The 55,038-nt window shown below is 73.1% G+C and carries 52 protein-coding genes (2 of these 52 cut by a window edge); 15 read left to right on the top strand and 37 right to left on the bottom strand.

What is annotated here, in order from left to right; translation table 11 throughout:
* Positions 1-799: the final stretch of a bifunctional metallophosphatase/5'-nucleotidase gene (locus ACLJT4_RS03920; RefSeq protein WP_411120977.1), read on the top strand. Its footprint begins 1,028 nt before the window's first position; 799 of the gene's 1,827 nt are visible here — the last part of the coding sequence; its start codon lies off the left edge, out of view; the stop codon is at positions 797-799.
* Positions 800-896: 97 nt separating this feature from the next.
* Here ACLJT4_RS03920 and ACLJT4_RS03915 read toward each other — a convergent pair whose 3' ends face one another.
* The 4 genes from ACLJT4_RS03915 to ACLJT4_RS03900 all read right to left on the bottom strand — a co-directional run bounded on the left by ACLJT4_RS03915 (position 897) and on the right by ACLJT4_RS03900 (position 7,586).
* Positions 897-2,333, bottom strand: coding sequence for a lysine N(6)-hydroxylase/L-ornithine N(5)-oxygenase family protein (locus ACLJT4_RS03915; RefSeq protein WP_411120976.1), 1,437 nt, complete (start codon positions 2,331-2,333; stop codon positions 897-899).
* Positions 2,330-3,742: a pyridoxal phosphate-dependent decarboxylase family protein gene (locus ACLJT4_RS03910; protein WP_233658172.1), complete on the bottom strand. Its 1,413-nt coding sequence runs from the start codon at positions 3,740-3,742 to the stop codon at positions 2,330-2,332. Before ACLJT4_RS03910 ends, ACLJT4_RS03915 begins: the two co-directional genes overlap by 4 nt.
* Positions 3,743-4,054: 312 nt before the next feature.
* Positions 4,055-6,631, bottom strand: a complete 2,577-nt coding sequence (gene pepN / locus ACLJT4_RS03905; RefSeq protein ID WP_411120975.1) for an aminopeptidase N — start codon at positions 6,629-6,631, stop codon at positions 4,055-4,057.
* Between the two features lie 79 nt (positions 6,632-6,710).
* Entirely contained in the window at positions 6,711-7,586 is an 876-nt protein-coding gene (locus tag ACLJT4_RS03900; protein WP_411121077.1) for a helix-turn-helix domain-containing protein, read from the bottom strand.
* A 173-nt stretch (positions 7,587-7,759) separates the two neighbouring features.
* Here ACLJT4_RS03900 and ACLJT4_RS03895 point away from each other — a divergent pair, with 173 nt between their 5' ends.
* Positions 7,760-9,568: a beta-galactosidase gene (locus ACLJT4_RS03895; protein ID WP_411120974.1), complete on the top strand. Its 1,809-nt coding sequence runs from the start codon at positions 7,760-7,762 to the stop codon at positions 9,566-9,568.
* Between the two features lie 43 nt (positions 9,569-9,611).
* Here ACLJT4_RS03895 and ACLJT4_RS03890 read toward each other — a convergent pair whose 3' ends face one another.
* From ACLJT4_RS03890 to ACLJT4_RS03870, 5 genes are all read right to left on the bottom strand, one after another.
* Positions 9,612-12,680: an endo-alpha-N-acetylgalactosaminidase family protein gene (locus ACLJT4_RS03890; protein ID WP_411120973.1), complete on the bottom strand. Its 3,069-nt coding sequence runs from the start codon at positions 12,678-12,680 to the stop codon at positions 9,612-9,614.
* 119 nt (positions 12,681-12,799) lie between these two features.
* Positions 12,800-13,948: a sensor histidine kinase gene (locus ACLJT4_RS03885; RefSeq protein WP_411121076.1), complete on the bottom strand. Its 1,149-nt coding sequence runs from the start codon at positions 13,946-13,948 to the stop codon at positions 12,800-12,802.
* A gap of 5 nt (positions 13,949-13,953) precedes the next feature.
* Entirely contained in the window at positions 13,954-14,628 is a 675-nt protein-coding gene (locus ACLJT4_RS03880; protein ID WP_411120972.1) for a response regulator, read from the bottom strand.
* Between the two features lie 147 nt (positions 14,629-14,775).
* Positions 14,776-15,252, bottom strand: a complete 477-nt coding sequence (locus ACLJT4_RS03875; RefSeq protein ID WP_411120971.1) for a hypothetical protein — start codon at positions 15,250-15,252, stop codon at positions 14,776-14,778.
* A 9-nt stretch (positions 15,253-15,261) separates the two neighbouring features.
* Positions 15,262-16,449, bottom strand: a complete 1,188-nt coding sequence (locus ACLJT4_RS03870; RefSeq protein ID WP_411120970.1) for a helix-turn-helix domain-containing protein — start codon at positions 16,447-16,449, stop codon at positions 15,262-15,264.
* A gap of 296 nt (positions 16,450-16,745) precedes the next feature.
* Here ACLJT4_RS03870 and ACLJT4_RS03865 point away from each other — a divergent pair, with 296 nt between their 5' ends.
* Positions 16,746-17,123 carry a hypothetical protein gene (locus tag ACLJT4_RS03865; RefSeq protein WP_411120969.1) on the top strand — a complete coding sequence of 126 codons (378 nt, stop codon included), beginning with the start codon at positions 16,746-16,748 and terminating at the stop codon, positions 17,121-17,123.
* Between the two features lie 113 nt (positions 17,124-17,236).
* Here the strand turns inward: ACLJT4_RS03865 and ACLJT4_RS03860 are convergent, their stop codons facing one another.
* Positions 17,237-18,043 (bottom strand): S1 family peptidase, encoded by an 807-nt coding sequence (locus ACLJT4_RS03860; RefSeq protein WP_411120968.1) that lies wholly within the window; start codon positions 18,041-18,043, stop codon positions 17,237-17,239.
* A gap of 266 nt (positions 18,044-18,309) precedes the next feature.
* Between ACLJT4_RS03860 and ACLJT4_RS03855 the strand changes: the two genes are divergently transcribed.
* On the top strand, positions 18,310-19,221 hold the full coding sequence (locus tag ACLJT4_RS03855; protein WP_411120967.1) for a hypothetical protein: 912 nt from the start codon (positions 18,310-18,312) through the stop codon (positions 19,219-19,221).
* 54 nt (positions 19,222-19,275) lie between these two features.
* On the opposite strand, the gene ACLJT4_RS03850 is transcribed toward ACLJT4_RS03855, so the two are convergent.
* Positions 19,276-19,971 (bottom strand): alpha/beta fold hydrolase, encoded by a 696-nt coding sequence (locus ACLJT4_RS03850; protein WP_275465109.1) that lies wholly within the window; start codon positions 19,969-19,971, stop codon positions 19,276-19,278.
* 179 nt (positions 19,972-20,150) lie between these two features.
* Between ACLJT4_RS03850 and ACLJT4_RS03845 the strand changes: the two genes are divergently transcribed.
* Complete coding sequence (locus tag ACLJT4_RS03845; protein WP_411120966.1) at positions 20,151-21,194, top strand: LacI family DNA-binding transcriptional regulator; 1,044 nt, start codon at positions 20,151-20,153, stop codon at positions 21,192-21,194.
* A gap of 42 nt (positions 21,195-21,236) precedes the next feature.
* On the opposite strand, the gene ACLJT4_RS03840 is transcribed toward ACLJT4_RS03845, so the two are convergent.
* Entirely contained in the window at positions 21,237-21,968 is a 732-nt protein-coding gene (locus tag ACLJT4_RS03840) for an MBL fold metallo-hydrolase (protein ID WP_411120965.1), read from the bottom strand.
* A 167-nt stretch (positions 21,969-22,135) separates the two neighbouring features.
* Here ACLJT4_RS03840 and ACLJT4_RS03835 point away from each other — a divergent pair, with 167 nt between their 5' ends.
* Positions 22,136-22,633, top strand: a complete 498-nt coding sequence (locus ACLJT4_RS03835; protein WP_411120964.1) for a hypothetical protein — start codon at positions 22,136-22,138, stop codon at positions 22,631-22,633.
* Positions 22,634-22,718: 85 nt separating this feature from the next.
* Positions 22,719-23,195 carry a PPOX class F420-dependent oxidoreductase gene (locus ACLJT4_RS03830; RefSeq protein ID WP_344573726.1) on the top strand — a complete coding sequence of 159 codons (477 nt, stop codon included), beginning with the start codon at positions 22,719-22,721 and terminating at the stop codon, positions 23,193-23,195.
* 16 nt (positions 23,196-23,211) lie between these two features.
* On the opposite strand, the gene ACLJT4_RS03825 is transcribed toward ACLJT4_RS03830, so the two are convergent.
* Complete coding sequence (locus tag ACLJT4_RS03825) at positions 23,212-23,934, bottom strand: SDR family NAD(P)-dependent oxidoreductase (RefSeq protein WP_038518800.1); 723 nt, start codon at positions 23,932-23,934, stop codon at positions 23,212-23,214.
* Positions 23,935-24,038: 104 nt separating this feature from the next.
* On the opposite strand from ACLJT4_RS03825, the gene ACLJT4_RS03820 reads away from it, so the two are divergent.
* A complete protein-coding gene (locus ACLJT4_RS03820; RefSeq protein WP_016573728.1) occupies positions 24,039-24,620 on the top strand; it encodes a MarR family winged helix-turn-helix transcriptional regulator in 582 nt (193 codons plus the stop codon).
* On the opposite strand, the gene ACLJT4_RS03815 is transcribed toward ACLJT4_RS03820, so the two are convergent.
* Complete coding sequence (locus ACLJT4_RS03815) at positions 24,598-25,389, bottom strand: winged helix-turn-helix domain-containing protein (protein ID WP_411120963.1); 792 nt, start codon at positions 25,387-25,389, stop codon at positions 24,598-24,600. The two genes, ACLJT4_RS03820 and ACLJT4_RS03815, sit on opposite strands and share 23 nt — an antisense overlap.
* A 67-nt stretch (positions 25,390-25,456) precedes the next feature.
* Between ACLJT4_RS03815 and ACLJT4_RS03810 the strand changes: the two genes are divergently transcribed.
* Entirely contained in the window at positions 25,457-26,023 is a 567-nt protein-coding gene (locus tag ACLJT4_RS03810; protein WP_275465103.1) for a hypothetical protein, read from the top strand.
* A 159-nt stretch (positions 26,024-26,182) separates the two neighbouring features.
* Here the strand turns inward: ACLJT4_RS03810 and ACLJT4_RS03805 are convergent, their stop codons facing one another.
* From ACLJT4_RS03805 to ACLJT4_RS03795, 3 genes are all read right to left on the bottom strand, one after another.
* Positions 26,183-27,643: a glutamate synthase subunit beta gene (locus tag ACLJT4_RS03805; RefSeq protein ID WP_411120962.1), complete on the bottom strand. Its 1,461-nt coding sequence runs from the start codon at positions 27,641-27,643 to the stop codon at positions 26,183-26,185.
* The gene (gene gltB, locus ACLJT4_RS03800; protein ID WP_411120961.1) at positions 27,636-32,246 is read right to left on the bottom strand and encodes a glutamate synthase large subunit; all 4,611 of its coding nucleotides are present in this window, start codon (positions 32,244-32,246) and stop codon (positions 27,636-27,638) included. Before gltB ends, ACLJT4_RS03805 begins: the two co-directional genes overlap by 8 nt.
* 299 nt (positions 32,247-32,545) lie before the next feature.
* The gene (locus ACLJT4_RS03795; RefSeq protein ID WP_016573733.1) at positions 32,546-33,277 is read right to left on the bottom strand and encodes a VIT1/CCC1 transporter family protein; all 732 of its coding nucleotides are present in this window, start codon (positions 33,275-33,277) and stop codon (positions 32,546-32,548) included.
* Between the two features lie 373 nt (positions 33,278-33,650).
* On the opposite strand from ACLJT4_RS03795, the gene ACLJT4_RS03790 reads away from it, so the two are divergent.
* Positions 33,651-34,937 (top strand): ADP-ribosylglycohydrolase family protein, encoded by a 1,287-nt coding sequence (locus ACLJT4_RS03790; RefSeq protein ID WP_411120960.1) that lies wholly within the window; start codon positions 33,651-33,653, stop codon positions 34,935-34,937.
* A 120-nt stretch (positions 34,938-35,057) separates the two neighbouring features.
* Here the strand turns inward: ACLJT4_RS03790 and lgt are convergent, their stop codons facing one another.
* The 11 genes from lgt to hisI form a co-directional block, all read right to left on the bottom strand.
* Complete coding sequence (gene lgt / locus ACLJT4_RS03785; RefSeq protein WP_411120959.1) at positions 35,058-36,074, bottom strand: prolipoprotein diacylglyceryl transferase; 1,017 nt, start codon at positions 36,072-36,074, stop codon at positions 35,058-35,060.
* Positions 36,075-36,179: 105 nt separating this feature from the next.
* Positions 36,180-36,992 carry a DsbA family protein gene (locus tag ACLJT4_RS03780; protein WP_411120958.1) on the bottom strand — a complete coding sequence of 271 codons (813 nt, stop codon included), beginning with the start codon at positions 36,990-36,992 and terminating at the stop codon, positions 36,180-36,182.
* A 78-nt stretch (positions 36,993-37,070) separates the two neighbouring features.
* Positions 37,071-37,931, bottom strand: coding sequence for a tryptophan synthase subunit alpha (trpA, locus tag ACLJT4_RS03775; RefSeq protein ID WP_411120957.1), 861 nt, complete (start codon positions 37,929-37,931; stop codon positions 37,071-37,073).
* The gene (gene trpB, locus ACLJT4_RS03770) at positions 37,931-39,202 is read right to left on the bottom strand and encodes a tryptophan synthase subunit beta (protein ID WP_016573043.1); all 1,272 of its coding nucleotides are present in this window, start codon (positions 39,200-39,202) and stop codon (positions 37,931-37,933) included. The genes trpA and trpB overlap by 1 nt, the downstream gene beginning before the upstream one ends.
* 106 nt (positions 39,203-39,308) lie before the next feature.
* Entirely contained in the window at positions 39,309-39,479 is a 171-nt protein-coding gene (gene trpM / locus ACLJT4_RS03765; protein WP_016573044.1) for a tryptophan biosynthesis modulator TrpM, read from the bottom strand.
* 29 nt (positions 39,480-39,508) lie between these two features.
* Positions 39,509-40,318: an indole-3-glycerol phosphate synthase TrpC gene (trpC, locus tag ACLJT4_RS03760; protein ID WP_331248881.1), complete on the bottom strand. Its 810-nt coding sequence runs from the start codon at positions 40,316-40,318 to the stop codon at positions 39,509-39,511.
* Between the two features lie 178 nt (positions 40,319-40,496).
* Positions 40,497-40,943, bottom strand: coding sequence for a DUF2752 domain-containing protein (locus ACLJT4_RS03755; RefSeq protein ID WP_411120956.1), 447 nt, complete (start codon positions 40,941-40,943; stop codon positions 40,497-40,499).
* A gap of 112 nt (positions 40,944-41,055) precedes the next feature.
* The gene (locus ACLJT4_RS03750; RefSeq protein WP_037632767.1) at positions 41,056-41,298 is read right to left on the bottom strand and encodes an HGxxPAAW family protein; all 243 of its coding nucleotides are present in this window, start codon (positions 41,296-41,298) and stop codon (positions 41,056-41,058) included.
* 86 nt (positions 41,299-41,384) lie between these two features.
* Positions 41,385-42,038: a TIGR02234 family membrane protein gene (locus ACLJT4_RS03745; RefSeq protein ID WP_411120955.1), complete on the bottom strand. Its 654-nt coding sequence runs from the start codon at positions 42,036-42,038 to the stop codon at positions 41,385-41,387.
* A gap of 55 nt (positions 42,039-42,093) precedes the next feature.
* On the bottom strand, positions 42,094-43,629 hold the full coding sequence (locus ACLJT4_RS03740; protein WP_411120954.1) for an anthranilate synthase component I: 1,536 nt from the start codon (positions 43,627-43,629) through the stop codon (positions 42,094-42,096).
* Between the two features lie 11 nt (positions 43,630-43,640).
* Positions 43,641-44,021 (bottom strand): phosphoribosyl-AMP cyclohydrolase, encoded by a 381-nt coding sequence (gene hisI, locus ACLJT4_RS03735; protein ID WP_233658147.1) that lies wholly within the window; start codon positions 44,019-44,021, stop codon positions 43,641-43,643.
* A 32-nt stretch (positions 44,022-44,053) separates the two neighbouring features.
* On the opposite strand from hisI, the gene ACLJT4_RS03730 reads away from it, so the two are divergent.
* Together ACLJT4_RS03730 and ACLJT4_RS03725 are read left to right on the top strand one after the other, a co-directional pair.
* Positions 44,054-44,224 (top strand): hypothetical protein, encoded by a 171-nt coding sequence (locus tag ACLJT4_RS03730; RefSeq protein WP_275465091.1) that lies wholly within the window; start codon positions 44,054-44,056, stop codon positions 44,222-44,224.
* A 65-nt stretch (positions 44,225-44,289) separates the two neighbouring features.
* Complete coding sequence (locus ACLJT4_RS03725) at positions 44,290-44,922, top strand: TIGR03085 family metal-binding protein (RefSeq protein ID WP_411120953.1); 633 nt, start codon at positions 44,290-44,292, stop codon at positions 44,920-44,922.
* Positions 44,923-44,961: 39 nt separating this feature from the next.
* Here ACLJT4_RS03725 and ACLJT4_RS03720 read toward each other — a convergent pair whose 3' ends face one another.
* A complete protein-coding gene (locus ACLJT4_RS03720) occupies positions 44,962-45,861 on the bottom strand; it encodes a LysR family transcriptional regulator (RefSeq protein ID WP_233658144.1) in 900 nt (299 codons plus the stop codon).
* Positions 45,862-45,955: 94 nt separating this feature from the next.
* On the opposite strand from ACLJT4_RS03720, the gene ACLJT4_RS03715 reads away from it, so the two are divergent.
* The 3 genes from ACLJT4_RS03715 to ACLJT4_RS03705 are packed head-to-tail and all read left to right on the top strand — an operon-like array spanning position 45,956 to position 49,427.
* Positions 45,956-46,705, top strand: a complete 750-nt coding sequence (locus ACLJT4_RS03715) for a succinate dehydrogenase (RefSeq protein WP_411120952.1) — start codon at positions 45,956-45,958, stop codon at positions 46,703-46,705.
* Positions 46,706-46,707: 2 nt separating this feature from the next.
* Positions 46,708-48,654 (top strand): fumarate reductase/succinate dehydrogenase flavoprotein subunit, encoded by a 1,947-nt coding sequence (locus ACLJT4_RS03710; protein ID WP_411120951.1) that lies wholly within the window; start codon positions 46,708-46,710, stop codon positions 48,652-48,654.
* A 29-nt stretch (positions 48,655-48,683) separates the two neighbouring features.
* Positions 48,684-49,427 (top strand): succinate dehydrogenase/fumarate reductase iron-sulfur subunit, encoded by a 744-nt coding sequence (locus ACLJT4_RS03705; protein WP_411121075.1) that lies wholly within the window; start codon positions 48,684-48,686, stop codon positions 49,425-49,427.
* A 92-nt stretch (positions 49,428-49,519) separates the two neighbouring features.
* On the opposite strand, the gene hisF is transcribed toward ACLJT4_RS03705, so the two are convergent.
* The 8 genes in view from hisF to hisD are tightly spaced (at most 37 nt apart) and all read right to left on the bottom strand, a layout consistent with a single transcriptional unit that may run on beyond the window.
* Positions 49,520-50,275: an imidazole glycerol phosphate synthase subunit HisF gene (hisF, locus tag ACLJT4_RS03700; RefSeq protein WP_351467271.1), complete on the bottom strand. Its 756-nt coding sequence runs from the start codon at positions 50,273-50,275 to the stop codon at positions 49,520-49,522.
* A 5-nt stretch (positions 50,276-50,280) separates the two neighbouring features.
* Complete coding sequence (locus tag ACLJT4_RS03695; protein ID WP_016573058.1) at positions 50,281-50,691, bottom strand: Rid family hydrolase; 411 nt, start codon at positions 50,689-50,691, stop codon at positions 50,281-50,283.
* 37 nt (positions 50,692-50,728) lie between these two features.
* Positions 50,729-51,451: a bifunctional 1-(5-phosphoribosyl)-5-((5-phosphoribosylamino)methylideneamino)imidazole-4-carboxamide isomerase/phosphoribosylanthranilate isomerase PriA gene (gene priA, locus ACLJT4_RS03690; protein ID WP_411121074.1), complete on the bottom strand. Its 723-nt coding sequence runs from the start codon at positions 51,449-51,451 to the stop codon at positions 50,729-50,731.
* A gap of 23 nt (positions 51,452-51,474) precedes the next feature.
* Positions 51,475-52,134, bottom strand: a complete 660-nt coding sequence (gene hisH, locus ACLJT4_RS03685; RefSeq protein WP_411120950.1) for an imidazole glycerol phosphate synthase subunit HisH — start codon at positions 52,132-52,134, stop codon at positions 51,475-51,477.
* Entirely contained in the window at positions 52,125-52,289 is a 165-nt protein-coding gene (locus ACLJT4_RS03680) for a hypothetical protein (protein WP_016573061.1), read from the bottom strand. Before ACLJT4_RS03680 ends, hisH begins: the two co-directional genes overlap by 10 nt.
* Positions 52,289-52,894, bottom strand: a complete 606-nt coding sequence (hisB, locus tag ACLJT4_RS03675) for an imidazoleglycerol-phosphate dehydratase HisB (protein ID WP_016573062.1) — start codon at positions 52,892-52,894, stop codon at positions 52,289-52,291. Before hisB ends, ACLJT4_RS03680 begins: the two co-directional genes overlap by 1 nt.
* Positions 52,891-54,042: a histidinol-phosphate transaminase gene (locus ACLJT4_RS03670; RefSeq protein WP_411120949.1), complete on the bottom strand. Its 1,152-nt coding sequence runs from the start codon at positions 54,040-54,042 to the stop codon at positions 52,891-52,893. Before ACLJT4_RS03670 ends, hisB begins: the two co-directional genes overlap by 4 nt.
* Before the next feature lie 8 nt (positions 54,043-54,050).
* A protein-coding gene (hisD, locus tag ACLJT4_RS03665; protein WP_411120948.1) for a histidinol dehydrogenase crosses the window boundary here: on the bottom strand, positions 54,051-55,038 show its 3' portion. Its footprint extends 338 nt past the window's final position; 988 of the gene's 1,326 nt are visible here — the last part of the coding sequence; its start codon lies off the right edge, out of view — the gene reads right to left on this strand; it ends in the stop codon at positions 54,051-54,053.

Below are 55,038 nucleotides of genomic sequence, written 5' to 3'. Positions count from 1 at the left end.
GGCGGTGGCGTCGGTGGCGTCGAAGGTGCTCAATACCAACGCGGTGGCGGAGGATCCGCGGATCACGCAGATGCTGCGGTCGGCGCACGCCAAGGTCGTGACGTACGTGAACCGGGTGATCGGGAAGTCGACGGTCGCGATGTCGGCGGCCGAGGCGCCGGTGAAGGACGCGCCGGTGCTGGACTTCATCGCGTTCGTGCAGGCGGAGGCGGTGCGCAAGGCGCTCGCCGGGTCGGCGCACGTGGGGCTGCCGGTGGTGTCGCAGGCGTCGTGCTTCTCGCGGACGGCGAACGTGCCGGCGGGGGAGGTGTCGATCCGGTCGATGGCGGCGCTGTATCCGTTCGACAACACCCTGGAGGCACGGGTGTTGACGGGGAAGCAGTTGCGCGAGTACCTGGAGTTCTCGGCGCGGTACTACGTGCAGACGGCGCCGGGCGGTCCGGTGGATGCGGCGCGGATCACCAATGCGGACGGGACGCCGGACTACAACTACGACGCGGTGCGCGGGGTCGGGTACGAGATCGACATCGCGAAGCCGGCGGGTCAGCGGATCGGGAAGCTGACGTTCGACGGGAAGCCGGTGGCGGATGCGGCGCGGTTCGTGTTGGCGGTGAACAACTACCGGGCGAGTGGTGGTGGCGGCTTCCCGCACGTGGCGTCGGCCGAGCAGGTGTGGTCGACGTCGGAGGAGATCCGGAATCTGATCATCGCGTGGGTGGAGGCGAGCGGGGTGATCGATCCGGCGGCGTTCGCTTCGGTGGAGTGGAGGCTGACGCGGGACGGGGTGCCGGTGTTCTAGGCGCGGGGCGGGTGTGCGCGCGGTCCGCGGGCCGTGCGCCGCGGTGCCGGTGGGCCGCCCCTCTCCCCCGGTCCCGGGGTGGGAGGGGCGGTGGCGTTCAGTGGCGGGGGACGAGCGTGGAGCCCTGGCGGGGGACGGTGCCGGTGCGGCGGGTCGGGGGGTGGCTGAGGCCGAAGGTGGTGAAGGAGGTGCGGGTGGGGAGGGAGTAAGTGGGTGTGTTCGTGAGGGAGTTGAGGATGGTGGCGCTGCGCCAGGCGGCGAGGCCGAGGTCGGGGGTGCCGACGCCGTGGGTGTGGCGTTCGGCGTTTTGGACGTAGAGGGAGCCGGTGATGGCGGGGTCGAGGACGAGGCGGTGGTGCTCGTCGATGCGGGGGCGCTCGGAGGCGTCGCGGCGGAGGTAGGGGTCGAGGGCGGCGAGGAGGGTGTCGAGGCGGCGTTCGCGGTAGCCGGTGGCGAGGACGACGGCGTCGGTGGTGAGGCGGGAACGGCTGCCCTGTTGGGCGTGTTCGAGGTGGAGCTCGACCTTGGTGGTGCCGACCCGGCCGGCGGTGCGGACCTGGACGCCGGGGGTGAGGACGGCGTTGGGCCAGCCGCCGTCGAGGGTGCGGCGGTAGAGCTCGTCGTGGAGGGCGGCGAGGGTGTCGTGGTCGATGCCCTTGTAGAGCTGCCATTGGGCGGGGAGGAGCTCGTCGCGGACGCGTTCGGGCAGGGCGTGGAAGTAGCGGGTGTAGTCGGGGGTGAAGTGCTCCAGGCCGAGCTTGCTGTACTCCATGGGCGCGAAGGCCGGGGTGCGGGCGAGCCAGTGGAGGTTCTCGCGGCCGGCGGGGCGGGCGCGCAGTTGGTCGAGGAAGATCTCCGCGCCTGACTGGCCGGCGCCGATGACGGTGAGGTGGTCGGCGGCGAGGAGCCGGTCGCGGTGGTCGAGGTAGTCGGCGGCGTGGATGACGGGGACGGTGGGGGCCTCGGCGAGCGGGCGCAGCGGGACGGGGATGTGGGGGGCGGTGCCGATGCCGAGGACGAGGTTGCGGGCGTAGGTGCGGCCGAGGGCTTCGGCTTCGCCGTCGGCGTCGAGTTGGGTGAAGTCGACTTCGAAGAGGCTGCGTTCGTGGTTCCAGCGGACGGCGTCGATCTGGTGGCCGAAGTGGAGGGAGGGGAGGTTCTCGCTGACCCAGCGGCAGTAGGCGTCGTATTCGGCGCGGTGGATGTGGAAGCGCTCGGCGAAGTAGAAGGGGAAGAGGCGTTCGCGGGTCTTGAGGTAGTTGAGGAAGGTCCAGGGGCTGGCGGGGTCGGCGAGGGTGACGAGGTCGGCGAGGAAGGGGACTTGGAGGGTGGCGCCGTCGATGAGGAGGCCGGGGTGCCAGTGGAAGGCGGGGTGCTGGTCGTAGAAGGCGGTGCGGAGCTCGGTCAGCGGGTGGGCGAGGGCGGCGAGGGAGAGGTTGAACGGGCCGATGCCGATGCCGACGAGGTCGAGGGGCTCGTCGGGGCCGGGGGTGTCGGTGGCGGTGCCGGGCTCGGTGTGCGGTGGGGTGTTCATCGCGGGGTGTGGCCTTCCACGAGCTTGAGGAGGTGGGTGAGGTCTCCGGGTTGGGTGTGGGGGTTGAGGAGGGTGGCTTTGAGCCAGAGGCCGGTGGGGGTGGTCGCGCGGCCGAGGACGGCGTGGCCTTCGATGAGCAGGGAGCGGCGGATGGCGGCGAGGGCGGTGTCGTCGGCTCCGATGGGGCGGAAGAGGACGGTGGTGAGGGTGGGCTGGGAGTGGAGTTCGTAGCGGGGGTGGGCGTCGACGAGGTCGGCGAAGGTGCGGGCGGCGGCCAGGGTGCGGTCGACGAGGTCGCCGAGGCCCTGGCGGCCCAGGGCCTTGAGGGTGACGGCGATCTTGAGGATGTCGGGGCGGCGGGTGGTGCGCAGCGAGCGGCCGAGGAGGTCGGGGAGGCCGGCTTCGGTGTCGTCGTCGGCGTTGAGGTAGTCGGCCTGGTGGGCGAGGGGGGTGAGGGTGGCCGGGGCGGGGACCGCGAGGAGGCCCGCTGCGACCGGTTGCCAGCCGAGTTTGTGCAGGTCGAGGGTGACGGTGTGGGCACGGGTGAGGCCGGTGAGGGCGCTGCGGTGGGTGTCGCTGAAGAGGAGCGGGCCGCCGTAGGAGGCGTCGACGTGGAAGCGGGCGCCGTGCTGGTCGGCGAGGTCGGCGAGGGCCGGGAGGGGGTCGATGGTGCCGGCGTCGGTGGTGCCGGCGGTGGCGGTGAGGAGGATCGGCCCGGTGCGTCCGGTGAGTTCGGCGAGGCAGGTGTGGACGGTGGCGGGGTCGAGGGTGCCGTCGGGGGTGGGGAGGGTGACGGGTTCGGGGAGCCCGAGGAGCCAGGCGGCGCGGTGGATGCTGTGGTGGGCGTTGGCGCCGCAGACGATCCGTAGGGGGTCGGTGGGGTGCGGGGGGCGGGGTGCCTCGCGGGCCAGGAGGACGGCGAGTTGGTTGGATTCGGTGCCGCCGGTGGTGACCAGGGCGTCGGGTGCGGTGGCCGCGGGGTAGACGAGGCCGGCGAGCGCGCGGGCGGTGAGGACTTCGAGTTCGGAGGCGGCGGGGGCCTGGTCCCAGGAGTCCATCGAGGGGTTGAGGGCGCCGGCGGCGAGGTCGGCGGCGGTGGCCAGGGCCAGCGGGGGGCAGTGCAGGTGGGCGGCGCAGTGCGGGTCCGCGGGGTCGGCGGCACCGGCGGCGAGGGTGTGGACGAGGGTGCGCAGGGCGGCGTGCGGGCCGGCGCCCTGCTCGGGGAGGAGGGGGAGGCAGGCGTCGCGGACGGTGCGCGCGACGGCGTCGGGGCCGCCGGGCGGGAGGGGGCCGGAACGGTCCTGGGCGCCGGTGGTGAGGGCGTCGAGGACGATGTCAAGGAGGGGGCGGAGTGCGCGGGGGCCGTCGGTGCCGCCTGCAAGGGCGGTGCCGGCAGGGGCGACTGGCATCAAGGGGCTCTTCTTCAACGGGAGTTGGGTGCACGGGCACCGGGTCTTAGGCCGCCCTAAGTTACTGGTCCGGTACGGCGGGTATCCACCCGTTGCGCCGGGACCACCCGTTCGTGGGATGGATGTCCCGCAGGTGTTCGGTTGCCTGTGGTCTTGCGTCCCGTCGATGGCGGGGTGCGGCCGGTGGCGCGCATGCGGCGCGGGTGCCGCCGGCGGTCTGCGTTCCGCCGGGCGACACCCGCGTCGTCGGTGTCCGCTGCGCCGTGGCTGCCGGCGGCGGCGTCTCCCGGGTGGGGTGGGGCTGCGGGCCGGCTACCGCACGGCGGCCGCCCGCACTCGCAACGCCCTGCGCAGGTCTGCCAGTTGGTCGTCGAGGGTGCGCCGCAGGGCCGGGGTCGGGTCGCCCTCGGCCAGGCACTGCTCGCCGCGGCGGAGGGTCTCCTCCTCGACGAGGACGGCGGGGAACGCCCACCGGCCGGCGGCCTTGGCGAGGGCGGGTCCGCGGCGGACGGCGAGGGTGGGCACCTCGGTGAAGTAGCGGGCGACGTAGGGGCGGAGCAGGTCCTGCTGCTCGGCCGCCCAGAAGCCGGTGGCGGTGGCGGTGAAGAGGTAGTTGGAGAGTTCGGAGCCGGGGTCGGTGCCGAACAGGGCCTGCCACGCGGCTCGTTTGGCTTCCGGGTCGGGGAGGGCGGCGCGGCAGCGGGCGGCGCCCTCCTGGCCGGTGGCGCTCTGGTCGCGGGCGAGTTCGGCGTCGATGAGGTCGTGGAGTTCGGGCAGGGGGGCGGCGCCGAGCGTGGCGAGTCGGGTGAGGATCCGCCAGCGCAGTTCGTGATCCAGGGTGGGGCCGCCGGGGACGACGCCGTCGGCGAGCCATTCCTGGATGCCCTCGGGGGTGGTGGCGCTGTCGATGAAGGCGCGGACGGCGGTCAGCCGCAGGCCGGCTTCGGGGCCGTGGCCGGGCCCTTCGGTGCGGCGCAGGATGTCGCGGCTGAGGGCGGTGAGGGTGGTCAGCGCGGTGTGGCGGGTGGTGGCGGCCGGCTGCCCCGGGGACGACGGGGCGGAGGGGGAGGAGGGGAGGTAGCGGTCGGCGAGTTGGGTGCGGGCGAAGGCCAGGACGCCCTGGACGACGGCGAGTTCGCTCTCGTGCGGGAGGTGGGCGCGGGCCGCTTCGAGGTAGGCGGTGGGCGCCAGTTCGCCGTCGCGGACCAGGTCGCGGGCGGCGTTCCAGACGACCGCGCGGGTCAGCGGGTCGGGCAGCCCGGACAGCGCGCGGGCGGCGGTCTCCCAGGAGGCGGCGTCGAAGCGGACCTTGGCGTAGGTGAGGTCGCCGTCGTTGAGGACGACGAGGGCGGGGGCGGCCTTGGGGAAGGTGTGCCGGGCGGGGGCGCCGTCCGCCGGGACGTCCACGTCGAAGCGGTCGCGCAGCGCGAGCCGGTCGGGGTGGCCCGGGTCGGGGTCGTAGGCGCCGACGGCGATGCGGTGCGGGCGGCTGCCGGTGTGGGCGACGTCCAGGTGCCAGGTACCGGCGTCCTCGGTGACGGTCGGGGTGAGGGTGTCGACGCCGGTGGTGCGCAGCCAGCGGGCGGCCCAGGCGTGGACGTCGCGGTCGGTGGCGCGGGCCAGGGAGTCGAGGAAGTCGGCGAGGGTGGCGTTGCCGAAGCGGTGGCGGGCGAAGTGGTCGTTGATGCCGGCGAGGAAGTCCTTCTCCCCCATCCAGGCGACGAGTTGGCGCAGTGCGGAGGCGCCCTTGGCGTAGGAGATGCCGTCGAAGTTGAGGAGGGCGGAGGCGGTGTCCGGGACGTCCTCGGGGGCGGGGGCGACGGGGTGGGTGGAGGGGCGCTGGTCGGCGTCGTAGCCCCAGCCCTTGCGGGCGATCGCGAAGTCGGTCCAGGTGTCGCGGAAGCGGGTGGCTTCGGAGAGGACCTGGTAGCCCATGTACTCGGCGAAGGACTCGTTCAGCCAGATGTCGTCCCACCACTGGAGGGTGACGAGGTCGCCGAACCACATGTGGGCCATCTCGTGGGCGATGACCATGCCGCGGGTCTGCCGCTCGGTGTCGGTGACGGCGGAGCGGAAGACGAATTCGTCGCGGAAGGTGACCAGTCCGGGGTTCTCCATCGCGCCGGCGTTGAACTCGGGGACGAACGCCTGGTCGTAGGAGTCGAAGGGGTACGGCTCCTCGAAGATCTCGTGGTAGCGGTCGTAGCAGCGGCGGGTGAGGTCGAAGAGTTCCTCGACGTCGGCGTCGAGGTGCGGGGCGAGCGAGCGGCGGCAGTGCAGACCGAAGGGCAGGCCGGCGTGCTCGGTGTGGACGGAGTGCCAGGGGCCGGCGGCGACGGCGACGAGGTAGGTGCTGATGCGGGGGGTGGCGGCGGCTCGCCAGGTGCCGTCGGGGAGCTGCTCGGTGCGGCCGTTGGCGAGGACGGTCCAGGTGGGCGGTGCGGTGACGGTCAGCTCGAAGGCGGCCTTGAGGTCGGGCTGGTCGAAGGCGCCGAAGACCCGTTGGATGTCGTCCATGAAGAGCTGGGTGTAGACGTAGTCCTCGCCGTCGGCGGGGTCGGTGAAGCAGTGCATGCCCTCGCCGGTGCGGGAGTAGCGCATGGTGGCGTCGAGGCGGAGTTCGTGGGGGCCGGCGGCCAGGCCGGTGAGCGGCAGGCGGTTGTCGTCCAGCGCGGCCGGGTCCAGGGGGTGGCCGTCGAGGGTGGCGGCGTGGAGCGTGGCGGGCCGGATCTCGACGAAGGTGTCGCCCGGTTCGCGGGCGGTGAAGTGGATGACGGTGCGGGAGGTGAACTCCTCGTCGCCGTGGGTGAGGTCGAGGGCGACCTCGTACCGGTGGACGTCGAGCAGGTGGGCACGGGCCTCGGCCTCGGGGCGCTGCAATACGGGCATGCCCGGCAGCTTGCCACGTCGGGGGCGCGCGGGTGCGGGGAGTTTCGCCGGCCCGTCGGCCGTGGGGCGGGCGGCGGCGTTACTCCACCCTCGGAGGGTCCGCGGGGTCCGGCACCTGCGTCGACCATCCCCCGGGCACCCGGTGGACCTGGCGGTCGCGGAAGCGGGCCGGGGCGAGGCCGACGCGGCGGGTGAAGAGGCGGCTGAAGTAGGCGGGGTCGTCGTAGCCGACGCGGCGGGCGACGGCCGCGATCGGGAGTTCGGTGGCGATCAGGAGTTCCTTGGCACGGCCCAGGCGGATGCCGAGGAGGTAGTCCTTGGGGCTGCAGCCCGCGCCGCGGCGGACCGCGGTGCGCAGCGCGGCGGGGGTCATGCCGTGCCGAGCGGCGTGCTCGACGACCGAGAGCGGGAGGAAGGCGTCGCGGGCGAGGGCGGCGAGCACCGGTTCGCCGTCGGCGTCGGTGTCGGCGCGGGCGCGGCGCAGGGCGACGAGGAGTTCGTGGACGGCGGCGGCGGTCTCGACCTCCAGCAGCGGGTTGCCGCGGCGGGCGGCGCGGGCGATGCGGCCGATCGCGGTGCGGGCCGGGCCGGCGTCGGCGAGCGGCACGACGGGCTGCTGCGGCTCGATGTAGCCGAGTTCGGTGTAGGCGTCGGCGGCGGGTCCGGTGAAGTCGACGAAGCTCTCGTCCCAGCCGGTGGCGGGGTCGGCGCCGTAGTGGTGGGGAACGCCGGGCAGGAGCCAGAGCAGGGCGGGGGCGGTGACGGTGCGGCGCCGGCCGTCGGGGGTGGTGCACCAGCCGCGGCCGGCGCTGATGACGACGGCGACGTGGTGGTCGAGGGTGCGGGGTCCGACGGGCGGCAGGGCGCCGTGTTGCAGGCCGACGCCCAGGCAGACCAGGCCGAGGCGGTGGTGGAGCGGGCTGGGGGTGAAGTAGCGCATCCAGGTGTGGTACATGCCGTCCGGCCTCCCGTCCTCGTGCGCCACCGCTCCGTCGGGCCCGCGCGCCGGAACTCCGGACGCCGAACCGTCGAACCATCCAAGCACCGTCGATCTTTGTCCATGGACCGGCGGGCCGCCAGAGGGCGAGGGTGTGGGCGGCCGGGGAACGACCAGTCGGGAGGCGTCAGGTGCGGTTTGCCGTGGGGGAACGGGACTTCGAGGCGGACGGGCGGCCGGTGCGGCTGCTGTCGGGGGCGTTGCACTACTTCCGGGTGCACGAGGCCCAGTGGGGGCACCGGTTGGCGATGCTGCGGGCGATGGGGCTGAACTGCGTGGAGACGTACGTGCCGTGGAACTGGCACGAGCCGCGCCCGGGTGAGCTGCGGGACGTCGCGGCGTTGGGGCGGTTCCTCGACGCGGTGCGGGCGGCGGGGCTGCTGGCGATCGTGCGGCCGGGGCCGTACATCTGCGCCGAATGGGAGAACGGCGGACTGCCGTCGTGGCTGACGGGGGCGTTGGGGCGGCGGGTGCGGACCAGGGACGCGGCGTTCCTGCGGGCCGTGGACGGGTGGTGGCGGGCGCTGCTGCCGCAGGTGGTGGCGCGGCAGTGCGACCGGGGCGGGCCGGTGGTGCTGGTGCAGGTGGAGAACGAGTACGGGTCGTACGGCTCGGACGCCGCGTACCTGGGTCATCTCACGCGGCGGTTGCGGGAGTGGGGGGTGACCGTCCCGCTGTGCACCTCGGACGGGGCGGAGGACCACATGCTGACCGGCGGGAGCGTGCCGGGGGTGTTGGCGACGGTGAACTTCGGGTCGGGGGCGCGGGACGCGTTCGCGGCGTTGCGCCGGCACCGGGGGCGGGGGCCGTTGATGTGCATGGAGTTCTGGTGCGGGTGGTTCGCGCATTGGGGGCGGGCGGCGGACGGGCGGGGTGCGGCGGACGCGGCCGCGGCGCTGCGGGAGGTGCTGGAGTGCGGCGCGTCGGTGAACGTGTACATGGCGCACGGGGGGACGAGCTTCGGCGGGTGGGCGGGGGCCAACCGGGCGGGTGAGCTCCAGGACGGGGCGTTGCTGCCGACGGTGACGTCGTACGACTACGGGGCGCCGGTGGACGAGCGGGGGCGGCCGACGGAGAAGTTCTGGCGCATGCGGGAGGTGCTGGCGCCGTACGCGCAGGGGCCGGTGCCGGAACTGCCGGAGCCGGAGCCGGTGTTGGCGGGACCGGTGGGGGTGGTGTTGTCGGGGTGGCTGCCGCTGGACGCGGTGGTGGAGGCGTTGGGGGAACCGGAGGTGTGCGCGGGGCAGCCGCCGACCTTCGAGGAGTTGGGGGTGGACCGGGGCCTGGTCCGCTACCGGCTGACGGTGCCGGGGCCGCGGCGCCCGTACACCCTGAAGGTCGTGGGGCTGCGGGACCGGGCGGTGACGGTGCTGGACGGGGTGCGGGGGCCGGTGCTGGAGGAGGGGGACGCCGGGGGCGCGGTGCTGGGCGCGGTGCCGGGGCCGGCGGCGGTGGAGCTGTGGGTGGAGTCGCTGGGGCGGGTCAACTACGGGCCGCGGTTGGGCGAGCCGAAGGGCATCACGGGTGGGGTGCTGCACGAGCGGCAGTATCTGCACGGGGTGCGGGCGCGGGGGCTGCGGCTGGACGCGGTGGACGGCGCGGCGGGCGCCGCGGCGGTGGCCGGGTTGGCGTTCGGCGCCCCGGTCGCGGGGGCGCGCGGGCTGCACCGGGGCACGGTGACGGTGCCGGCGGGCGGCGTGGGCGACGCGGTGCTGGAGTTGCCGGGGTGGACGCGGGGCTTCGCGTGGGTGGGCGGCTTTCCGGTGGGACGGTACTGGTCGGTGGGGCCGCAGCGCGGGCTGTTCGTACCGGGCCCGGTGCTGCGGGAGGGGGAGAACGAGGTGTTGGTGTTGGAACTGGAAGGCCCAGACGGCCCAGACGGCCCAGACGGCCCAGACAGCGCGGACGGCGCGGCGGGGTCGCCGCGGCTGGTGCCGTGAGGCGGGCGGGCCGGGGCGTGCGCCGCTCCGGCCCGCCGGCCCCTCACGCCTCGGTGATCTGGAAGGAGTCGAGGACGAATTCGGCGGTGCCGTCGCTACCGGTCTTGCGCAGCCCGACCCAGGCTTCGCCGCGTTCGGGCGCGGTGAACTCGTAGCTGAGCGTGGTGGGTTCGACGGCCACGGGCAGGGGTTGACGGGTGAGTTCGCGGGCCGTGGTCTCGTCGACAGCGGTGATCCAGGCGTACTGGCCGGCCTGCTCGTTCTCGTAGCGGAAGGTGACGCGGTAGCGGCGGCCGGGGACGAAGCGGGCGGTGTGCGGGACGGTGCGGTAGACGAGACCGGTGTTCTCGCCGCGCGACTTGAGGGACTGGCCGCCGTCGACGACGTCGTCGATCGCCTTGCCGTTCCAGCCGCGCTGGGTGTACGGGGCGTGGCGTTGGGCGAGGTGGGTGCGCGGGTCGGTGGAGCCGCCGGCGTCGCCCTTGACGAAGGGGCCCCAGCCCTGCGGGACGTGCTCGAAGTCCTCGAAGAGGAGGGTGCCCGGCCGGGCGGTGCGGGGCGCGGGCACGACGCGGACGTTGTCGAAGCGGACCCGGGCCGCGCCGGCGGCGGCGCTGAGGGTGAGGGTGGCCGGGCCGCCGCCGTCGGGGACGGTGAAGCGGGTGGTCATGCGCTGGAAGCGGGTGCCGGCCTTGCGGTCGGCGGCGACGTGGTTGCCGGCGGTGGAGGTCTCGGTCCAGTTGGTGGCGGTGACGCCGTCCGCGGTGCGGACCGTGAGGGCGGCGCGGCGCCGCTCCCCCGCCGTGGCGCCGACCTCGACCTGGACGGAGGCGGCGTAGTCGCCGGGGGCGAGCCGGGCCAGCCGCTGGGCGACGGTGGCGGCGGCGCCGGCGTCGATGACGAGTTCGTGGTCACCGCGGTCGTTGGGTCGGACGGCGGCCGGGCCGGTGGTCTCCCAGGCCGCGAGGTCGCCGGCGTGGAATCCGGGGTCGACCAGGGGCGTGCCCTCCCCCCAGTGGGGGTCGGGCTGGGCGGGGGCCTTGGTGCGGTAGACGACGTAGGCGGTGGCGGGGTGGGCGGTGAGGGTGATCCGGCCGGTGGTGACGGGGATCCGCGTCTCCTCGGCGCGGCCCTGGTCGGTGAGCCGGTAGGCGTAGACCGCGGACGCGCCGGACCAGCCGCGCGGCAGCTGCCAACTGCTCGGCCCGCCGCGGGGGTTGTAGTGGTAGAGCTTGTCGGGGTCGGTGGCGCGGCGGGGTTCCCAGGGCAGGAGGTAGCTGCCGCCGTCGTAGACCGGACGGCCGTCGGTGGTGATCCTGCGGACCCCGTCGGCGTCGGTGACCACGGTGCGGGTCGGGCCTTCGAAGGTGATCTCGTGGTCGGTCCAGGTGCGGATGGGGTACGCCTGGAGGTACTTGGCGGGCAGGGCGTCGTTCCAGACGATGGTGTGGAAGGCGTGCCAGTCGTTCTTGCCGGTCCAGCCCTCGAAGTTGCCCATCCGGGGGGCGCCGAGGAGGGTGGGCCACTTGTCGGCGAAGACGTCCTTCTGGTGGTTGCGCAGGAAGCGGATGAGCCGGGAGTTGATGCCGCGGGAGGTGTCGGGGCCGTAGTCGGTCTCGTTGGCCCAGTGGGACCACAGGGCGGAGCGTTCCAGGCCGTGGCCCCATTCGGTGGCGACCTGCCAGCCCTGGTCGCGCAGGTGGCGTTGGAGGCGGTCGGAGTTCCAGCCGGATTCGCGGAAGACGTCGAGGTAGACGGTGTTCAGGGCGGGGTCGGTCTCGCGGCGGAGTTGGGCGAAGCGGGCCGCGATGGTGCCCGCGGTCAGGTCGCGGCGGGCGTCGATGCGGTAGGACTGGTCGAGCCAGTCCCACTGCTTGTCGTCCTTGTTGACCAGGGTGTCGGAGAAGGCGTGCGCGACGGGGTAGGACTCGGTGGCGTTGACGTGGACGGCGAAGTCGCTGGACCACTTCTGCCCGGCCCGCAGCAGGGTGTTGAGGTCCGCCAGGCCGCCGGCGCGCTGGTTGTAGTTGCCGCCGTAGTCGGGGTGGGCGGAGTCGTGGCCTTCGGACTGGTAGCCCTTCAGCAGCGTGAACTGGCGCAGGCCGTCGGTGGCCAGCGCGATCCGCTTGACGTCGTCGAGCGTGGCGAGGAACGGGTTGGTGGCCTGACTGGCGAAGTTGAAGGGGATGTGCGGGACGACGCGCAGGTGCTGGGCGTCGGCGCCGAGCGGGTTGACCATCACGTCGCGCAGCGCGAGGGCGGCGTCCTGCCAGTCGGTGCGGCCGTCGCCGTTGCGGTCGCGGGTGAGGACGACGGTGGCGTACGGCAGGGGCTCGGTGGCGTCGACGGGTTGGCCGGCGGCGCGGTGCGTCCACTGGCCGGGGGCGAGTTGGGCCTCGACGAGGCCGTCGCGGTGCCGGGTCCGGCGCCAGAGGCGGCCGTTCTCCCACGTGGTGGCGCCGGTGGGGGTGTCGTAGACGGTGTTGGTCTCGATGGCCGCGGCGAGTTGGTCGGTGGCGACGACGGCGTAGGCGCAGCCGATGGGGGCGGGGTCGGCGGGGGTGTCCGCGGTGACCTCGATCAGGGTGTCGCCGCTGGTGGCCTTGTCGAGTTGGAGGCGGGCGGCGAGCAGGTGGGCGCCGGGTTGGTCGCTGCGGACGCTGAGCAGGGCGAGGTCGGGGATCTGGAGGGTGCCGACGCGCAGGGCGGGGGTGTCGTGGACGGCGGTGACGCGCCAGGTGACCTGCCAGCCGTCGACGGCGATCTCGACGGCCAGAGTGGTGCCGCCGTCGAGGGCGAGGGTGTAGGCGGCGCGGTCGGCGCGGGCCCGGTGGGTGACGCGGGGGGTGTGTGCGGTGCCGTCGACGAGGATCTGGGTGACGGGGGTTTCCTGGCCGTGCAGGACGGCGCCGGTGGCGCGGTCGGTGTAGCCGAGGACGCGGGGGAAGGCCGGGTCGACGCGGACGTCCAGCGCGGTGGAGCGCAGGACCGTTGCGTCGGTGCGGGGCGCGGCGGCCGCGGTGCGGGTGCCGAGCGGAAGGGCGGTGGCGACGCCGGCGAGTGCGGTGGCGGCGACGAGTTGTCTGCGGCTGGGCCCTGGCTGTGCGGTCACGCGCGTCCTCCTCGGTGGCGGTGCGGCCTGTCGGCGGACAGCGTGCGCGGCGGGCGGGGCGCAGGCCCATGGACTAAGGGGCGGGAGGTGTTGGACAGATGTGGCCGGCGGGCGCGGGGTCAGTCGCCGGCCGGGTCGCTCGCGGGCAGGACGGCGGTGACCTCCCAGCCGCCTTCGGGTGCCGGGCCGGCCGTGAGCGTGCCGCCCAGGGCCTCGGCCCGCTCGGTGAGGCCGGCCAGCCCGAACCCTCCGCCGCGGGCCGCTTCGGCCAGGCGGGCCGGCGTGCCGCCGTCGTTGGCGATGCGCAGTTCGGTGCCGCGGGGAACGGTGTGCACGGTGATGCGGACCGCGGTGGCGTCGGCGGCGTGCTTGCGGACGTTGGTGAGCGCCTCGCGGACGATGCGGTGGACGGCGGCGGCCACTTCGGGGGGCAGGGCGCGGTCCAGGCCGGGTTCGAGGTCCAGGGTGACCGGCGGGCCGGTGCGGGTGAACGCCTCGGCCAGCGCCCGGACCTCGGCGAGGCCGGCGACCGGGGTGGTGCGGGCCTCGCCCTCGCGCAGCACCCGCACCAGCCGGCGCATGGCGCCGAGCGCCTCACCGCCGGAGGTCTCGATCCGGGCGAAGGCATCGACGGCCCGCGCACCGTCGAGGGCGGTGAAGCGGGCGGCCCGGGCCTGCACGACGATGCCGGTGACATGGTGCGCGACGAGGTCGTGGAGTTCCCTGGCCAGTTCGAGGCGTTCGGCGTCCCGCACCGCGGCCAGGTCCCGCAGCCGGCCGGCGTCCTGCCAGCGCAGGATCAGCGAGTAGGCGGTGACGACGACGGTCAGCACGCCGTAGACCACGGTGAAGACGCCCATCCGGATGTCCCGCATGGGCGCCAGGACGCAGGACAGGCCGAGCAGCGGGCCGAGGACGGCGGCGGTACGGCCGGGGGCCCGCCGCACCACGGCGGTGAGCAGGACCAGCAGGGCGATGCCCTCGCCCAGGCCCCAGACCCGCAGGGCGTGCTGGCCGGCGATCAGCACGACGGAGGCGGTGAGCGAGACCGCGACGGCGATCCGGGCCCGGAGGGTCAGCGGGATCCGGCGGTACGGCACGGCGCACAGGCAGACCACGACGGCCGCGGCGACGACGATGGCGTGCGGCCGGGTGGGCTGTTGGGTGAGCACGACCGACTCGACGCCGACGAGGAAGAGCAGGACCGCGGCGAGGGCGGTCTTGGCGGCGGCGGCCTTGCGGGGGTGGGCGCGGGCCCACCCGGTCATCGGGCTCATCCGCCGCTGGCCAGCCCGGTCTCCCAGGCCCAGGCGGCGATCTCGACGCGGTTGCGGGCGGCCAGTTTGGCCTGCACGTTGGCCAGGTGCGTCTTGACCGTGGAGAGCGAGACGAAGAGTTCGTCGGCGATCTCGGCGTTGGTGCGGCCGGTGGCCAGGGCGCGGACGACCTGTTCCTCGCGCTCGGTGAGCGGTTCGCCGGGCGTGCGGGCGGTGGCGCGGCCGGCGGTGGGGGCCATGGCGCGCAGCAGCCGCAGGGTGATGGCGGGTGAGACCAGCGCGTCGCCGGCGGCCGCGGCGCGGACGCCCTCGACGAGCAGCGCGGGGCTGGCGTCCTTGAGGAGGAAGCCGCAGGCGCCGCCGTGCAGCGCGGCGTGCACGTACTCGTCCAGGTCGAAGGTGGTGACGATGACGATCCTGGGGCGGTCGTGGAACTCGGGGTGGGTGGCGGCACGCTCGGCGAGCCGGCGGGTGACCTCCAGGCCGTCCAGCTCCGGCATCCGGATGTCGAGCAGCAGCACGTCGGGCTGGAGCCGCTCGACGGCCTCCAATGCGGCGGCGCCGTCGGTGACGTCGTCCAGCACCTCGATGTCGGGCTGGCTCTCCAGGATCATCCGGAAGCCCGTCCGGACCATCTCCTGGTCGTCGGCGATGACCACGCTGATCGGCATGGCTCCATCGGACCCGCGGCGCCCGGCGCCCGCAAGCCACGACGCCGGATGGCGGTACGGGCCGGGGCCCGGCCTGGGCAATTCCTCCGCCCTGGCCCGCACGCTCCGGCCGACCGCCCCTGCAGGGGTGTCTACCGGGGGCGCGACCTAGTCACGCGTGGCCCCCTTCGGCCACAGCACCCGCACCGGAACTCCCGTCCGCCGCGCGTAGGCGACCACGTCGGCGGTGCCGCCGTAGCCGCGTGCGGGCCGCCCGTCCCACACGGCCAGCAGTTCGTCGACGAGGCCGACGAGGGTCTCTGAGCCGGCCATGTGCGCGGCGGAATCGGAAGCCGTCAGCCCGGTCTGATGCACCTCGGCGGCACGGCTCAGCAACTCGTCGTAGGTCGCGTGGTGCCACGCGGGGAGACCGGCACGGTACTCCGCGGCCGGGACGACGACGTCCAGTCGCCCCCCGGCCCCCAGGGCGGCTTCGGCGAACCACGCGTCCGGTCCGTCCGCGATACACGAGACCGCCACCAGTTTCGTCGGGTCGTACCCGCTGACCACGTCCGTCAGTTGTTCCCGCACCAGCAGCTCCACCTCGGCACTCAAGCCGCGGTGACCGGTGATCCCCACGCGCATTCCGTCCTCCTACAGATAGACGCCGTGCAGTCGCTCATCGAATGCGCGCACCGACTTGGGCGGTGAGCCGGTGGTCAGCTTCCGGCGCACGGCACGCGCTCGTTCCACGATCCGGCCGGAACGGTAGCGAAGTCCGGTCTCCACTGCCCGGGCAGCGAGCGAGAAGGCCCCGTCCACGCGTCCCGCCGCGAGATGACCGGCCGCGATGTCCAGCATCAGCAAGGCGCGTTGCTTTCCGTGTCCGGTCGCAAGGACTTCACCGTCCGCGGACAGAACCCAGTCCGCCCGCCCGAGCCGGGCGCCACATGCCACACGCGCGGCGGCGACCTTGGACGGGGTGAAGGTGAACACCCACGGCCACGGGGGCGTCTCCTCCGGCTGGTTCTCAGCGCCGGTGCGGGCCGCGGTCAGCGCTTTGTCGGCGGACCATCGGTCACCTGCGACGGCGTGGGCGAGCGCTTCGACGGTGGCCAGCCACGCGTTGGCGACGGCCGGGAAATCGCCCTCCACGGCACGGCGGGCGCGCTGCGCGAGGTTGAGGGCCTCCGTGCTGTTACCGGCATGGGCTTCGAATTGGGCCAGACTTCCGCACTGGTAGGCGGTCAGCAAGGGGTCACCGGCGGTGCGCGCGGCCTTGATCGCCGATCCGTACCAGGAGCGCGCCGACCCGTTGTCGCCCATGTCCCACGCGAGCCATCCGGCGAGGCTGGCCGCCTCGCTGCCGACTGCGGCCAGCCGACGCCGGTCACGGTCGCCCTTCGCGGTGTGCGCAATGGTCTGGATGAGGGCCAGGTGCGAGCGCACGGCTTCTGAGAGCGCCCTGCTGGGCGTGGTTCCGTCGAGTCTGCGGTAGGCCGAGGTGGACAGCCGCAGAGCGGCCGCCTGCTCTCCGATCGCGTCCCCCGTAGCGGGCAGGAAAGCCAGAGCGGGAGCGGCCGCGGTCACGGCCACCCCGCCGAGGACACGTCGTCGGTTCACTTCTTCACCGTCGTTCCCGTTCCCCGACAGGTGGCTGTCGGCAAGTCCCAGCAGCGCCGGCGGGACTTCCAGGTACGCCGCTGCCGTTGCGAGGGTGTGTGTGCGGTACGCGCTTGTGCCCTTCTTCTCCAAGCGGGAGACGGCGGACTGGCTCAGCCCCAGAGCATGGCCGAGCGCGGTTTGCGTGATCCGCTTGTGGACGCGGACGAGTTCGATCACTTGGCCGTAGTCCCCCGCTTGTGACGCCTCTCTTACGGGCCCGCTCCAGAAGTCCACGGTGTACCTCCACGCTACGACTCCACGCGACACCGAGACCGTACTCGTGCCCGCTACGCGCATGTCCGTATGCGGATGCCGCATGCGCGATGGTCGCACGTCGGCATGGGTCCGTTGACTGTACGCAAGTGCCCAAGTGCCGCTGAAGGGGCGGGTCTCGGCACTGCGGCGACCGACCCCTGGGTTCCCACCAGCGGGCTGCCGGCGCGCTTCCCCCATTGCTGACCAGACGAGGCTCCATGACCATCCAAGAGAAGAAGACCCCCGCCGTCCTCTACATCTGCGCGGAGCGCAGCCCCGCCGCACCGGGGCTGGCACGGCAGCGCGCCGAGGCCGAGGGGCGCGCACTCGCCCGTGGGCACAAGCTGGCGATCGTGGCAACGATCACTGATGCCTTCGGCGAGCCGGACCCGCGTCAGCGTTCCGGATGGATGCAGGTGCGGGAGCTGGCCGAGTTGGGCGCCGTAGGGGTGGCGATCATGCGCTGGCCGAACGCGCTCAGCCCACGTCATGAGCTGCGGTACCCCGAGATCGAGTACCTCGGTGGCTACGGCTGTCAGGTCCGGTTCTCCTGGGAGCCGCTGACCGTCATGGCCGGCCGTGGGGCGACTCGGTGAACGACGCCCATGCCCGACCGGCCCGAGAGCCGCCGGGGTGGCCACGACGCCGGATGGCGGTACGGGCCGGGGCCCGGGGGGTGGCCGGGCCCCGGCCGTCTGGGGTGGGCCGGTCAGCCGAGTTCGGCGGCGGCCTTCTTGATGTCCGCCGCGAAGGTGCTCACCTCGCTGTAGACGCCGGGCTTGCCGGGCCGGGCGCAGCCCTCGCCCCAGGAGACGATGCCGACCTGGATCCACTCGCCGGCGTCGTCCTTGCGGAACATCGGGCCGCCGGAGTCACCCTGGCAGGTGTCGACGCCGCCGGTGTCGAGCTTGCCGGCGCATATCTCGTCGCCGGGCGTGAGGGAGTCGCCGTACGCCTTCTGGCAGGTGGCGTCGTCGACGAACGGGACGGACGCCTTGAGGAGGTAGCGCTGTTGGTCGCCGCCCTCCTTGTCGGCGCCCCAGCCGGCGATGGTGAAGTCGCCCTTGTTGTAGGTGTCGTTCTCGGCGATCTTCAAGGTGGGCTGGTCGATGGGCTTGGCGAGCTTGATCAGGGCCCAGTCCTTGCCCTTGCCGTTGTAGCCGGGGGCCTGGAGGACCTGGGCGGAGTTGACCTTGACGGCCGCCGAGTCCTCCAGGTCGGCCACGCCGCCGGTGACGGTGATGGAGGTGTCGGGGCCGCTGCCGTCGACGCAGTGCGCGGCGGTGAGCACGATGTCCTTGGTGTAGAGGGCGCCGCCGCAGCCCATCGACAGCCGGACCATGAAGGGGAATTCGCCCTGGTCGGCACGGGTGCCGCCGACGACGTGGGAGTGCACGGAGCCGCCGGGGTCGGGGGCGGGGGCGGCCTGCGCCGCGGCGGGCTGGAGGCTGAACGCGGCGAGGGCGATCGCACCGGCGGCGGTGGTTCTCTTGAGGTGCTTCAGGGAGGTGCGCACGGGCTTTCCTTTCGTGGGGGGTCGAAAGCGTCATGACAGGCCCATGCCAAACCCGGCGCCGGGTACGGCCACCGCAAAATCCGCGCGGACGGCGGCAGCACACCGCAAAGCCTCCGGGCATCTGGGCAATGAACCCGTAAAGCGCCCTGTGATTATGTGGAGTCCGGGAACAGAGTGACAAGGGTCAACATCCGGCCAACTCCCTTACCCCCTACGCCCCGTACGCCCTGGTACCCCCCGGACCACCCCGGTCGTACAGTGTCCGGATGACCACCGGCGGCAGCGCGATCGCACACGGCTTCCCGCACCTCGACACGGTCCGCGCGGCCCTCACGGCGCTCTTCCGGCGCCTGTCCCACGACACCGTGAGCACCTTCCCCACCAGCGTGCTGCCGGTGGACGTCGCCTTCGACGACGACGAGGACCTCCACCTGGGCGCCCAGCGCGTCGCCCGCGCCATGGTCCGCCAACTACACCTGCCGGACGCCCGGATCGTGATCACCTTCCGCGAGATGGAGCACGCCGCGACCGTGGAACTGACCGCCGGGCCGGAGTACTTCGTCGAACTCAACGACCGCTTCCGACGGCACCGCAAGGACATCGGCGCCGCCCTCGCCCACGAGGTCACCCACGTCTGGCTGCACCGACTGGACCTGTCCTTCCCCGGCACCCGCGACAACGAGATCCTCACCGACACCGCCGCCACCTACCTCGGCGCCGGCTGGCTGCTGCTGGACGCGTACCGCGAACACGGTCCGTTCTCGCAGAAGCTGGGCTACCTGACGCCCGAGGAGTTCGGCTACGTGCTGGCCAAGCGCGCCGCCTTCTTCGGCGAGGACCCGTCGCCGTGGTTCACCAGCCCGCAGGCGTACGACGCGTACACCGCCGGGCGGGCGCGGGCCGAGCAGGACGCCCGCCGCCCGCCGCTCGCCGGCGCCGGCTGGGCCGCCCGGCTCCGCTACGCCAAGGACCGCCGCGCGGCCGGGACCGCGCACCGCCCCGCGCCCGCCGCCGGCCCCGGCGGCGACTACGCCTTCGAGTCCACCCCCGGCACCGGCACGCCGTTGCGGGTGTCCTTCCCCTGCCCGGTCTGCTGCCAGCGGATCCGCGTCCCGGTCCGCGGACGCCTCCAGGCCCGCTGCGGCCTGTGCAGGACCCTGCTGGACTGCGACACCTGACGACGCGTCAACCTCGGGGGTCGCGGGGCCGGCCGGCCCCGCGACCCGGCCGGTTCAGATCCACCCCTCCAGCCCGGCCAGGAAGCCGTCGAAGTCGTCGCGGTGGATGGTGTGCCCGGCGCCCTGCACCGTGCGCACCTCGAAGCCGCGTCGGGCCAGCTCCTTGCCCGCCTCCCGCGTGAAGAGGAACCCCTCCCCCGCGATCTGCACCAACGACGGCACCAACGGCCGCTCCGGTGTCCGGTCCTGGAGGTGGCCACCGGAGAGCGCCAGCGCCGTCCCGGTGTCCCAGTCCGCGATCGTGGCCAGCTCGACCGCGACGTCGACGTCGTCCCAGCGCGGGTTGAAGGCGCGCACCCGGGACGCGTCGGCGTTCTTGAACGTCACGAACACCGCCGGGTCGACGGCCTGCCCGACACCGGCCAACGACCACGCCGGATCGCAGTAGACCGCGCGCCGCGGCCGCAGCCGTTCGACCGCCAGGGACAGCGCGAGCCCGCCCAGCGAGTGCCCGAGGACGACGTCGGCGCCGACCGGCAGGGTGTCCACCAGGTCGTCGGCGAACAGTTCGGCGCCGTAGTCGCCGCGCGGACTGCGGCCGTGGCCGCGCAGGTCGACGCCGATGACGCGGTATCCGCGGGCGGCGAGGGCCGGCCCGACCCGATGCCAGGTGCGGTGGTCGGACATGATCCCGTGGATCAGCACCGCGGTCCGGTCGCCGTCGCCCCACTCGTGGGTGTGCAGCTGCATCCGTGCCTCTCTCCCGCTCGTCTCCCGCCCGCTAGCGGGCGCCGGTGCGTCGCGCGCGGGGCCCGCAAGGGCCGTCCGGCACGGCCGCACGGTCGAAGTTACACGTGTAAGTTGTCGGCAGGGCGTAAGCGGCGCCGTGCTCCGGCGCCCAGCACCCCTGTGCGAGGATGCCCACCAGCATGACCGATCCCACCGGCCGCGAGGCCGTTCCAACACCCCCGACCAGCGCGGCCGTTGCCCGCCGCGCCGGGGTCTCGCGCGCGACCGTCTCGTACGTGCTCAACGGCCAGGCCGCCGGGCGCGTCGGCGCCGGCGCCCAGGCCCGGGTGCGGGCCGCCGCCGAGGAGTTGGGGTACGTCCCGCACGCGGCCGCGCGCAGCCTGCGGGCCGGTCGGGGCCGGATCGTGCTGCTGGCCGCGCCGGCGGACACCGCACCCGTCTTCGGCCCGCTGTTCACCGACTTCCTGGCCGGTTTCCAGAGCGCGCTGCACCGCCTCGGCTACACCGGCGTGCTGCACGGCGCACCCGCCGACTCCCCGCTGGCCGCCGCCCGCGCCTGGGCCGAACTCCGCCCCGCCGCCGTACTGACCCTGCACGACCCGCCGTTGGACGCACCCGCCGTGGAACTGCTCAAGCGGGCCGGCACCGCGGCGGTGCTCACCCCCGGCCCGCAGGCACCGCCCGGCGCCCACGCCCTCCTGCTGGACCAGTCCGAGGCCGGCCGCCGGGCCGGGGCGCACCTGCTCACCGCGGGCCGCCGCCGGATCGGCGTGGTGCTGCCGGCCGAACCGGGCCTGGCCGCCCTGGCCGATCCGCGACTGGCCGGCCTGCGGGCGGTGGCCGCCGGCCACCCCGAGGCCACGGTGCACCCCCTGGACCTGGCGCTCACCGAGGAGTCCGCCGCCCGGCTCGTCGCCCGGTGGCCGGCGCTCGGCCTGGACGCGGTCTTCACCTACAACGACGCGTACGCGATGCTCCTGATGCGCGCCCTCCAGGACGCCGGTCACGCGATCGGGACCGGCCCTGGGCGGATCGCGGTGGTCGGCGCGGACGACCTGCTGCTGGCCCGGCTGCTGCGCCCCCGGCTGACCAGCGTCCGTACCGAGGCCGTCGCCCCGGACCGGCTCGCCCTCCTGGTCGACGCCCTCGTCCGGGCCCCGTCGACGCCACCGACCACCCACCGGCTCGGGACCTTCCGTGTCGTGCCCCGTGAATCCGGCTGACGAAACGTCACATACACCTGCACTCACCGGACTTGGGGTGCCTCACCGCCAATCCGCCTCCGGGGTCGCCGCCGCCAGGGCCGCGTGACCGTCGGAGCGGACCGGCACGCCGTGCGGCACGCAGACGGTGTCGACCTCGTCGAGGGCGGCCAGCCGGCGGAAGGAGGCGACGGCCCGGGCGCGATCGACGTTGAGGGGCCCGAGCAGGACCCGGGTGCCGTCGGGGTCGGTGGCGATGGTGTCTCCGGGGAAGAGCACCCGACTCTCCGGAAGGTGCAGGGCGATGCTGCCGGGGGTGTGGCCGGGGACGTGCAGCACCCGGGCGGGCTCCGGCCAGCCGTCGAGGACGTCGCCGTCGTGGAGCGCGACGTCGACCCGGGTGTGGCGCGGCGGCGGGACCCCGTCGGCGGCGATGCCGGCCAGCACCCGCTCGTGCAGGGCCCGTTCGACGGGGGTGAGGTCCGGCGACGGCTCGGGCCGGGTGCCGTCGACGTACGGGACCTCCGGCGCACCGGCCAGGACCCGGGCCCCGGTGGCGGCCACCAGGTCGGCGGCGGAGCCCATGTGGTCCACGTGGCAGTGGGTGAGCACGATCTGGCGCAGCGCTCCGGGGCGGCCGCCGAGCCGGGTGATCGCGTCGAGGATCGCGGGGGCCGAGCCGGGCAGTCCGGTGTCGACCGCGGCGTAGGCGCCGTCGGAGAGTGCGACGAGGTAGACGTGGCCCACGGGGAAGGGCAGTTGCCAGACGTGCGGGGCGAGCCGTTGGAGGTCCATGGTCGGGACGCTATTCGTCGGCGGGGTCGGGCAGCGGCGCTGTCTGCCGTGGGCAGATGGAGCGAGCGGCGCACCGGACGGCGGGTGGTCCGGACCGGACGTCCGCCGGACGGAACCCGCCGTGCCCCTGACACGTCCCATCCGCGACCGACCCGAGGAGGCACGTCATGCAGCACCCCGCCCACTCCACCCGTCCGCGTACCCGTGTGACCGCCCTGGTCGTCGCCCTCGCCTCGGCCGGCGCCGTCGCGCTCACCGGGTGCGGCAAGGGCACGCAGACCGTGGGCGCCGCACCGCCGCCGCGCGCCAAGGACGCCTTCGAGACGCGGGCCGCGCAGATAGTGCGGGACTGGCCGAAGGTCGCCCCGGTGTCCGGCCGGCAGGAGGCTCTGCTGCCGCTGGCCGGCGCGGACCACCCCACGCGCCCGGACGCCAAGGAGCTCACGGTGACCGTCGGCCACAGCGCCTGCGACGCCGGCTACGGCGCCCGCGTCCTGGAGTCCAAGGAACTGGTCGTGGTGTCCGGATGGGGCAAGAAGAAGAACCCCAAGGGGATGTGCACCGAGCAGTTGGCCACCGACAAGACGAAGGTGCGGTTGGACGGCCCGCTGGCGGGCCGCAAGGTGGTGGACGCGGCCACCGGCAAGCAACTGCTGAAGGGCTGAACCGACCACCGGGCCGCGGCGAACCGGGCGGCGGGAGCCGTGTGGGTTCGCCCCGGAGCGCACCGGACACCCTAGGCTCGCGTGCATGAGCCCTTCCATCGCCACCACCACCCGTGTCGACCTGTCCGAGCTGCTGGAGTTCGTCCGCCCGCGGCACCGCGCGATCCTGCTCACCCGCCGCGCCGACGGCACCCCGCAGGGTTCGCCGCTGACCTGCGGGGTGGACGACTCCGGTCGGCTGGTGATGTCGACGTACCCGGAGCGGGCCAAGGTCCGCAACGTCCGCCGGGTCGCGTCGGTCAGCGTGCTCGTGCTGTCCGACGAGTGGACCGGCCCGTGGGTGCAGGTCGACGGCGAGGCCGAGGTGGTCGACTCCCCGGACTCCCTGGAGCCGTTGGTCGAGTACTACCGCAACATCGCCGGCGAGCACCCGGACTGGGACGAGTACCGCGCGGCGATGCGCAAGCAGGGCAAGTCCCTGATCCGCGTCACGCCCCGGCGCTGGGGCCCCATCGCGACCGGCGGCTTCCCGGCCCGTCTGGTGGCGGGCGACGCCGGCTGAGGGACGGGGCGCAGCCTCAACGGGTGGTGTGCGCGCCCCCGTTGACGTTCAGCACCTGCCCGGTGACGTGCCGGGCCGCCGGCGACGCCAGGAACGCCACCGCGCCGGTGATGTCGTCCACGGAGCCGGGGCGGCCGGTGGCGGTGTCCGCGACCAGCCGCTCCCGGCGCGCGTCGGCGAGCCGGTCCCGGAAGAACTCGGTGTCGGCGATGTAGCCGGGCGCGACCACGTTGGCGGTGATCCCGCGTGGGCCGAGCAGTCGGGCGAGTTCGACGTTCCAGGAGGCGAGTCCGGCCTTGGCCGCCCCGTAGGAGCCGGAACCCTGGTCGGCGGCGATGGACCCGATGTGGATGACCGCTCCGCCGTCCGCCAGCCGGTCCTCCAGGGCCCGGGTGGTCAGCGCGGCGCCGAGCAGGTTGGCGTCGAGGTTGGCGCGGAAGTCCCGGGCGTAGGAGGCCAGGTCGGTGCCGCCGTCGGCGTCGAAGTCGGTCTGTCCGCCGGCGTTGTTGACGAGGACGTCGAGGCGTTCGGGCAGTTCCGCGGCGAGCCGGAGCAGCGCCGCGGGGTCGGTGTGGTCGCAGACCAGGGCGGTCACCCCGGCGACGGCGTCCGCGACGGCTCGGAGCGGGCCGGGGCGCCGGCCGGTGATGACGACGTGGTCGCCGTGGCCCGCGAAGTGCGCGGCGAGGGCGCGGCCGATGCCGGTGCCGCCGCCGGTGATCAGGAGGGTGCGTGCCATATGCTGAGCTCCGTCCGTGTCTTTTAGATCTAAATGCACAACTCGCGACCGCCCTCCGTTGAGGGCTAAATTTAGACCTGAACATAACACTCCCAGGAGGTCCGGTGGCAAGCGAAGCCGCGACGCAGGACGGCGCCGACCACCCCGAGGCCCGCGCCGCCGGCTATCCCGTCGAGGAGATCGCCGCCGCCTGGCGCCGCGAGCGCCCGGGCACGCCGGTCTCCTCCATCGGGATCGTCACGCCCATCTGGCGGCTGGCCAAGCTCCTGGGCGACGACCGGCGCCGGGTACTGAGCGGCGCCGGGATGGACCCGGCCACCCTCGACCTCCTGAGCGTGCTGCGCCGCGGCGGCCCGCCGTACACCCTGACCACCCGGGAGCTGGGCCAACGCTCCATGATCACCGCCGGGGCGGTCTCCCAACGGGTGGCCCGCGCCGAACGCGACGGCCTGGTCACCCGGCGCCCCGGCGAGGGCCGCCCGCGCACCGTCCTGGTCGAACTGACCCCGGCCGGCCACCACCTCGTCGAGTCCACCGTCGACCGCGTACTGGGCCGCGAGGCCGAGCTGATCGAGGCGCTCGCCCCCGCACAGCAGGAGCAGTTGGCCGGGCTGCTGCGGGTCCTCCTCCAGGACGTCCAGCACCGCCTCGGCGACGACCGGATCACCCAGGTCGGCGAGGACTGACCTCCGTCCGGTCCCGCGCCGGCGGCGCCGCCGGCGTGGGCGTGAGCACCTCGTCGGGCAACCCCAGCCGGGCCCGGAAGGCGACCCGGCCGGCCTCGGTGACCGCGAGGATCCGGCTGGCCGGGGCCCTGATGACCCAGCGGTGCTCCAGCGCGTGCCGGTAGAGGGCGGCCCCGACCGCACCGGAGAGGTGCTGGCGCCGCGAGGTCCAGTCGAGGCAGGTGCGCACGTGCGCCCGGTGCGTCGACGAGTGCCCGCCGCCCTCGATGCCCAGCGCGACCAGCCACGCGGCGCCCGCGTCGGTCAGCTCCAGTCCGTGCTCCCGCCCCAGCAGGCCGCGTTCGGTCATCGCCTCGGCGATGGCCACCCCGAGGGCCCCGGCGATGTGGTCGTAGCAGGTGCGGGCGTGATGCAGGGCCCGGCGGTGGTTGGCCTCGGCCAGCGAGCGGATCCGCACCCGGCGGTAGGGGGCGAGCCCGGCGAGGTTCTCCAGGATCTCGGCGGTGTCCGGCCCGGCCAACCTGACGTGGCGCCGTCGCCCCCGCCGTTCCTCGGCCAGCAGACCGCCGGCGACCAGGAGGTTGAGGTGCTCGGTCGCGGTGGACGGCGCCACCCCGGCGTACTCGGCCAGCTCGCCGGCGGTCCATGTGCCGCCGTCGAGCAGGGCGATGCAGATGGCGGCGCGGGTCCGGTCCGCGAGCAGCGCCGCGAGGGCTGCGACATCGGGGGTTTCCGTGGTGCTTTCGTGATCGGCGTCCCATCGAATCATGTGCAGAGCGTAATCACATATAACACTTCGGTGAGCGCCGAATCGTCCGGCTTCTATCCTCAAGAACATGAAATCCGCGCTGGAGAAGAGCAGTTCGGTCGTGCCGGCGCTGCTGTCAACGGAGAACGACGACGGGACGTTCGTGCTGGTCGCGCTACAGGTCCGGTGGGACCTCGGCCCCGTGGTGAGCGTCTGGTTGCCCGCCCGGGGGTGCACCGCACAGAACCTCGCGGTGCGCCCCGACGTTGTCTTCAACCTGCCGCCCGGGGGGACAGCGACCCAGGAAGGAACGGGCGGCGGCCCCGAGGGAGAGGTCCCGTGGACGGAGCCCTCCGAGCTCGTCCGCCCGCCCCGACTGGCGCACTGCCCGGTGCAGTTGGAGGCCCGGCGGGTCGGCGAGCGGACGGTGACCGACGGCGCCTGGACCCAGATCGAGGCGCAGGTGCTGCGGGTGCACGCGGACCCGCGCTGGGTGCTGCCGCTGGGCGACGGGGCCATCGACGTGTCGGCCTGGCGCGCGCCGGTGCACGACTTCCGGCCGCCGGACACTCCCCCGCAGCAGGCCGTGCCCGCGCCCGCCCGGGAACTCGCCCAGCAGTTGGGACGGCGCTTCCCCGCCCAGCGGGACGGCTAGCACGAGCGGGCCGGCGGGCACCCGCACGGCCCGGGAACGACAGTGCGGCGCCTGCCCTCCGGTCGGGGTGGAGGGGCAGGCGCCGCCGTACGGGGCCGGGCTCTCACCCGGTCCCCGTGCCTCCGTACGACGCTGTACGGGACATTCGGGGACGGACGCTCACGCCGTCAGGGCGCGGTCCGTCGGCTTGATCGGGGCCGGCAGGGCGCTGGCTCCGGTGAGGAAGCGGTCCACGCCGCGGGCGGCCGAGCGGCCTTCGGCGATGGCCCACACGATCAGCGACTGACCGCGGCCGGCGTCACCGGCGACGAAGACACCGGGGACGTTGGTGGCGAAGTCCGCGTCGCGGGCGACGTTGCCGCGCTGGTCCAGCTCCACCCCGAACTGCTCGACCAGGCCGTTCTTCTGGTCGATGCCGGTGAAGCCCATCGCGAGGGTGACCAGCTGGGCCGGGATCTTCCGCTCGGTGCCGGGCTTCTGCTCCAGCTTGCCGTCCTTGAACTCCACCTCGATCAGGTGCAGCCACTGGACGTTGCCGTCCTCGTCGCCCTCGAAGTGGGTGGTGGAGACCGAGTAGATCCGCTCGCCGCCCTCCTCGTGCGCGGAGGTGACCTTGTAGAGCATCGGGAAGGTCGGCCAGGGCTGGTGCGCGGCCCGCTCCTCGCCCGGCCTCGGCATGATCTCCAGCTGGGTCACCGACAGGGCGCCCTGCCGGTGCGCGGTGCCGACGCAGTCCGCGCCGGTGTCGCCGCCGCCGATGACGACCACGTGCTTGCCCTCGGCGCTGATCGGGGCGACGGTCAGGTCGCCCTCCTGCACCTTGTTGGCCAGCGGCAGGTACTCCATCGCGAAGTGGATGCCGTTCAGCTCGCGGCCGGGCACCGGCAGGTCGCGGGAGGTGGTGGCGCCGGCCGCGATGACCACCGCGTCGTACCGCTTGCGCAGCTTGCGGGCGTCGAGGTCGCGGCCGATCTCCACCTCCGTGCGGAACTTGGTGCCCTCCGCGCGCATCTGCTCGATGCGGCGGTTGATGTGCCGCTTCTCCATCTTGAACTCGGGGATGCCGTAGCGGAGCAGGCCGCCGATGCGGTCCGCGCGCTCGTACACCGCCACCGTGTGACCGGCGCGGGTCAGCTGCTGGGCGGCGGCCAGACCTGCCGGGCCGGAGCCGATGACGGCGACGGTCTTGCCCGAGAGCCGCTCGGGCGGCTGCGGGGTGACGTCACCGTGGTCCCACGCCTGGTCGATGATGGAGACCTCGACGTTCTTGATGGTGACCGGCTGCTGGTTGATGCCCAGCACGCAGGCCGCCTCGCAGGGGGCGGGGCACAGCCGACCGGTGAACTCCGGGAAGTTGTTGGTCGCGTGCAGCCGCTCGCTGGCCGCGGTCCAGTCCTCGCGGTAGGCGTAGTCGTTCCACTCGGGGATGAGGTTGCCCAGCGGGCAGCCGTTGTGGCAGAAGGGGATGCCACAGTCCATGCAGCGCGACGCCTGCTTGGTGATGATCGGCAGCAGGGAGCCGGGCTGGTAGACCTCGTTCCAGTCCTTGACGCGCTCCTCGACGGGGCGGGTCTGGGCGTGCTCGCGCTCGTGGGTCAGGAAGCCCTTGGGGTCAGCCATTGGTCGCCGCCTCCATCATCTTCTCGTGGGTCTCGGACTCGGAGAGCCCGGCCTGCTCGGCGGCTTCCTTGGCGGCGAGCACTGCCTGGTACGTCGACGGGATGACCTTGCTGAAGCGCGCGGCCGCGGCATCCCAATCGGCGAGGAGCTTCTCGGCCACGGTGGAGCCGGTCTCCTCCTGGTGGCGGCGCACCACGTCGTGCAACCACTGCTTGTCTGCGTCGTCCAACGGACCGACCGCGTCGGCGAGTTCCTTGTTGACGTTGGCCGGGTCCAGGTCGATGACGTAGGCGGAGCCGCCGGACATGCCGGCCGCGAAGTTGCGGCCCGTCTCGCCCAGGACGACCGCGCTGCCCCCGGTCATGTACTCGCAGCCGTGGTCGCCGACGCCCTCGGAGACCACCGTGGCACCGGAGTTGCGGACGCAGAACCGCTCGCCGACCCGGCCGCGCAGGAACAGTTCGCCGCCGGTGGCGCCGTAGGCGAGGGTGTTGCCGGCGATGGTGGAGTACTCGGCGAGGTGGTCGGCGCCGCGGTCCGGGCGGACCACGATCCGGCCGCCGGACAGGCCCTTGCCGACGTAGTCGTTGGCGTCGCCCTCCAGGCGGAGGGTGACGCCGCGCGGCAGGAAGGCGCCGAACGACTGGCCGGCCGACCCGGTGAAGGTGAGGTCGATGGTGTCCTCGGGCAGGCCCGCACCGCCGAACTTCTTGGTGACCTCGTGGCCGAGCATGGTGCCGACGGTCCGGTTGATGTTGCGGATCGCGACCTGGGCGCGCACCGGCTGGGCGGCCTCGGCGCTGTCCGCGGACAGCGCGTCGGCGGCCAGCTCGATCAGCTCGTTGTCCAGCGCCTTCGCCAGGCCGTGGTCCTGGACGGTGACCTGGTGGCGGACCGCGCCCTCGGCCAGGTCGGGGACGTGCAGCAGCGGGGCGAGGTCCAGGCCCTGGGCCTTCCAGTGGTCCACCGCCCGCGCGACGTTGAGGACCTCGGCGTGCCCGATGGCCTCGTCCAGCGTGCGGAAGCCCAGCTCGGCGAGGAGTTCGCGGACCTCCTCGGCGATGAACTCGAAGAAGTTGACGACGAACTCGGCCTTGCCGCTGAACCGCTCGCGCAGCACCGGGTTCTGGGTGGCGATGCCGACCGGACAGGTGTCCAGGTGGCAGACGCGCATCATCACGCAGCCGGAGACCACCAGCGGGGCGGTGGCGAAGCCGAACTCCTCGGCGCCCAGCAGGGCCGCGATGACCACGTCGCGGCCGGTCTTGAGCTGGCCGTCGGTCTGCACCACGATGCGGTCGCGCAGGCCGTTGAGCAGCAGCGTCTGCTGGGTCTCGGCCAGACCCAGCTCCCAGGGACCACCGGCGTGCTTCAGCGACGTCAGGGGCGAGGCCCCGGTGCCGCCGTCGTGGCCGGAGATCAGGACGACGTCCGCATGCGCCTTGGAGACGCCCGCCGCGACCGTGCCGACGCCGACCTCGGAGACCAGCTTCACGTGGATGCGGGCGGCCGGGTTGGCGTTCTTGAGGTCGTGGATCAGCTGGGCCAGGTCCTCGATGGAGTAGATGTCGTGGTGCGGCGGCGGCGAGATCAGGCCGACGCCCGGGGTGGAGTGCCGGGTCTTCGCGACCCACGGGTAGACCTTGTGGCCGGGCAGCTGGCCGCCCTCGCCGGGCTTGGCGCCCTGGGCCATCTTGATCTGGATGTCGTCGGCGTTGACGAGGTACTCGGAGGTCACGCCGAACCGGCCGGACGCCACCTGCTTGATGCTGGAGCGGCGCGCCGGGTCGTAGAGGCGGTCCGGGTCCTCGCCGCCCTCGCCGGTGTTGGACTTGGCCCCGAGCTGGTTCATGGCGATGGCCAGGGTCTCGTGGGCCTCGCGGGAGATCGATCCGTAGGACATCGCACCGGTGGAGAACCGCTTGACGATCTCGGACGCCGGCTCCACCTCGTCCAGGGGGATGGCCTGGCGGTCGGCCCCGAAGGAGAACAGGCCGCGCAGCGTCATCAGCCGCTCCGCCTGCTCATTCACCCGTTCGGTGTACTGCTTGAAGATGTCGTAGCGGCGCGCACGGGTGGCGTGCTGGAGCCGGAAGACGGTGTCCGGGTCGAAGAGGTGCGGCTCGCCCTCACGACGCCACTGGTACTCGCCGCCGATCTCCAGGGCACGGTGGGTGGCGGCGATGCCGGAGGCCGGGTACGCCTTGGCGTGCCGCGCCGCGACCTCGCGGGCGATGACGTCCAGACCGGCGCCGCCGATCTTGGTGGTGGTGCCGTGGAAGTACTGCGCGACGAATTCCTCGTCCAGGCCGATCGCCTCGAAGACCTGCGCGCCGCGGTAGGAGGCGACGGTGGAGATGCCCATCTTGGACATCACCTTCAGCACGCCCTTGCCGAGCGCCTTGATGAGGTTCTTCAGGGCGGTGTCGGTCTCCACGCCGGGCAGGAAGGTGCCGGCCCGGACCAGGTCCTCGACGGACTCCATGGCCAGGTACGGGTTGACCGCGGCGGCGCCGAAGCCGATCAGCAGCGCGACGTGGTGCACCTCGCGGACGTCACCGGCCTCGACCAGCAGCCCGACCTGGGTGCGGGTCTTGGTGGCGATGAGGTGGTGGTGGACCGCGGCGGTGAGCAGCAGCGACGGGATCGGCGCGTGCTCGGCGTCCGAGTGGCGGTCGGAGAGGACGATCAGCCGGGCGCCGTCGGCGATGGCGGCGTCGGCCTCGGTGCGGATCTGCTCGATGCGGTCGGCCAGCGCCTCGCCGCCGCCGGAGACCCGGTAGAGGCCGGAGAGGGTCACGGCCTTCATGCCCGGCATGTCGCCGTCGGCGTTGATGTGGACGAGCTTGGCCAGCTCGTCGTTGTCGATGACCGGGAACGGCAGGGTCACGCTGCGGCAGGAGCCCGCGGTGGGCGCGAGGAGGTTGCCCTGGGGGCCGAGGGAGGAGATCAGGGAGGTGACCAGCTCCTCCCTGATCGCGTCCAGCGGCGGGTTGGTGACCTGCGCGAACAGCTGGGTGAAGTAGTCGAAGAGCAGCCGGGGGCGCTCGGAGAGCGCGGCGATCGGCGAGTCGGTGCCCATGGAGCCGATCGGCTCGGCGCCGGTCTTGGCCATCGGGGCGAGGATGACCCGCAGCTCCTCCTCGGTGTAGCCGAAGGTCTGCTGGCGGCGGGTGACCGAGGCGTGGGTGTGCACGATGTGCTCGCGCTCGGGCAGGTCGGCGAGGTCGATCAGGCCGGCGTCGAGCCACTCCTGGTAGGGCTGCTCGGCGGCGAGCTGCGCCTTGACCTCGTCGTCCTCGATGATGCGGTGCTCGGCGGTGTCCACGAGGAACATCCGGCCCGGCTGGAGGCGGCCCTTGCGGACGACCTTGGCGGGGTCGATGTCCAGGACGCCGACCTCGGAGGAGAGCACGACCAGACCGTCGTCGGTGACCCAGTAGCGGCCCGGGCGCAGACCGTTGCGGTCCAGGACCGCGCCGACCTGGACGCCGTCGGTGAAGGTGACGCAGGCCGGGCCGTCCCAGGGCTCCATCATCGTGGAGTGGTACTGGTAGAAGGCCCGTCGGGCCGGGTCCATGGCGGTGGCGTTCTCCCACGCCTCGGGGACCATCATCAGCACCGCGTGCGGCAGCGAGCGCCCGCCGAGGTGGAGCAGCTCCAGGACCTCGTCGAAGGAGGCGGAGTCGGAGGCGTCCGGGGTGCAGACGGGGAACAGCCGGTCGAGGGTCTCGGGGTCCCCGTTGCCGAAGAGCGCGCTGGCCAGCTGGGACTCGCGGGCGCGCATCCAGTTGCGGTTGCCCTTGACCGTGTTGATCTCGCCGTTGTGGGCGACGAAGCGGTACGGGTGGGCGAGCGGCCAGCTCGGGAAGGTGTTGGTGGAGAACCGCGAGTGGACCAGTGCGATGGCGGTGGCGAACCGGCGGTCGGACAGGTCCGGGAAGAAGGGTTCCAGCTGGCCGGTGGTGAGCATGCCCTTGTAGACCAGGGTGCGGGCGGACAGCGAGGGGAAGTAGACCCCGGCCTCCCGCTCGGCGCGCTTGCGCAGCGCGAACGCCTTGCGGTCCAGCGCCAGACCGGTGTTCTTCCGGTCCGCGACGAACAGCTGGGAGAAGGCCGGCATGGTGGCGCGGGCGCCGTTGCCCAGCAGCTGCGGGGCGACCGGGACGACCCGCCAGCCGAGGACCTCCAGGCCCTCCTCACCGGCGATCGTCTCGATCTTCGAGACGGCGGCGGCCGCATCGTGCGCGTCGGAGGGCAGGAAGGCGATGCCGACCGCGTAGGAGCCGGCCGCGGGGAGCTCGAAGGTGACGTTCTCGCGAAGGAACGCGTCCGGAACCTGGAGCAGGATGCCCGCGCCGTCGCCCGAGTCGGGCTCGGAGCCGGTGGCACCGCGGTGCTCCAGATTCGTCAGCACGGTCAGGGCCCGTTCGACCAGGGCGTGGCTGGCCTCACCGGTGAGCGTGGCCACGAAGCCGACGCCGCAGGCGTCGTGCTCGTTGCGCGGGTCGTACATGCCCTGCTGGGCGGGGCGGCCGTCCATGGGCGACCAAGCGGCGGCGGCGCTGCTGGTGGTCGCGGAGTGCGTGGACGCGTAGCGCATCGGCTCTCCCAACGTCGTCGTGGCATTTGCATTGCCGAGGGACGACGTTGGCCCTCCGCGAAATTTCGTGCAGGTTACAGGATGGCTCGCTTCTCAAAAAGCGGAAGATGCCTTCCAACATGCGGACACCGCACCGGCGGTGAAACGGAATTTCTCAGGAATACGGACGGAAACGAGCCGCCCTCTGCGGCGGCGTTCGGCGAGCGACATTGCCCGCGACGCCAGGGCCTTATGCCCGGTCGTCAACAAACCGAAACCGCTGGGTAACGCGGCAATCATGCGGTCACCCGAATGGGACGTCAACCCACCACCGTTCCGAACAGCGCGCCAAGGGCGTACGTCACGCCCGCCGCGGCACCACCCAGGGCCAACTGCCGCAGCCCGCTGAACAACCAGGAACGCGCCGTCACCCGCGCCACCACGGCACCGCAGCCGAAGAGCCCGAACAGCGCCAGGAGCACCGCCGGCCAGAGCGCACTGGCACCCAGCAGATAAGGAAGAAGAGGCAAAAGGGCACCCAAGGCAAACGATCCGAAGGAAGAAACGGCCGCAATTGCCGGAGAAGGAAGGTCGGACGGATCGATGCCCAATTCCTCGCGGGCGTGGATCTCCAGCGCCTGCTCGGGGTCGCGGGAAAGCTGCTCGGCGACCTTCCCGGCGAGCTCCGGCTCGACCCCGCGGGACACGTAGAGCGCCGCCAGCTCCTCCTGCTCGTCCTTCGGGTACTTGCGCAACTGGGCCCGCTCGGCGTCCAGCTCCGCGACCACCAGTTCACGCTGCGAAGCCACCGAGGTGTACTCCCCCGCCGCCATCGAGAACGCGCCGGCCGCCAGCCCCGCCAGCCCGGTGATCACGATCGTCTGCTGCGACACCGCACCACCGGCCACGCCCGTCATGAGGGCGAGGTTGGACACCAGGCCGTCCATCGCACCGAACACGGCGGGTCGCAGCCAGCCACCGTTGACGTCGCGGTGCGTGTGGTTGTCGCGGTGCGCCACGTGGGTCGGCGCGGCGGCGTCCATGATCTCCATGACCGACATGTCTGGACCTGCTCCCTGCTCTGCGAGGTGTGGGCCGCTGACGGCACTTCCCCCTCCAACACCTCGAAGCTATGCGCGAATTGCCTTCCTCCGCTAGCAAGGAAGGCCGAACTTACCGCGCTGACCTGCGGCTTTACCGAGAAGTCGAGCTTGTGATCCCGATCACGAGCACTTTTCGCGGCCCGCGGCCCGCCATGCCGGCCGGTCGACCGGGTGACCCTGCCGGCCCGCGCAGCACAGTCGGCCCACCGCGGGGGACGGATACCGCGCCGGGACGACCGCGCGCGGGCCCCGCCGACCGCCACCCGCCCCGGCCGCCACCCGCCCCGGCGGCCACTGCCCCCAGCGAAAGGACGCCCCGCAGATGACGGACGCCACCACCGCCACCACGACGCCGCCGGACCCGGAACCGGCCGCCCTCGCAGGGCCCCTGACGCCCCGCGCCGCCAACCCGGAGCCCGGACCGACCGGTGCGCCGCCCGAGATCGCCCCGTTGGAGGACCGGGCGAGCGGCGCGCTCGTCGGGGCCGCGGTCGGCGACGCCCTCGGCGGTCCGGTCGAGGGCCTGACACCGGAACAGATCGTGGCCCGGCACGGCGGCCGGATCGAGGGCATCGTCGGTCCGTTCCACGCCGACTGGCGCACCGCCAGACCGCTCACGCCGTACCACAAGGGCGACGGCCACGTCACCGACGACACCCTGATGACCCACGCACTGGTCCGCGTCTACGAGACGGTCCGCGACCACCTCGACGCCTACGACGTCGCCGACCACCTCGTCCCCGACCTGATCGGCACCCCGCGCTGGATCCCCGAACTGGAGGCCGAGGCGCTGCCGTTGCAGCGGATCTTCCTCGCCGAGAAGTGGATCGTGGCGCGGCTGCACTACGGGCACGCCGATCCGCGCGAGGCCGGCGTCGGAAACATCGTCAACTCCGGTGCCGCGATGTACATGACGCCGGTCGGCGTCGTCAACGCCGGCAATCCCGACCGGGCTTACGCCGAGGCCCTGGACATCTCCGCCGCCCACCAGGCTTCTTACGGGCGCGAGGCGGCCGGGGTGTTCGCCGCCGCGGTGGCCGCCGCGTTCCTCCCCGACGCCACCCCGGCCTCGGTGGCCGGGCACGCGCTGCGGCTGGCGAAGGACGGCACCCGGGCCGCGATCGAGGCGGTCTGCGACGTCGCCGCGCCGCACACCGACTACGAGTCCGCGCTGGTGCCGCTGCGGGCCGCGGTCGCGCCGTTCGACACCGTGGGCCCGGACCACCGCCAGCCGTCGCTGGGCGCCCGCCGGCCCTCCCGACTGCACGCCGTCGAGGAACTGCCCATCGCCCTGGGCATGCTGCTGGTCACCGACGGCGACTACCGGGCCAGCGTCCTCGGCGCGGTCAACTACGGACGCGACAGCGCCGCCACCGCCACGATGGCCGGCGCCCTGGCCGGCGCCCTGAACGGTGCCGCGGCGGTGCCCGCCGACTGGCAGTGCGAGGTCGCCCGGGCCAGCCGGCTCGACCTGCACGCCCCCGCCACCGCCCTCGCCGCCGTCACCCGCGAGGTGTTCGCCCGCGACCGCGCCCGCCGCCTCCGCCACGAGCAGGCGTTCGGCGCCATCGCGGCACGGGTCACGGTGACCGAGGCCAGCGGGCGGTGACGGTCCGGGCGGCGGGGCGCTCCGCCGCCCGGACCACGGCACGAACGCCGGAGCGCCGGGCGGTCCCGCGGTGAACGGGTCCGCCCGGCGCTCCGGTCGGAAGGGGAATCGACGGTCGCGTCAGGTCTTCGCGCCGCCCTGGCTCCCGGCGGCCTCGGCCGGATCCGGCTTCACCTCGGCCGCACCCTCGGCGACCTCGGCGTCCCTGGTGAGCTTGCCGTCCTTGGCGTCCTTGGTGAGCTTCACCTCGGCCGCTCCGTCGGCGGCCTCGGCGTGCGCGGTGCCCGCGGCGTCGTCCCGGGCGCCCTCGGCGAGCTGCCACTCCGGCTCCACGATCTCCTCGCGCCCCGGGGCCTTCTTGGCGGAGACGATCATGTAGACGACCGCCAGGACGAAGACGACCAGCGAGGTCCAGTCGTTCAGCCGCAGGCCGAGGATGTGGTGTGCCTCGTCGACGCGCATGTACTCGATCCAGGCGCGGCCGACGCAGTAGGCGGCGACGTAGAGCGCGAAGACCCGGCCGTGGCCGAGGCGGAAGCGCTTGTCCGCCCAGATCACCAGCGCCGCGACGCCCAGGCACCACAGACACTCGTAGAGGAAGGTCGGGTGGTAGGTGCCGCCGATGCGGCCGATGACCGGATCAGGGTCGATCTTGAGCGCCCACGGCAGGTCGGTCGGCTTCCCGTAGAGCTCCTGGTTGAACCAGTTGCCCCAGCGGCCGATCGCCTGTCCGATCGCCAGGCCGGGGGCCAGCGCATCGGCGTAGGCGGGCATCGGGATGCCGCGGCGACGGCAGCCGATCCAGGCGCCGAGGGCACCCAGCGCGACCGCGCCCCAGATGCCGAGGCCGCCCTGCCACACCTTGAAGGCGTCGAGCGGATGACCGTTCTCGCCGAAGTACGGCTCGTACGTCGTGATGACGTGGTAGAGGCGCCCGCCGACCAGGCCGAAGGGCACCGCCCACACGGCGATGTCGGCGACGGTGCCGGAGCGGCCGCCGCGCTGCACCCAGCGGCGGTTGCCGAGCCAGACGCCGACGAACACGCCGATGATGATGCAGAACGCGTAGCCGCGCAGCGGGATCGGGCCGAGATGGACGACACCGGTCGGCGGGCTGGGAATGAATGCGAGGTCCATGGCAGGACCGACGCTACCGCGCCGGGCGGGGTTGACGACAACCCGCCCGGCAACGGCTGCGTAACGACCCCGCCGGGGTGGCGGGCCGTACCGCCGCCCGGCGGATCAGCCCCGGACCGGCGCCTTCTTGCCCTTGTTGGCCGCCAGCACCAGTTTCTTCAGCTCGGCGGGGGTGACCTGGCCGCCCTGGACCTGCGCGAGGTCCTTGCCGTTGAGGATGACGGTCGGCGTGCCGCGGAACCCGCCCTGGGCGAACGCCTCGTTCGACTTGTGCACGAAGCCGTCGTAGCGGCCGGTGCGGACACAGGTGGTGAACGCGTCCGACACCAGGCCGTCGACCTTCCCGGCCAGCTGGATCAGGTACTTCTTGTCGCTGAAGCGGTCCTGCTGCTCCGGCGGCTGGTGGGAGTAGAGGACGTCGTGGTACTCGCGGAACTTCCCGGCGTCCTGGGCGCACAGCGCGGCGTTGGCGGCGTTCAGCGAACCGGTGCCGCCGGCGTTGCCGTCGATCAGGGTGGCGAGGTGGTACTCGGTCTTGAGCTGGCCGGAGTCCTGGAGTTCGTGGATCACCGGGCGGAAGCCGGTCTCGAACTGCTGGCAGGCCGGGCAGCGGAAGTCCTCCCAGACCACGAGGGTGGAGGGGGCGCCGGCCGTGCCCACCGGGACCGCCGGCTTGTCACCGTCGCTGGCCTTCTTGGGGAGGGCGAAGGCGGTGTCGCCGGTGCTGCCGGATCCGCCGCCGGAGGACACCCAGACGGCGACCCCGCCGGCCACCGCGAGCGCCGCCACCACCGCGCCGCCGACGACCGCCTGGCGGATCCGCCGGGCGCGCGTCTTGTCCTTGGTGCGCTGTGCCTGCAGCCGCTCGCGGGCGCTGCTCGTTCGGTCACGGTCCTGGCCGTCATGGTTCTGGTTCACGCCCGTGGACAACGAGGCGGAGGGGCGCGGTCGCACCCCTCCGCTCCGAAGTTCGCCCCATCGGGCGATCCGCCCGGGTCAGTCGCGGGCCGCGCCGTCGCGTCGCACGCCCTCGCCCAACTGGCCGGCGAGGCCGCGCACCGCGGCGAGTCCGGCGTCAAGGTCGTCGTCCGCGGCCAGCAGGCACTTGACGAACGCCGAGCCGACGATCACACCGTCGGCGAACCGGGCCACCTCGCGGGCCTGCTCGGCGTTGGAGACCCCGAGCCCGACGCAGACCGGGAGCCCGCGGCGGGCGCCGGCGGTGGCGCGGGTGCGGGCCACCAGGTCCTCGGCCTCCCGGCCGACGGATTCGCGGGTGCCGGTGACGCCCATCAGGGAGGCGGCGTAGACGAAGCCGCTGCCGGCCTCGGTGATCTTGGCCAGTCGCTCGTCCCGGCTGCTCGGCGCGACCACGAAGACGGTGGCCAGGCCGTGCTGCTCGGCGGCCTTGCGCCAGCCCTCGGACTCCTCGACCGGGAGGTCCGGCAGGATGCAGCCGGCGCCGCCCGCCTCCGCGAGGTCGGCGGCGAACCGCTCGACGCCGTAGCGGTCGACCGGGTTCCAGTAGGTCATGCAGAGCACCGGCGCCCCGGTGGCGGCGTGCACCTCGCGGACCGTGCGGATCACGTCGACGATCTTGACGCCGCCGCGCAGTGCGATGTCGTCGGCGGTCTGGATCACCGGCCCGTCCAGCACCGGGTCGCTGTGCGGCAGCCCGACCTCGACGACGTCGCAGCCGCCGTCGAGCATCTCGACCATCGCGCGGATGCCGCCGTCGACGGTGGGGAAACCGGCCGGCAGGTAGCCGACCAGCGCCGCCCGGTCCTCCGCCTTGGCCTGCGCCAGCACGGACGCCAGGAGCTCGATGTTGCCCGCGTTGCCCGCGTTGCCTGCCATCAGTGGTCCCCCTCGCCGGTCCGGGACGCCTCGTCCGCGGTGTCGTACAGCCCGAAGTAGCGGGCGGCGGTGTCCATGTCCTTGTCGCCGCGGCCCGAGAGGTTCACCAGCAGCAGGCCGTCGGGGCCCAGCTCCCGGCCGATCTCCAGGGCGCCGGCCAGCGCGTGCGCGCTCTCGATGGCCGGGATGATGCCCTCGGTCTGCGACAGCAGCCGCAGCGCCTGCATCGCCGCGTCGTCGGTCACCGCGCGGTACTCGGCGCGGCCCACGTCCTTGAGGTAGGCGTGCTCGGGGCCGATGCCCGGGTAGTCCAGGCCGGCCGAGATCGAGTACGGCTCGGTGATCTGGCCGTCCTCGTCCTGGAGGACGTAGGAGCGGGAGCCGTGCAGGATGCCGGGGGTGCCCTCGGTGAGGGTGGCGGCGTGCTCACCCGTCTCGATGCCGTGGCCACCGGGCTCGCAGCCGATCAGGCGGACGTCGGCGTCGGGCAGGAAGGCGTGGAAGAGGCCGATGGCGTTGGAGCCGCCGCCGACGCAGGCGACGGCGGCGTCCGGCAGCCGGCCGGCGCGCTCGATGATCTGGCGGCGGGCCTCGACGCCGATGACCCGGTGGAAGTCGCGGACCAGGGCCGGGAAGGGGTGCGGGCCGGCGACCGTGCCGAAGAGGTAGTGGGTGCGGTCGACGTTGGCGACCCAATCGCGGAACGCCTCGTTGATGGCGTCCTTGAGGGTGCGGCTGCCGGACTTCACGGCGATGACCTCGGCGCCGAGCATCCGCATCCGGGCGACGTTGAGCGCCTGGCGCTTGGTGTCGACCTCGCCCATGTAGATGGTGCATTCGAGGCCGAAGAGGGCGCAGGCGGTGGCGGTGGCGACGCCGTGCTGGCCGGCGCCGGTCTCGGCGATGACCCGGGTCTTGCCCATGCGCTTGGTCAGCAGCGCCTGGCCCAACACGTTGTTGATCTTATGTGAGCCGGTGTGGTTGAGGTCCTCGCGCTTGAGGAACACCCGCGCCCCGCCGGCGTGTTCGGCGAACCGCGACACCTCGGTGAGCGCGCTGGGCCGCCCGGTGTAGTTGACCATCAGGTCGTCGAGCTCGGCGGCGAACGACGGGTCCGCCTTGGCCTTCTCGTACTCGGCGGCGACCTCGTCCACCGCGGCGACCAGCGCCTCGGGGATGAACTTGCCGCCGAACGCGCCGAAGTAGCCCTCGGCGCTGGGCACTTGGCCTTCCGGGTCGGGAAGGAAGAAACGGGAACTTTCGGAGGACATCTGAGCACTCCTCAACCGGGGCGCACTGCCCCGGAGGTCCGGTGAAAGGGGATGACGTGACGACTGCTGCGCGCAGTGGTGCGCCGCCGTTACGGGGACGGGCGCGTCAGCGCGCGGTCCCCGGGCGCCATCGCATCCCGTTGATCTGACCCGGTTCGGAGCCGATGTGGTACCGGACCCGGCGCCCGCGGACCCGCCGGGCGGGGGCCCGGCAGCCGCGGTGCCACGAGGGCAGCGCGGAGCGGCTGGCCTCGGGGCGGCGGGGTACGGCGGTCATCTCGGAGTGTCCTGCCTTCGGCGACCGGGTCAGTCCCGGCCGTGCCGGATCGCCGGGTGGGAGCCTGCCGCGACCAGGTCGGCGACCGCGGTCCTGGGGTCCTTGCCGGTCACCAGCGACTCGCCCACCAGGACGGCGTCGGCACCGTCGTTGGCGTACGCGATCAGGTCGTGCGGGCCGCGCACGCCGGACTCGGCGACCTTGACGATGTGGTCCGGGATCTCCGGGGCGACCCGAGTGAAGGTGCCCCGGTCGACCTCCAGGGTCTTAAGGTTGCGGGCGTTGACCCCGATGATCCGGGCGCCGGCGTCGACCGCGCGGGCGACCTCGTCCTCGTCGTGCGCCTCGACCAGCGGCGTCAGCCCGATCGACTCGGCCCGCTCGATCAGCGACACCAGCGCCTCCTGCTCCAGCGCGGCGACGATCAGCAGCGCGAGGTCGGCGCCGTAGGCCCGGGCCTCCCACAGCTGGTAGGCGGTGACGATGAAGTCCTTGCGCAGGACCGGGATGTCGACCTTGGCGCGGACGGCCTCCAGGTCGGCCAGCGAGCCGCCGAACCGGCGCTGCTCGGTGAGCACGGAGATGACCGCGGCACCGCCCGCCTCGTAGTCGGCGGCCAGGCCCGCGGGGTCGGCGATCGCGGCCAGCGCGCCCTTGGAGGGGCTGGAGCGCTTGACCTCGCAGATCACCCGGACGCCCTCGCCCTTCAGGGCGGCGACACCGTCCTTCGCGGGGCGCGCCTTGCGGGCCCGCTCCTTGAGCTCGTCGAGGCTGACGCGCGCCTGCCGCTCGGCGAGGTCGGCGCGGACTCCTTCGATGATCTCATCGAGCACGCTCACGCGAGCGGCCTCCTTCTTGAACGGTGGAGGTGGACAGTGACCTGTGGGACCGGACGACTGTCCCAACCGGTCCTCTGATGGTATCCGCCTGCGGGAGCAGGTTCCGCATCCGGTGGACCGTGGTCCCACACCCTGGACACCTCCGGGACGCGGGGAGGGGCGTCCACGGCGGGGCGGGTCACGGGCGCAGCCCGGCGCCGAGGGGGAGGTTGCGGACGACCGTGAAGGCCAGCAGCAGCGTGCCGAGCGCCCACCAGTGGACCGGTCGGGGACGCGGGCCGGCGGTGGGCAGGCCGCGGGCCGCCCGGGCCAGCCAGACCAGCCAGAAGAGCGCGAACGCGGCGTAACCGGCGACCGCCGGGGCGTTGGCGCCGAGTGCCGTGACGAGGTCGCCGTGCGCGACGGCGTGGGCGCTGCGCAGCCCGCCGCAGGCCGGGCAGAGCAGGCCGGTGAGGTGCAGCAGCGGGCAGACCGGGTAGTGGCCCGGTTCGTTCGGGTCGACGGCGCCCACCCAGGCGAAGGCGGCGGTCACGGCCGCGAGGGTGCCGACCGGTGCCGCGAGGCGGCGCAGCGCACGGGCGGGCCGGGAGCCGTCCGGCCCGAGCGGTACCACGGGATCGCTCACGGTGCCGATGCTGCTACCGGAAGCGGAAAGGCGCAGCTTCTCGGCCGCCGTACGGGGCGCGGGCCGTACGGGGCGCGGGAAGCGGCGCCTTCGGGTTGCTGCCGGGCGGGGCTCAGCCCTCCTGCGGCTGGACCTTGGCCGGGGCGACCTTGGCGGAGCGCTTCGGCTCCTTGCCCATGCCGGCGGCGCGCATCAGGCCACCCACGACGGCACCGGCGGCGATCAGCACCATGCCCGCCCAGAAGCCGGCCACGTTGGCCATCACGATGAAGACACCGGCCACACAGAAGCCGATGAACGCGATGATGACGCCGGTCCAGGCGGCGGGGGTGTGTCCGTGGCCACTGCTCGACATGGGGTGCTCCTCTTTGCTGAAGTCGCGCCGGGGTCCGGGCGCGGAACCGTCGTCGTCCATTGTCACCGATGCCGGACGGAACCCTTTTACCGGGTGGGGTCCTCGCCGCGGTCCAGGGACTTCCAGATCTCCTCGGGGCGCTCCAGGTCCGGCGCCGCCGGGGCGCGCCGGGGACCGCGGGCGCCGCCCGGGGTGCGCTCGTAACGGCCCGACATCGCGGGCCAGGAGCGGCCGTACACCAGGGCCAGCACCCCCGCGAGGAGCAGCAGCACGCCACCGGCGGCGGCCACCCAGGGCCAGACGGTGTGCGTGACGTGATGCACATCGGCGCCGGCCAGGCCGACCGCGTCGGCGGCCTTCTCGCGCAGCGCCGAGGTGTCGCCGTAGCCGAGCGCGGCGGCGGCGGTGACGCCCAGGCCGCTGAGCGCCAGCAGTGCGGCGACCACGATCCGGCCGACCCGGCGGACCGCGAAGACGGCGACCAGGGCGGCCAGGCCGACCACCGCCAGCGCGCCGGGCACCCCGGTCACGTCGGCGCCGGTCACGGTGCGCGGCAGTTCGCCCTGGGCGAGCACCGCGGTGCCCCGGGCCCAGGTGCGGCCGGCGGCCAGCAGCGCCAGGCTGGCGCCGGCCGCGCCGAGCAGCAGGGCCGGGGCGAGGGAACGTTTGGCGCTGCGCGCGGGCCGGGCCGGGGACGGCGACGGCTCGGTGTCGGCAAGGGGCTGGGGTGCGGCACTCACGCGTACCACTATCGCCCACCGGCCCCGGTGTGCCGGTGGGCGGGGGTGCGTCGGGTCATTTCCCCAGGTGGTTGGCGGTGTGGACGGCGCGCAGGACGGCCGCGGCCTTGTTGCGGCACTCGGTGTCCTCGGCGACCGGGTCGGAGTCGGCGACGATTCCGGCGCCGGCCTGGACGTAGGCGGTGCCGTCGCGCAGCAGGGCGGTGCGGATGGCGATGGCGGTGTCGGAGTCGCCGGCGAAGTCCAGGTAGCCCACGCAGCCGCCGTAGATCCCGCGCCGGGTCGGTTCCAGCTCGTCGATGATCTGCAGGGCGCGCGGCTTGGGGGCGCCGGAGAGGGTGCCGGCGGGGAAGCAGGCGGTGAGCACGTCGAAGGCGGTGCGGCCGGCGGCGACCGTGCCGGTGACCGTGGAGACGATGTGCATGACGTGGCTGTAGCGCTCGACGGACATGAAGTCGACCACCTCGACGCTGCCGGGCTCGCAGACCCGGCCCAGGTCGTTGCGGCCCAGGTCGACCAGCATCAGGTGCTCGGCGCGCTCCTTGGGGTCGGCCATCAACTCGTCGGCGAGCGCCTGGTCCTCCTGGACGGTCGCGCCGCGCGGGCGGGTGCCGGCGATGGGGTGCACCATGGCCCGGCCGTCCTCGACCTTGACCAGCGCCTCGGGGCTGGAGCCGACCACGTCGAAGGCGCGGCCGTCGTCGCCCTCGAAGCGGAAGAGGTACATGTACGGGCTGGGGTTGGTGGCCCGCAGCACGCGGTAGACGTCCAACGCGCTGGCCGTGCAGGGGGTTTCGAACCGCTGCGAGGGCACCACCTGGAACGCCTCGCCGGCGCGGATGCGCTCCTTGACGTCCTCGACGGCGGCCATGAACGCCTCGCCGCCCCACTTGCCGGTGTAGGTGGGCACGGAGGTCGGCGGGAGCGCGGCGGCGCTCGCGGGCGCGGGGCGGGACAGGTCGTCGGCCATGGCGTCCAGACGGGCCACCGCGTCCGCGTACGCCTCGTCGATGCCGGTTTCCAGGTCGTTGTGGTTGATCGCGTTGGCGATCAGCAGGACCGTGCCGCTCCAGTGGTCCAGGACCGCGAGGTCGGAGGTGAGCAGCATGGTGAGCTCGGGCAGGCCGAGGTCGTCGGTGGCGTGGTCGCCGACCTTCTCCAGGCGGCGCACGATGTCGTAGCCGAGGTAGCCGACCATGCCGCCGGTGAAGGGCGGCAGGCCCTCGTCCTCGATGAGGTCGCGGGGAGTGTGCAGGGTCTCGACGGTGGCGCGCAGCGCGTCGAGCGGGTCGCCGCCGGTGGGGACGCCGACGGGCGGGGTGCCGAGCCAGTGCGCCTGCCCGTCGCGGGTGGTGAGCGTCGCGGCGCTGCGGACGCCGATGAACGAGTACCGCGACCACGTGCGGCCGTTCTCGGCGGATTCGAGGAGGAAGGTGCCGGGGCGCTCGGCGGCGAGCTTGCGGTAGAGGCCGACCGGGGTGTCGCCGTCCGCCAGGAGGCGCCGGGTGACGGGGATGACCCGTCGGTCCTTGGCGAGCGTGCGGAAGGTGTCGAGGTCCGGTGCGGCGGTGCCGGTGGTTCCCGTGGTCATGGCAGCGGAGCCTACTGGTCGGCGGTGGGTGCGTCGGCCAGCACGTCGGCGTCGAAGCAGGTGCGGGCGCCGGTGTGGCAGGCCGCCCCGACCTGGTCGACCTTGACCAGCACGGTGTCGGCGTCGCAGTCGAGGGCGACGGACTTCACGTACTGGACGTGCCCGGAGGTGTCGCCCTTGACCCAGTATTCCCGGCGGCTGCGGGACCAGTACGTGCAGCGGCCGGTGGTGAGGGTGCGGTGCAGCGCCTCGTCGTCCATCCAGCCGAGCATGAGCACTTCCCCGGTGTCGTACTGCTGGGCGATGGCCGGGAAGAGGCCGTCGGCGTCGCGCTTGAGGCGGGCGGCGACGGCGGGGTCCAGGGCGGGGGCGGTGGCGCGACTGCTGGTCATGGGTCCATTGTGCCGTGCGGCATCCTGCTGGAATGGACCAGCAGCCCCCGGACGCACGCGCCGGCTCCACCGCCGCGCCCCCCGCTGCACCGCCGCCGGATCCGGACCGGACGGCGAAGGTCGCGGTGCGGGTGTTGGCGGCGGTGTTCGTGGCGTCGCTGGTGGCGGCCGTGGTGGTGGCGGTGGTCGTGCTGCACTGGTGACGGCGGCGCGGGGCCGGGGCGGGTGCGCCGTGGCAGGGGACGCGCAGCGGTCGTAGGCTGGCGGTATGTCGACCCATGCGAAGCGTGAACGGCTCCTTCTGGCCGACTTGTTGGAGAGCGCGGGCCCGGAGGCGCCGACGCTCTGCGACGACTGGACGACGCGGGATCTGGCCGCGCACCTGGTGGTTCGCGAGCGACGCACGGACGCGTCCGCGGGCATCGTGCTGAAGCCGCTGGCGGGGCGGCTGGAGCGGGTGCAGGCGGAGTTCGCCGCGAAGCCGTACGAGGAGCTGATCGGCCTGATCAGGACGGGTCCGCCGAAGATGTCGCCGTTCGCACTGAAGCAGATCGACGAGGCGTCGAACACCGTCGAGTTCTACGTGCACGCCGAGGACGTGCGGCGGGCCCAGCCGGACTGGACACCGCGCGAGCTGGACCCGGTCTTCGCGGACGCGCTGTGGGCGCGGCTGGAGCGAGCGGCCCGGGTACTGGGCCGGAAGGCGCCGGTCGGCGTGGTGCTGCGGCGGCCGGACGGGCAGACCGCGGTGGCGCACCGGGGCGCTCCGGTGGTGACGGTGACCGGTGAGCCGGGCGAACTGACGATGTTCGCCTTCGGCCGGCTGGACGCGGCGAAGGTGGAGCTGGACGGCGAGCCGGAAGCGGTGGCGAAGCTGAGGTCGGCGAAGCTGGGGGTCTGACGGGCGCGGGCCGGGGCCTTCCCCGGCGGGCGCCGCCGCTCAGGGCGCGTCGTCGGCCAGGTGCGCGCGCAGGATGCGGTCCAGTTCGCGGGCGGCGCGCGGCGGTGAGACGTCGCCGCGGTGGGCCACGGAGATCACGCGGTGCATGCCGGGGGTGGCGAACGGTGTGATGCGCAGGCCGGAGCGTTCGGCGACCATGCTGGGGACGACGGCGATGCCGAGCCCGGCCCGGACGAAGCCGAGGACCGCGTCCATCTCGCCGCCCTCGACGGTGAAGGTGGGTTCGAAGCCGGCCGCGCGGCACGCGGCCGTGGTGAATTCCCGCAGGTCGTAGCCGCGGCGGAACATCGCGAGCGGGCGGCCGCGGAGGTCCTCGACGCGGATCCGGGTGCGACGGCCGGTCACCGGTGCCGGGCGGCCGGGGGCGGAGACCACCACCAGTTCCTCGCGCAGCAGCTCCGCGGTGGCCAGGGCCGGGGCCTGGCCGGGCAGCGGCGTGATGATCAGCGCCAGGTCCAGGTCGCCGTCGGCCAGGGCCCGGACCAGGTCCTGGGAGCCGTCCTCGCTGACGATCAGGTCGACGCCCGGGTAGGCGGCGTGGAAGGCGCTGAGCACATCGGGGACGAGGCTGGCGCAGAGGCTGGGCGGGGCGCCGAGGCGGAGCCGGCCGCGGCGCAGTTGGGCGACCTCCTGGACCTCGCGGCGGGCGGTCTCGGTGTCGGCGAGGATCCGGCGGGCGAGCGGCAGCAGGGTTTCGCCGGCGTCGGTGAGGGTGATGTGGCCGCGGGCGCGATGGAAGAGCTCGGCCCCCAACTCCCTTTCCAGGGACCGGATCTGCTGGGAGAGCGAGGGTTGGGCGACGTGTTCGCGTTCGGCGGCGCGGGTGAAGTGGCGGGTGTCGGCCACGGCCGTGAAGTAGCGGAGCTGTTGTAGCTGCATAAGGGGAATATAAGGCAACGATAGGGGCAGCCTATCGAGATCAGCCGGACCATGTCTTGGACTGATGGCGGACGCGTCCCTACCGTCGGGACTCATGGCACTGGCAACACGGACGGACCAACGGCCGCCGAAGAAGAACCCCGCCCCACGGCACCCCGGCGGTCGGCCGACGGGCGGGCGCGCACTGTGGGACTCCACCGTCGGCAAGAAGACAGTGATGGCCGTCAGCGGCCTGATCATGCTCGGCTACCTCGTCGTCCACATGTTCGGCAACCTGAAGATCTTCTTCGGGCCCACCACCTTCAACGGATACGCGCACTGGCTGCGCACCCTCGGCGAGCCGTTCATGCACTACGAGTGGACGCTCTGGGTGTTCCGCGTGGTCCTCGTGGCCGCCGTCGTCGCGCACGCCACCTCCGCGTACCAGCTCAGCAGGCGCGACATCAAGGCCCGCCCGACCAAGTACGTGCACAAGAAGCCGCGGGCCAGCTACGCCACCCGCACGATGCGGTGGGGCGGGATCATCCTCGGCCTGTTCATCGTCTGGCACGTGCTCGACCTGACCACCGGCACCGTGCACGCCGGCGGCTTCCAGCCGGGCCACCCGTACCAGAACGTCGTGGACACCTTCTCCACCTGGTACGGCAACGTCATCTACCTCGTCGCGATGCTCGCGCTGGGCCTGCACGTCCGGCACGGCTTCTGGAGCGCCGCGCAGACCCTCGGCGCCGGCAGCCGGAGCCGCGACCGCCTCCTGAAGACCCTGGCCGACGTGCTCGCGCTGGTGCTGACCCTGGGCTTCATCGCCGTCCCCGTGGGCGTCATGACCGGATTGGTGAGCTGACCATGACCTACACCGACTTCACGACCGGGGAACCGGTCGTCGACAGCAAGGCCCCCGCCGGCCCCATAGCCGAGCGCTGGGACACCCGCCGCTTCGAGGCCAAGCTGGTCAACCCGGCCAACCGCCGCAAGCACACGGTCATCGTCGTCGGCACCGGCCTGGCCGGCGGCTCGGCCGGCGCCACCCTCGCCGAACAGGGCTACCACGTCGTCCAGTTCTGCTACCAGGACTCGCCGCGCCGGGCCCACTCCATCGCCGCGCAGGGCGGCATCAACGCCGCGAAGAACTACCGCAACGACGGCGACTCCGTCCACCGCCTCTTCTACGACACCGTCAAGGGCGGCGACTTCCGGGCTCGGGAGTCCAACGTCCACCGGCTGGCCCAGATCTCGGTGGAGATCATCGACCAGTGCGTGGCGCAGGGCGTGCCGTTCGCCCGCGAGTACGGCGGTCTGCTGGACACCCGGTCCTTCGGCGGCGTCCAGGTCTCCCGGACGTTCTACGCCCGCGGCCAGACGGGCCAGCAGCTGCTGCTCGGCGCCTACCAGGCACTGTCCCGACAGATCGCCGCGGGCAACGTCGAGATGCACCCGCGCACCGAGATGCTCGACGTGATCGTCGTCGACGGCCGGGCCCGCGGCATCGTCGCCCGCGACCTGATCACCGGGAAGATCTCCACCTACTTCGCGGACGCGGTGGTGCTCGCCTCCGGCGGCTACGGCAACGTCTTCTACCTGTCGACGAACGCCATGAACTCCAACGCCACCGCGGTGTGGCGGGCCCACCGGCGCGGCGCGTACTTCGCCAACCCCTGCTTCACCCAGATCCACCCGACCTGCATCCCGCGCACCGGCGACCACCAGTCGAAGCTGACGCTGATGAGCGAGTCGCTGCGCAACGACGGCCGGATCTGGGTGCCGAAGGCCAAGGGCGACGCCCGGCCGGCGCACGAGATCCCCGAGGACGAGCGGGACTACTACCTGGAGCGGATCTACCCCTCGTTCGGCAACCTCGTGCCGCGCGACATCGCCTCCCGGGCCGCGAAGAACGTCTGCGACGAGGGCCGCGGCGTCGGCCCCGGCGGCCAGGGCGTGTACCTGGACTTCGCGGACGCGATCCAGCGGATGGGCCGCGCGGCCGTCGAGGCCAAGTACGGCAACCTCTTCGACATGTACCAGCGGATCACCGACGAGGATCCGTACCAGGTGCCCATGCGGATCTACCCGGCCGTGCACTACACGATGGGCGGCCTGTGGGTCGACTACGACCTGCAGACCACGATCCCGGGCCTGTTCGCCGTCGGCGAGGCCAACTTCTCCGACCACGGCGCCAACCGCCTGGGCGCCTCGGCACTGATGCAGGGCCTGGCCGACGGCTACTTCGTGCTCCCCGCCACCATCAACGACTACCTGGCGAAGCACCCGCACGGCGACGAGGTGGGGGCCGACCACCCGGACGTGCAGGAGGTGCTGGCCGACACCGAGGACCGGCTGAACCTGCTGCTCGCCGTCGACGGCGACCGCACCCCCGACTCCTTCCACCGCGAGCTCGGCGAACTCATGTGGGAGTACTGCGGGATGGCCCGCACCGAAGAGGGCCTGCGCAAGGCCCTGGACCGGATCCCGCAGATCCGCGAGGAGTTCTGGCGGCGCATCAAGGTGCCCGGCACCGGCGAGGAGTTCAACCAGTCGCTGGAGAAGGCCAACCGCATCGTCGACTACCTGGAGCTCGCCGAGCTGATGTGCCTCGACGCGCTGCACCGCGGCGAGTCCTGCGGCGGCCACTTCCGCGAGGAGTCGCAGACGCCCGACGGCGAGGCCGCCCGCCGGGACGAGGCGTTCTCCTACGCCGCCGCCTGGGAGTTCACCGGCACCGGCACCGCCCCCACCCTGCACCGGGAAGACCTGGTGTTCGAGTACGTCCACCCCACCCAGCGGAGCTACGCATGACCGCCGCCCCCCGGGGGACGACCCCCGCGATGTCCCTCACCCTGCGCGTCTGGCGCCAGAAGAACGCCGACGCACCGGGCACCATGTCCACCTACGAGGTGGACGGCATCTCCCCGGACATGTCGTTCCTGGAGATGCTCGACACCCTCAACGAGGAACTCATCCTCAAGGGCGAGGACCCGGTCGCCTTCGACCACGACTGCCGCGAGGGCATCTGCGGCGCATGCTCGCTCGTCATCAACGGCGACGCGCACGGCCCGGAGCGGACCACCACGTGCCAGCTCCACATGCGCTCCTTCCAGGACGGCGACACCATCGACATCGAGCCGTGGCGGGCCGCGGCGTTCCCGGTGGTGAAGGACCTGGTCGTGGACCGCTCGGCCTTCGACCGGATCATCCAGGCCGGCGGCTACGTCACCGCGCCGACCGGCGCCGCCCCCGAGGCGCACGCCACGCCGGTGCCCAAACCGGACGCCGACTTCGCCTTCGAACACGCCGAGTGCATCGGCTGCGGCGCCTGCGTCGCGGCCTGCCCCAACGGCGCGGCGATGCTCTTCACCTCCGCCAAGGTCAACCACCTCAACGTGCTGCCGCAGGGCGCCCCGGAGCGCGAGACCCGGGTGCTGGACATGGTGGCCCAGATGGACGACGAGGGGTTCGGCGGCTGCACCCTGGCCGGCGAGTGCGCCACCGCCTGTCCCAAGGGCATCCCGCTGTTCAGCATCACCAAGATGAACCGGGAGTTCGTCCGGGCGGTCCGCAAGCAGCGCTGACCCGGCGAGGGCCTCAAACGCACCGGGGCCCCCACCGCGAGGACGCGGCGGGGGCCCCGTGCGGTGCGGGCACCGGGCCCGCACGCGGAACGTCACCGCACCGGGTGTCCCGCCTCGCGCAGCGCGCCCTTGACCTCGCCGATGCGCAGGTCGCCGAAGTGGAAGACGGAGGCGGCCAGGACCGCGTCGGCGCCGGCCGCCACCGCGGGGGCGAAGTCCGTGAGCTTGCCGGCGCCGCCGGAGGCGATCACCGGGACGCTGACGTGCCGGCGCACCGCCTCGATCATCTCCACGTCGTAGCCGTCCTTGGTGCCGTCGGCGTCCATGGAGTTCAACAGGATCTCGCCGGCGCCCAGCTCCGCGGCCCGGTGCGCCCATTCGACGGCGTCGATCCCGGCCGAACGGCGACCGCCGTGGGTGGTGACCTCGAAGGACCCCGACGCGGTGCGGCGGGCGTCGACGGAGAGCACCAGCACCTGACTGCCGAACCGCTCGGCGATCTCCTTGATCAGCTCCGGGCGGGCGATCGCCGCGGTGTTGACGCCGACCTTGTCGGCGCCGGCCCGCAGCAGCTTGTCGACGTCCTCCGCGGTGCGCACCCCGCCGCCGACGGTGAGCGGGATGAAGACCTGCTCGGCGGTACGGCGGACCACGTCGTAGGTGGTCTCGCGGTTGCCGGAGGAGGCGGTGATGTCGAGGAAGGTCAGTTCGTCGGCGCCCTCGTCGCCGTAGACCTTCGCCATCTCGACCGGGTCCCCGGCGTCACGGAGGTTCTGGAAGTTGACGCCCTTGACGACACGGCCGTTGTCGACGTCCAGGCAGGGAATGACGCGGACCGCCAGGGTCATGTCGTTCAGCCCTCTCGCTCGGTTTCCGGGGACAGGTCCCGGAACGCTTCTAGTTCTACTTCCACCAGGACGCGGGAGTCGACGAAACCGGAGACCACGACCAGGGTCGTGGCGGGTGGGGCGGCTTCGAACAGTTCGCGGTGGGCGCGGGCAGCGGCGTCCGCGTCCCGCAGGTGGGTCAGGTACATCCGGGTGCGCAGGACGTCGGCGGCGCCCAGCCCGAAGGGTTTGAGCGCCGCCAGCGCGTTCCCGAAGGCGACCTTGGTCTGGACGTAGGGGTCACCCTCGCCCTGGAGGACGCCGCCGACCAGCGGCATGGTGCCGGCGACCAGGACCCGGTCGCCGGCGGCCACCGCGCGCGCGAAGCCGATGGTCTCTTCCCACGGACTGTCGGTCCGTACGCGCTCGATGCTCATCACGCCGCCTCCCATGTGGTCGGTTGCGCACCCGCGGCTACGACACCGCCGCCAGTGCCTCTTCGAGGGTGAACGCCTTCGCGTAGAGCGCCTTGCCGACGATGGAGCCCTCGACACCCTCGGGCACCAGCGCGGCGATCGCCCGCAGGTCGTCGAGGGAGGAGACGCCGCCGGAGGCGACGACGGGGCGGTCGGTGGCCGCGCAGACGTTCTTGAGCAGTTCCAGGTTGGGGCCCTGGAGCGTGCCGTCCTTGTTGATGTCGGTGACGACGTAGCGGGCGCAGCCCTCGGAGTCCAGGCGGGCCAGCGTGTCGTAGAGGTCGCCGCCGTCCCGGGTCCAGCCGCGGCCGCGCAGGGTGGTGCCGCGGACGTCCAGGCCGACCGCGATCTTGTCGCCATGCTCGGCGATGATCTTGGCGACCCATTCCGGGTCCTCCAGCGCCGCGGTGCCGATGTTGACCCGGGTGCAGCCGGTGGCCAGCGCGGCGGCCAGCGAGTCGTCGTCGCGGATGCCGCCGGACAGCTCGACCTTGATGTCCATGGAGCGGGCGACCTCGGCGATCTGCGCGCGGTTGTCACCGGTGCCGAAGGCGGCGTCCAGGTCGACCAGGTGCAGCCACTCGGCGCCGGCCCGCTGCCAGGTCAGGGCGGCCTGCAACGGGTCGCCGTAGGACGTCTCGGAGCCGGACTCGCCGTGCACCAGGCGGACGGCCTGGCCGTCGCGGACGTCGACGGCGGGCAGCAGTTCAAGCTTCTTCACAGCGTTCATGGGGTTCACGGGGTTCACAGGGTTCTGATCCAGTTGGTGAGGAGCTGGGCACCGGCGTCGCCGGACTTCTCGGGGTGGAACTGGGTGGCCCACAGCGCGCCGTTCTCGACCGCGGCCACGAACGGCTCGCCGTGCGTGGCCCAGGTGACCTTGGGCGGGGCGAGGTGCTCGTTGCCGATCTCCAGCTCCCAGTCGTGAACCGCGTAGGAGTGCACGAAGTAGTAGCGGGCGTCGGCGGGCTGCCCGGCGAAGAGCTGGGAGTCCGCGGCGGCGCGGACGGTGTTCCAGCCCATGTGCGGGACCACCTCGGCCTTGAGCGGGCCGACCGTGCCGGGCCACTCGTCCAGGCCGGCGGTCTCCACGCCGTGCTCGATGCCCCGGCCGAAGAGGACCTGCATGCCGACGCAGATGCCCATCACCGGACGGCCACCGGCCAGTCGACGGCCGACGATCCAGTCGCCGCGGGCTTCTCGCAGACCGCGCATGCAGGCGGCGAACGCGCCGACGCCGGGCACCAGCAGCCCGTCGGCGTTCATCGCGGCGTCGTAGTCACGGGTGATCTCCACGTCCGCGCCGACGTGTGCCAGGGCGCGCTCGGCGGAGCGGACGTTGCCGAAGCCGTAGTCGAAGACGACGACCTTCTTGGCCGGCGACTGCGCGGCGCTCAATTCCACACCTCCAGTCGCATCACACCCGCCACCAGGCACATCGCCGAGGCGATGGCCATCAGGACGATCACGGACTTGGGGATCTTCTGCTTCCAGAACGAGTACACCCCGCCGAGCAGGAAGAGCCCTACCAGGATGAAGACGGTGGACAGACCGTTCATTACAGCGCGCCCTTCGTGGACGGCAGGATGCCGGCCGCCCGCGGGTCGCGCTCGCTGGCGTAGCGCAGCGCCCGGGCGAGTGCCTTGAACTGGCACTCCACGATGTGGTGGGCGTTGCGGCCGTAGGGCACGTGGACGTGCAGGGCGATCTGCGCCTGGGCGACGAACGACTCCAGGATGTGCCGGGTCATCGTGGTGTCGTAGGTGCCGATCATCGGCGCCATGGTCTCCGGCTCGGTGTGCACCAGGTACGGGCGGCCGGAGAGGTCGACGGTCACCTGGGCGAGCGACTCGTCCAGCGGGACGGTGCAGTTGCCGAAGCGGTAGATGCCGACCTTGTCGCCGAGCGCCTGCTTGAAGGCGGCGCCCAGCGCGAGGGCGGTGTCCTCGATGGTGTGGTGGGTGTCGATGTGCAGATCGCCGTCGGTCTTGACCTTGAGGTCGAAGAGGCCGTGCCGGCCGAGCTGGTCGAGCATGTGGTCGTAGAAGCCGACGCCGGTCGAGACGTCGACCTGGCCGGTGCCGTCGAGATCGATCTCGACCAGCACCGTCGTCTCCTTGGTGGTGCGCTCCACGCGCCCCACCCGGGCGGTCGCCCCGCTCATCGCTTGTTCTCCTTCAGGCTGCGTTCTGTGAGCACCGCGCGCACCGCGTCGAGGAACGCGTCGTTCTCGGCCGGGGTGCCGGCGGTGACCCGCAGCCAGCCCGGTACGCCGTTGTCGCGGACCAGCACGCCGTGGTCGAGGATGGCCTGCCAGATGGCGTGCGCGTCGTCGAAGAGGCCGAACTGGACGAAGTTGGCGTCCGAGGCGACGACCTGGCAGCCGATCGCGCGCAGTTCGGTCACCAGGCGGTCGCGCTCCTCCTTGAGCTGTGCCACGTACTTCAGGAGCGTATCGGTGTGCTCCAGGGCGGCGAGCGCGGTGGCCTGGGTGACGGACGAGAGGTGGTAGGGCAGCCGGACCAGCTGCACCGCGTCGACCACGGCCGGGTCGGCGGCGAGGTAGCCCAGGCGGAGCCCGGCGGCGCCGAACGCCTTGGACATGGTCCGGGAGAGCACCAGGTTGGGCCGGCCCTCGATCAGCGGCAGCAGCGAGGGGTGGTGGCTGAACTCGCCGTACGCCTCGTCGAGGACCACCAGCGCCCCGGCGGCGTCGGCGCGGGCGGCCTGGGCCGCCTCGTACAGCGCGAGGACGGTGTCGGCCTCGACGGCGGTGCCGGTGGGGTTGTTCGGCGAGCAGACGAAGACCACGTCGGGCCGGTGCTCGGCGATGGCCGCCCGGGCCGCCGCCAGGTCGATGGTGAAGTCGTCGTTGCGCGGGCCGGAGAGCCAGCCGGTGCCGGTGCCGCGCGAGATCAGCGCGTGCATGGAGTACGACGGCTCGAAGCCGAGGGCGGTGCGGCCGGGACCCCCGAAGGTCTGCAGCAGCTGCTGGATGACCTCGTTGGAGCCGTTGGCGGCCCAGACCTGGTCGGCGGCGACGGCGTGGCCCGCGGTGCGGGTGAGGTAGGCGGCCAGCGCGGTGCGCAGTTCGACCGCGTCCCGGTCGGGGTAGCGGTTGAGCTGGCGGGCGGCCTCGGTGACCCGCTCGGCGATCCGCTGCACCAGCGGTTCGGGGAGCGGGTAGGGGTTCTCGTTGGTGTTGAGGCGCACCGGGACGTCCAGTTGCGGCGCGCCGTAGGGGGACTTGCCGCGCAGCTCGTCCCGGATCGGGAGCTGGTCCATGCGGGACACGGGGGCGTTCTTGGTCATCTGCCTGCTCACTTGCTCTGCGGAACCGTCCAGTCGAACCGGGCCTTGAGTGCCGCGCCGTGGGCCGGGAGGTCCTCGGCCTCGGCGAGGGTCACCACGTGGTGGGCGACCTCGGCCAGCGCCTCCCGCGAGTAGTCCACGACGTGGATGCCGCGCAGGAACGACTGGACGGACAGGCCCGAGGAGTGGCAGGCGCAACCGCCGGTGGGCAGGACGTGGTTGGAGCCGGCGCAGTAGTCGCCGAGGGAGACCGGGGCGTAGGGACCGACGAAGATCGCGCCGGCGTTGCGGACCCGGGCGGCGACCGCGGCGGCGTCGGCCGTCTGGATCTCCAGGTGCTCGGCGCCGTAGGCGTCCACCACCGTCAGGCCCTCGTCGAGGCCGTCGACCAGGACGATCGCGGACTGCCGGCCGGACAGCGCCGGCACGATCCGGTCCTCGACGTGCTTGGTGGCCTCGATCTGCGGGGCCAGCTCCTTCTCGGTGCGGTCGGCCAGCTCCACGGAGTCGGTGACCAGGACGGCGGCGGCCATCGGGTCGTGCTCGGCCTGGCTGATCAGGTCGGCGGCGACGTGCACCGGGTCGGCGGTGCGGTCGGCGAGGACCGCGATCTCGGTCGGGCCGGCCTCGGAGTCGATGCCGATCCGGCCCTTGAGGAGGCGCTTGGCGGCGGCCACGTAGATGTTGCCGGGGCCGGTGACCAGGTTGACCGGGGCGCACTCCTCGGTGCCGTACGCGAACATCGCGACGGCCTGGGCGCCGCCCGCGGCGTAGACCTCGTCGACGCCGAGCAGCGCGCAGGCGGCGAGGATCGTGGGGTGCGGCAGCCCGCCGAAGTCCGCTTGCGGCGGGGAGGCGACGGCCAGCGAGCCGACGCCGGCCTCCTGCGCGGGGACCACGTTCATGACGACGGAGGACGGGTAGACCGACCGGCCGCCGGGGACGTAGAGGCCGACCCGCTCGACCGGCACCCAGCGCTCGGTGACCGTGCCGCCG

The sequence above is a fragment of the Streptomyces sp. x-19 genome (genome assembly GCF_046549115.1).
Taxonomy (GTDB): Bacteria; Actinomycetota; Actinomycetes; order Streptomycetales; family Streptomycetaceae; genus Streptomyces; species Streptomyces albulus_C.
Note: the sequence above shows the minus strand (reverse complement) of the source record. Positions and strands in the feature narration are given on the sequence as shown.

Bases quoted from the DNA above. Each gene is read 5' to 3' on its own strand.
- ACLJT4_RS03840 (WP_411120965.1), bottom strand. From the start codon at position 21,968: ATGGACCTCCAACGGCTCGCCCCGCACGTCTGGCAACTGCCCTTCCCC.
- ACLJT4_RS03740 (WP_411120954.1), bottom strand. From the start codon at position 43,629: ATGACCACGGGAACCACCGGCACCGCCGCACCGGACCTCGACACCTTC.
- ACLJT4_RS03810 (WP_275465103.1), top strand. From the start codon at position 25,457: ATGAAATCCGCGCTGGAGAAGAGCAGTTCGGTCGTGCCGGCGCTGCTG.
- ACLJT4_RS03885 (WP_411121076.1), bottom strand. From the start codon at position 13,948: ATGACCGGGTGGGCCCGCGCCCACCCCCGCAAGGCCGCCGCCGCCAAG.
- ACLJT4_RS03805 (WP_411120962.1), bottom strand. From the start codon at position 27,643: ATGGCTGACCCCAAGGGCTTCCTGACCCACGAGCGCGAGCACGCCCAG.
- ACLJT4_RS03880 (WP_411120972.1), bottom strand. From the start codon at position 14,628: ATGCCGATCAGCGTGGTCATCGCCGACGACCAGGAGATGGTCCGGACG.
- ACLJT4_RS03725 (WP_411120953.1), top strand. From the start codon at position 44,290: ATGTCGACCCATGCGAAGCGTGAACGGCTCCTTCTGGCCGACTTGTTG.
- gltB (WP_411120961.1), bottom strand. From the start codon at position 32,246: ATGCGCTACGCGTCCACGCACTCCGCGACCACCAGCAGCGCCGCCGCC.
- trpB (WP_016573043.1), bottom strand. From the start codon at position 39,202: ATGTCCTCCGAAAGTTCCCGTTTCTTCCTTCCCGACCCGGAAGGCCAA.
- lgt (WP_411120959.1), bottom strand. From the start codon at position 36,074: ATGGACCTCGCATTCATTCCCAGCCCGCCGACCGGTGTCGTCCATCTC.
- ACLJT4_RS03830 (WP_344573726.1), top strand. From the start codon at position 22,719: ATGAGCCCTTCCATCGCCACCACCACCCGTGTCGACCTGTCCGAGCTG.
- ACLJT4_RS03915 (WP_411120976.1), bottom strand. From the start codon at position 2,333: ATGAACACCCCACCGCACACCGAGCCCGGCACCGCCACCGACACCCCC.
- ACLJT4_RS03815 (WP_411120963.1), bottom strand. From the start codon at position 25,389: ATGATTCGATGGGACGCCGATCACGAAAGCACCACGGAAACCCCCGAT.
- ACLJT4_RS03825 (WP_038518800.1), bottom strand. From the start codon at position 23,934: ATGGCACGCACCCTCCTGATCACCGGCGGCGGCACCGGCATCGGCCGC.
- ACLJT4_RS03670 (WP_411120949.1), bottom strand. From the start codon at position 54,042: ATGACCAAGAACGCCCCCGTGTCCCGCATGGACCAGCTCCCGATCCGG.
- ACLJT4_RS03790 (WP_411120960.1), top strand. From the start codon at position 33,651: ATGACGGACGCCACCACCGCCACCACGACGCCGCCGGACCCGGAACCG.
- ACLJT4_RS03875 (WP_411120971.1), bottom strand. From the start codon at position 15,252: ATGCGCGTGGGGATCACCGGTCACCGCGGCTTGAGTGCCGAGGTGGAG.
- ACLJT4_RS03730 (WP_275465091.1), top strand. From the start codon at position 44,054: ATGGACCAGCAGCCCCCGGACGCACGCGCCGGCTCCACCGCCGCGCCC.
- hisI (WP_233658147.1), bottom strand. From the start codon at position 44,021: ATGACCAGCAGTCGCGCCACCGCCCCCGCCCTGGACCCCGCCGTCGCC.
- ACLJT4_RS03680 (WP_016573061.1), bottom strand. From the start codon at position 52,289: ATGAACGGTCTGTCCACCGTCTTCATCCTGGTAGGGCTCTTCCTGCTC.
- hisF (WP_351467271.1), bottom strand. From the start codon at position 50,275: ATGACCCTGGCGGTCCGCGTCATTCCCTGCCTGGACGTCGACAACGGC.
- ACLJT4_RS03750 (WP_037632767.1), bottom strand. From the start codon at position 41,298: ATGTCGAGCAGTGGCCACGGACACACCCCCGCCGCCTGGACCGGCGTC.
- ACLJT4_RS03910 (WP_233658172.1), bottom strand. From the start codon at position 3,742: ATGCCAGTCGCCCCTGCCGGCACCGCCCTTGCAGGCGGCACCGACGGC.
- ACLJT4_RS03835 (WP_411120964.1), top strand. From the start codon at position 22,136: ATGCAGCACCCCGCCCACTCCACCCGTCCGCGTACCCGTGTGACCGCC.
- ACLJT4_RS03845 (WP_411120966.1), top strand. From the start codon at position 20,151: ATGACCGATCCCACCGGCCGCGAGGCCGTTCCAACACCCCCGACCAGC.
- ACLJT4_RS03715 (WP_411120952.1), top strand. From the start codon at position 45,956: ATGGCACTGGCAACACGGACGGACCAACGGCCGCCGAAGAAGAACCCC.
- trpM (WP_016573044.1), bottom strand. From the start codon at position 39,479: ATGACCGCCGTACCCCGCCGCCCCGAGGCCAGCCGCTCCGCGCTGCCC.
- ACLJT4_RS03705 (WP_411121075.1), top strand. From the start codon at position 48,684: ATGTCCCTCACCCTGCGCGTCTGGCGCCAGAAGAACGCCGACGCACCG.
- pepN (WP_411120975.1), bottom strand. From the start codon at position 6,631: ATGCCCGTATTGCAGCGCCCCGAGGCCGAGGCCCGTGCCCACCTGCTC.
- ACLJT4_RS03795 (WP_016573733.1), bottom strand. From the start codon at position 33,277: ATGGAGATCATGGACGCCGCCGCGCCGACCCACGTGGCGCACCGCGAC.
- trpA (WP_411120957.1), bottom strand. From the start codon at position 37,931: ATGGCAGGCAACGCGGGCAACGCGGGCAACATCGAGCTCCTGGCGTCC.
- ACLJT4_RS03720 (WP_233658144.1), bottom strand. From the start codon at position 45,861: ATGCAGCTACAACAGCTCCGCTACTTCACGGCCGTGGCCGACACCCGC.
- ACLJT4_RS03865 (WP_411120969.1), top strand. From the start codon at position 16,746: ATGACCATCCAAGAGAAGAAGACCCCCGCCGTCCTCTACATCTGCGCG.
- ACLJT4_RS03850 (WP_275465109.1), bottom strand. From the start codon at position 19,971: ATGCAGCTGCACACCCACGAGTGGGGCGACGGCGACCGGACCGCGGTG.
- ACLJT4_RS03855 (WP_411120967.1), top strand. From the start codon at position 18,310: ATGACCACCGGCGGCAGCGCGATCGCACACGGCTTCCCGCACCTCGAC.
- hisB (WP_016573062.1), bottom strand. From the start codon at position 52,894: ATGAGCGGGGCGACCGCCCGGGTGGGGCGCGTGGAGCGCACCACCAAG.
- ACLJT4_RS03695 (WP_016573058.1), bottom strand. From the start codon at position 50,691: ATGAGCATCGAGCGCGTACGGACCGACAGTCCGTGGGAAGAGACCATC.
- ACLJT4_RS03900 (WP_411121077.1), bottom strand. From the start codon at position 7,586: ATGTACCACACCTGGATGCGCTACTTCACCCCCAGCCCGCTCCACCAC.
- ACLJT4_RS03710 (WP_411120951.1), top strand. From the start codon at position 46,708: ATGACCTACACCGACTTCACGACCGGGGAACCGGTCGTCGACAGCAAG.